The sequence below is a fragment of the Streptomyces sp. NPDC023527 genome (genome assembly GCF_055560115.1).
Map to the genome: position 1 here is coordinate 1 of NZ_JBVHJJ010000007.1, position 53,579 is coordinate 53,579.

Consider the following 53,579-nt stretch of genomic DNA (forward strand, 5'->3'; position numbering starts at 1 on the left):
GGCGGTCCGCGCCGTGACGATGACCGTGGTGGCTTCCGCCGCGATGACCGTCGCGACGACCGTGCTCCGCGCCGTGACGACGACCGTGGCGGCCGTCCCTCCGGTGGCTACCAGGGTCGCGACGACCGCGGTGGCCGTCCCTCCGGCGGCGGCTACGGCGGTCCCCGCCGTGAGGACGACCGTGGTGGCTTCCGCCGCGATGACCGTCGCGACGACCGTGCTCCGCGCCGTGACGACGACCGTGGCGGCCGCCCGTCCGGTGGCTACCAGGGCCGCGACGACCGTGGCGGTCGCCCGGCCGGTGGCGGCTACGGCGGCCCGCGCCGTGACGATCGGCAGGGTGGCGGCGGTTACCGCGGCGGCCGTGACGACCGTTCCGGTGGTGGCGGCTACGGGCGCCGTGACGACCGTCGCGACGACCGTGGTGACCGCGAGCCCGTGAAGCGTCTGCCGATCCCCGACGACGTGACCGGCGAGGAGATCGACAAGGACGTCCGGCAGGAGCTCATGAGCCTGCCCAAGGGTCTCGCCGAGGAGGTCGCGCGCAACCTCGTCATGGTCGCGAACCTGCTGGACGAGGAGCCCGACCAGGCGTACGAGTACTCCCGGATCGCCCTGCGGCTCGCCTCCCGCGTCGCCGCCGTCCGTGAGGCCGCCGGCTTCGCCGCGTACGCGACCGGCAAGTACACGGAGGCGCTCGCCGAGTTCCGTGCCGCGCGCCGTATGACCGGCTCCGTCGAGCTGTGGCCCGTCATGGCCGACTGCGAGCGCGGCATGGGCCGCCCGGAGCGCGCCCTGGCCATGGCCGGCGAGCCCGAGGTGGCGAAGCTCGACAAGGCCGGACAGGTCGAGATGCGCCTGGTCGCCGCCGGTGCCCGCAAGGACATGGGCCAGACCGAAGCGGCGGTCGTGACGCTGCAGAGCCCCGAGCTGGCGTCCAACTCGGTGCAGCCGTGGACCGCCCGACTGCGGTACGCCTACGCCGACGCGCTGATCGACGTCGGCCGTGAGGACGAGGCCCGCGAGTGGTTCGCCAAGGCCCTCGAGGCGGACCAGGGCGGCCAGACGAACGCCTCCGACCGGCTCGCCGAGCTGGACGGCGTGGAGTTCACGGACGCCCTGGCCGACCACGACGAGGAGGCCGCGGAAGCCGCTGCCGCCACGGTCGAGGTCGCGGAGACCATCGAGGTCGTCGAGACGGCCGAGATGCCCGACGTCATCGAGGTCGTCGAGGTCACCGAGGTGACCGAGGTGGCTGAGAAGACCGAAGAGGCCGAGGACGCCGACAAGGCCGAGGAGCCGACGGCCCCGGCCGCCGAAGCCGATGAGGTCAAGGACGAGGTCAAGGACAAGGGCGACGAGGCCGGCGACAAGAGCTGACCTCTGAGCGCCTGAGAAACGTGGAGGGCGGCACCCCGGATCCCGGGGTGCCGCCCTCCACGCGTATCCGGGGCCGGGCCGGAGGTCAGTTCAGCGCGAGGCTGCGCAGGACCAGGCCGGTCGCCGGCTTGGGGCCGAACGACGTGGACTTGCGGGGCATCGTGACGCCCTGCTCGGCCAGCTCCCGTACGACGTCCTCGCGTACGGGGTGCATCAGCACGGCCGTGCCGCCGTGCCGCTCCGCCTGCTTGACCGCCGCGGCCGTCTCATGGATGTATCCGATGTGCTCGGCGTCGTCCGGAACGTGCCAGATGTGCTCCAGGAGCGCCGAGTGCAGCACCGTCGCGTCCAGCGAGCGCCACGCGTCGGGCCTGTCGGCCGGGACCACCCGGTCCAGGAAGGCCCGGTCCGGGCGGTCGAGGAGGTGGAACCGCCCGTCACCCGCGAGGAGGAAGGCGTTCCCGCCCTCCGCCGACGCCTCCGCCAGCGCGTCGAGAGCCTGCGGCAGAGGACCGTCGATGCTCCGCACACGGAAGGTGCCGGCGACGGCGGCGAGGGCCTCGGCGACCGGGAGGCGGTTCAGAAGGCGGTGGATGGCCCGTACGCGCAAGGGGTAGCGGGTGGTGTCCACGAGGAGGACGAGGCCGAAGTCCCAGGGGCCGGGGGCCGGTTGCTCGGCGCGCAGCCGCAGGTAGGTGGCCCAGCGGTGGTGACCGTCGGCGATGAGGGCCCGCTGGCGGGAGAGGTCCTTGCCGATCAGGTCGAGGTCCGCCGGGTCGGTGATGGACCACAGGCGGTGGGCGTAGCCGTCGTCCGTCGTGGTGGAGAGCAGCGGCTCGGTGGTGATGACACGGTCGATGATGGCTGCCGCGCCGTCGGTGCTGCCGTTGCCGCGGTAGGAGAACAGCAGCGGTTCGAGGTTGGCCGCGGTGTCGCGCATCAGGGCCGCGCGGTCCTCGACGATGTGCGGCATGACGTCCTCATGAGGGAGGACGACGCCCTCCTCGCGGGGGCTGAGGCGCAGCGCCCCGATGAGGCCGCGCTGCAGGATGCCGCCGCCGCGCTGCTCGTAGACATAGAGCGCGGGCTCCGGGTCGGGGGCGAGGATGTGCTCGTCCTGCCAGCGGTGCAGCGTCTCCGCGGCCTGGCGGTGCCGCTCGGTGGCGGTGGCGGCCTGGGGGAGGATCAGCCGGACGATGTTGTGCGGGTCGGCGGTCTCCAGGTGGCGCAGGCCGTCCGGCCGTACGACGACGTCGTACGGTGGGGAGGTGACGGCGGCGAGACTGCCGACCCGTTCCGGGACATAGCGCAGCCCTCGGAAGGGGGCGAGCTGAAGTCCTTGCCCTGCTTTCCTTGCCCGGCCTGGAGTGCTCATTAGGAAATGTTATGCCGCATGGCCGAATGAGCAATGATCGGGGAAGAGACGTACAGCACAAGGAGCGACTACACGATGACTCAGACCGCCCGGACCCGGCCCGACGGCAGCGAGCAGCCCCTGAGCACGGCCTACGACACGGCGCTGCTGGACCTCGACGGCGTGGTCTACGCGGGCGGCGAGGCCATCGCGTACGCCGTCGAGTCGCTGGGCGCGGCGCGGGAGGGCGGGATGCACCTCGCGTACGTGACCAACAACGCGGCCCGTACGCCGGCGACGGTCGCGGAACACCTGACGCGGCTGGGCGTGCCGGCGGAGCCTTCGGACGTGATCACCTCGGCGCAGGCGGTGGCGCGGCTGATCGCCGACCAACTTCCCTCCGGCTCCCGCGTCCTGGTGATCGGCGCGGAGGGGCTGCGGGTCGCGCTGGAGGAGCGCGGCCTGGTGCCGGTGGACTCGGCGGACGACGATCCGGCGGCGGTGGCGCAGGGCTATGGCGGGCCGGACATGCCGTGGTCGCGGCTGGCGGAGGCGTCGTACGCGGTGGCGCGGGGCGTGCCGTGGTTCGCGTCCAATACGGATCTGACGATTCCGAGCGCGCGGGGCATCGCGCCGGGCAATGGTGCGGCGGTCCAGGTCGTACGGATAGCCACGGGCGCCGAGCCGCAGGTGGCGGGGAAGCCGCTGCCGCCGATGCACCGCGAGACGGTGCTGCGGACGGGCGCGGAGCGGCCGCTGGTGGTCGGCGACCGGCTCGACACGGACATCGAGGGCGCGCATGTCGGCGGGGTGGACTCGCTGCTGGTGCTGACCGGTGTGACGACGGCCGCGCAGCTGGTCGCGGCGCGGCCGGAGCACCGGCCCACGTATGTGGCCGCGGATCTGCGGGGGCTGCTCCTGCCGCAGCCGGGGGTTTCGTCCGAGGGGGACGGGTTCCGGTGTGGTGGTTGGACGGCGTCCGTCGCCGGGGGTGAGCTCACGCTCGCGGGTGAGGGCGAGTCGATCGATGGACTGAGGGCTTTGTGCGGGGCGGCTTGGGCTTCGGCGGGGTCGGGTGTGTGTGACTCCGATGCGGTCAAGGCGCTGGCGCGGCTGGGGTTTTGACGTCGGCTGACCCGCCGTCGGCGTGCCCGCCGCGACTGGGCTTTGGCCTTGGCTGAGTCGCCGTAGGGTGCCCGCCGCTGTCGCGGCGGGCCATACCCTCCCGCCCACCCGTTGAGCTTGGCCGCATCGGTGCCCTCTCGCCTGCCGCTTTGCCGCCGCCGGCGGCTTGCGGTGTTGGTGCCCCTTGCTTACGCCAGCTCCGCCAGCAAGTCCTCCTCCGACGCGCCCCGGCGCCAGTAGCCCGTGAATGTCACCGCTCGCCGGTCGATCCCGCGCTCACCCACCACATGGCGCCGCACTCCCCGCACCGTCCCCGACTCGCCCGCTATCCACGCGTACGGGACCCCCGCGGGGAACTCCGCCGCCCGTACGGCGTCGAGCACCGACGCCCCGGCACCGCGTACCAGCCATGTGATCTCGGCGTCCGCCCCGGTCGGCAGGTCCTGGATGTCGTCCGCGTGCGGGACCTCGATCCAGACCTTCGCGGGCATACCGGCCGGCAGCCAGGCGAGGATGCCGGCGACGGCCGGGAGCGCGGTCTCGTCGGCGGTGATCAGGACCCAGTCCGTCCCGGCCGGCGGCTGGAAGTCGACGCCGCCGTTGTCCTCGACGACGGGGCCGAGGATGGTGACGCGGTCGCCGGGCCGCGCCGCCTGGGCCCAGTTCGTGGCCGGGCCGCCGTGCCCGTTCGCGTCGCCGTGCACGGCGAAGTCGACGTCCAGCTCGTCGGGGTCGTAGCGCATCGCCCGCACGGTGTACGTCCGCATGATGGCCCGTACGGCCGGGTCCTGGGCCCGCCACTCCGTGAACCAGTTCTCGTCGAGGCTCTCCGGCAGGACCGGCACGTCCTGGCCGGGCTGCGGCAGGAACAGCTTGAAGCGCTGGTCGCGGCCGCCGCCCACGAGGGTGGACAGCCGCTCACCGCCGAAGGTGACGCGCACCATGGCGGGGCTGATCCGCTCCGTGCGCAGGACGCGCAGGTCGAAGAAGAGGTAGGGCGTGGCGGGCTGGGCGGTCATGGTTTCCTCTCGGGCGGCGGCTGCGGGCGGTCGGGACGAACGGCGTCAGCCGGTCTTCTTCGCCTTCTCGACCGCCGCGGCCAGGCTCTCGACGAGCGGCGCGCACCCGGCGTAGGAGTAGCGGGGCTCGCTGAGCCAGGGGGTGACCTGGCCGGCCTTGACGGCGGGGAGTCCGGACCACGTCGGCTTGGCCGCGAGGTCCTTCGGCTGGAGGGCGGCGGTGCGGTTGTCGAGGAGGATCAGGTCGGCGGCGTACTTGCCGGCGTTCTCCCAGCTGAGGCTCTCGAAGAAGCCGCCGGTGACCTTGTCGGGGACGACGAGTTCGACGCCCAGCTGCTTGAAGTAGGTGAGGTCGGCGTAGACGGCCGGGTCGGAGACGTAGAGCAGGTCGGCGGAGCCGGACGCGGCGAGGACCTTGAGGCCCTTGTTGGCGCGGGCCGCCCCGCGGAGGGTCTCGGACGCCTTCTCGAAGCGGGCCTTGGCGTCGGCGACCTTCTTCGCCCGGAGATCGGCGCCGAGGGACGCGGCGAGTTCGGCGTAGCGCCCGATGACCTGGGTCAGCGGCACCTTGGAGACGGTGATGCCGATGCTGGGGGCGAGGCCGAGGATCTTCTTCTTGCTGTCGTCCGGCACATACCAGAGTTCCTGACCCTGGATCATGTTGGTGACGAGCAGCTCGGGGCTCATCGCCGCGTACTTCTCGACGTTGAACTCGCCCCAGGCGTTGCCGAGGACCGTCACCTTCTCGACGTCGAGGTCGCCGGCCTGGGGGTCGGGCTTGCCGTCCTTGAGGGTGGTGGGGCCGAAGACGCCCGCGCACTCGAAGCCGAAGTCGTGGAGGGCGGCGGCGGTGCCGGTGAAGGCGACGACCTTCTTCGGGGTCTTGCCCGCCTTCACCGCCTGGCCGCGGTCGTCCTCGAAGGTCCAGGGGCCGGAGCCGCTGTCTGCGCCCGATTCGCCCTTCGACGAGCCGCCGCCCCCGCAAGCCGTGAGGAGGGCGCCGATGCCGAGGGCGCCCCCCGCCGTCAGGAGGCCACGGCGGGACGGGGAAGAGATACCGGCGGTGCGGGGGGTGCTCATGGGGTGTGCGCTTCTCTCGGGACTCACTCGAACGGGCGATGTCAGGGTAGGCTAACCTAACCAGGTGTTGGTCGACAGTCTCCCCCAAAGCCCCGCGAAACCGGCGCCCTCCGCGTCCCGCGGCCGGAACGCGGCACGCGCCGCGGGCCTGTTCGTCGCGGTGGGCGTGCTGCTGCTGGTCGCGGTCGCGAGCATCGCCGTCGGCGCCAAACCGATTTCGCCGGCCCAGGTCTGGCACGGGCTGTTCGACGCCACGCGCACCGATGTCGGCGTCGTCGTAAGGGAGGTACGCCTGCCCCGGACGATCCTGGGCCTGCTCGCCGGCGCCGCGCTCGGTCTGGCCGGCGCGGTGATGCAGGCGCTCACCCGCAACCCGCTGGCCGAACCGGGCCTGCTCGGCGTCAACGCCGGGGCCGCGGCCGCCGTCGTCACCGCCATCAGCTTCCTGGGCGTCAGCTCGGTCCACGGGTATGTGTGGTTCGCCTTCGCCGGTGCCGCCGTCGTCGCCGTGGTCGTCCACGCGCTCGGCGGCAGCCGCGCCGCGACACCGGTGCGCCTGGCGCTCGCGGGCACGGCGGTGACGTACGCGCTCTACGGCTACGTTTACTCCATCCAGCTCATGGACTCCGCCGCGCTCGACCGGATGCGCTTCTGGACGGTCGGCTCGCTCGCCTCCGCGAACATGGACGTCGTACGGCAGATCGCGCCGTTCATCGCGGTCGGCGTGGCGCTGGCCCTCGCCCTGGCCCGGCCGCTGAACGCCGTGGCCCTCGGCGACGACACCGCCCGCGCGCTCGGCGCCAGTCCGGCCCGGACCCGCGTGCTGGCCATGGCGGCCGTGACGCTGCTGTGCGGCGCCGCGACCGCCGCCTGCGGGCCGATCGTCTTCGTCGGCCTGATCGTGCCGCACCTCGTCCGCGCCTTCACCGGCCCCGACCTGCGCTGGATCCTGCCGTACGCGGCGGTCCTGTCGCCGGTGCTGCTGCTGGGCGCCGATGTGATCGGACGGGTCGTCACCCGGCCCGGAGAGCTTCAGGTGGGCATCGTCACCGCGTTCATCGGCGGGCCCGTCTTCATCCACCTCGTACGCCGCCGGAGGATGGCCCAGCAGTGACCACGACCGGAAAAACGCCACGGACGACACGAACGATCCGCACGCGCGGCGGGCTCTCCGTCCGCGTGGATCCCCGGACGGCGCTCGTCGTCGCGCTGCTCCTGGTGGCCGCGGCGGCCGCGTCCGTCGCGCTCATCGGCACCGGCGACTTCCCCGTCCCGCCCGCCGACGTCATCCGGACCCTCACCGGCGGCGGCACGCCCGCGCAGGAGTTCATCGTCCGGGACCTGCGGCTGCCGCGGGTGGCCGTGGGCCTGCTCGTCGGCGCGTGCCTCGGGCTCGCCGGGGCGGTCTTCCAATCCGTCTCCCGCAATCCGCTGGGCAGCCCGGACGTCATCGGTTTCGGTCAGGGCTCGGCGGCCGGGGCGCTCGTCGTCATCGTGCTCTTCCACGGCTCGCCGTTCGCCGTCGCGGGCGGCGCGGTCGCCGGGGGAGTGCTCACCGGCCTCGCCGTCTACCTGCTGGCGTGGAAGAAGGGCATCCACGGCTACCGCCTGGTCCTCGTCGGGATCGGCGCGGCCGCCGTGCTCACCGGGGTCCGCGACTACCTCATGACCAAGGCCGACCTGGTCGACGCGACCCGGTCCATGGTCTGGATGGTCGGCTCCCTCAACGGCCGCGACTGGGACCAGATCCGGCCGCTGCTGTGCGTGGCCGCCGTGCTTTTCCCCCTCGTCCTCGGCCACGGCCGGGCCCTGCGGATGCTGGAGATGGGCGACGACGCGGCGTACGCGCTGGGCGTACGGGCCGAGCGCGTACGGCTCGTGGTGATGGGCTCCGCCGTGCTGCTGACCGCCGCCGCGACGGCCGCCGCCGGGCCCGTCTCTTTCGTCGCCCTCGCGGCGCCCCAGGTCGCCCGGCGGCTGACCCGGGCGGCCGGCCCCAACCTGCTCGCCGCGGCCTGCACGGGCGCGGTCCTGCTGATCGGCGCGGACTGGGCCTCGCAACGGCTCTTCGGGGCCGACCAGCTGCCCGTGGGAGCGCTGACCGGCATGCTCGGCGGCTGCTATCTGCTGTGGCTGCTGTTCACCGAGCGCAGGGCGGGACGGATATGAGCGGGCGGCGTACGAGCGGGCCGGACCGCGACATCGAGCGTCCCACGGGCCGGAACACCGAGCGCCCCACGGGCCGCGACACCGAGCAAGGAGAGCACACCGTGAGCCGACTGACGGCCGAATCCGTCACCCTCGCCTACGACCGGCGGGTCATCGCCGAGGACCTCTCGGTCGCCGTGCCGGACAACTCCTTCACGGTGATCATCGGCCCCAACGCCTGCGGCAAGTCCACCCTGCTGCGCGCCCTCGCGCGGATGCTCAAGCCGGCCGCCGGGTCCGTGCTCCTCGACGGCGCCGCCATCGACGGCTACCCGGCCAAGAAGGTGGCCCGCACCCTCGGCCTCCTCCCGCAGTCCTCCATCGCGCCCGACGGCATCACCGTCGCCGACCTCGTCGCCCGCGGCCGCTACCCGCACCAGGGCCTGCTGCGCCAGTGGTCGGGCGAGGACGAGCGGATCACCGTGGAGTCGATGACGGCCACCGGCGTCGAGACGCTCGCCGACCGCCATGTCGACGAGCTGTCCGGCGGGCAGCGCCAGCGCGTGTGGATCGCCATGGCCCTCGCCCAGCAGACCCCGCTGCTGCTCCTGGACGAGCCGACCACGTACCTCGACATCCAGCACCAGATCGACGTCCTCGACCTGTGCGCCGAACTGCACGAGACCCAGGGCCGCACGCTCGTCGCCGTGCTCCACGACCTCAACCACGCCGCCCGCTACGCCACCCACCTGATCGCCATGCGCGACGGGCGGATCGTGGCCCAGGGCGCGCCCGGGGAGATCGTCACCGCCGAGCTCGTCGAGGAGGTGTTCGGGCTGCGGTGTCAGGTCATCGAGGACCCCGAGACGGGCACGCCCCTGGTCGTACCGGCGGCCCGGCGCCGCCGTGCGGGCGCCGCTACAGCAGGCGCCGCTACAGCAGGGAGCGCAGCCGCAGGACGTCCCGCAGCGACGCCTGCACCCTGACCCGGCCGCCGGCCCACGCCCTCGCGAAGTTCAGCCGGCCGTCCACCAGGGCCACCAGGTCGTCGCCCGACATCGTCAGGGCGATCTCCGCCCGCCGCTCGGGCGTGCCCGGGACGGTCTCCACGTCCTGGATGTGGCCGCCCGCGAGGTGGCCCGTGAAGGTCACGTCCAGGTCGGAGATGTGGCAGCTGAGCGAGCGGTCGGGCGCGGCGGCGTCGCGGAGGTCGCCGCCCGCCCCCGCGAGGCTCTCCGCCAGCCGGTCGAGTGCGCTGCGGCACTCCTCGATCGTCGCCATCGGTAGGACGCTACCTCAGCCGGTCGCGTACGCCGCACAGACACGGTTCCGGGGTAGCGTCGGAGCCATGAGCGATGCGATGAGCGGCGTGGCGGACGGACCGGCGGAGCGGCCCGCGGCGGCGGACGGCCCCGAGGCGGGCCCCCTGCCGCTGGGCGTCGACCGCACCCCCACCGGCGAGCCCGCCGTGGACGCGCGGCTCGCCCGGCTGGCCGACGCCGACCACCTCGCCGCGAGTGGTCACCTGGAGGTGTACGAGGATGTACACCAGGGCCTGCGCGACGCGCTGACCGCGCTCGACCGCGGCCCCGGCCCGTCCGGGGCACCCGCGCCCTCGGGATCCCCCGCCTCGTACGACAACAGGAGCTGAACCACCCGTGGCAGTGACCCGCCCGCGACGCAGCCGACTCGACGCCGAGCTCGTGCGCCGTAAACTCGCCCGCTCCCGCGAGCACGCGAGCCAGCTGATCGCGGCGGGCCGGGTGACCGTCGGCGGGACGCTCGCGACCAAGGCCGCCACGCAGGTGGAGCTCAGCGCCGCCGTCGTCGTCACCCAGGACGACGACGACCCCGACTACGTCTCCCGCGGCGGCCACAAGCTGGCCGGCGCCTTCCAGGCGTTCGTCCCCAAGGGCCTGAAGGTCGAGGGCCGCCGCGCGCTCGACGCCGGCGCCTCCACGGGCGGCTTCACCGATGTGCTGCTGCGCGCGGGCGCGGCCCACGTCGTGGCCGTCGACGTCGGCTACGGCCAGCTCGCCTGGTCGCTGCAGAGCGACGACCGGGTCACCGTGAAGGACCGTACGAACGTCCGCGAGTTGACGCTCGACCAGATCGACGACCGGCCGGTCGACCTGGTCGTCGGCGACCTCTCCTTCATCCCGCTCGGCCTGGTCCTGCCCGCGCTGGTGCGGTGCGCCGCGCCCGACGCCGACCTGGTGCTCATGGTCAAGCCGCAGTTCGAGGTGGGCAAGGAGCGGCTCGGCAGCGGCGGCGTGGTGCGCAGCACGCAGCTGCGGGCCGAGGCGGTCCGGATGGTCGCGGCCCGCGCGGCCGAGCTGGGGCTCGGCGTGCTCGGGGTGACCGCGAGCCCGCTGCCGGGCCCCTCGGGCAACGTCGAGTACTTTCTGTGGCTGCGCGCCGGGGCGCCCGAACTGGACCCGGCGGACGTTGACCGTGCAGTGGCGGAGGGGCCTCGTTGACCACTTCAGAAGCATCATCGGCATCAGAAGCAACATCAGTTTCGGCGCGGGCTCAGGCCGTGTGCGGGCCGGAGGCGGCGGGGGGCCGCCGGGTCTTCCTGCTCGCCCACACCGGGCGGCCGGCCGCCATCCGCAGCGCCGAACTCGTCGTCCAGGGGCTGCTGCGCTGCGGCATCGGCGTGCGGGTGCTCGCCGAGGAGGCCGCGGACCTGCCGCTGCCCGCCTCGGCGGAGCTCGTCGAGGCCGGCCCGGACCGGCCCGATGTGCTGGAGGGCTGTGAGCTGCTCATCGTGCTCGGCGGCGACGGCACCCTGCTGCGCGGCGCGGAGTTCGCGCGGCGGTCGGGCGTGCCGATGCTCGGCGTCAACCTCGGCCGGGTCGGCTTCCTCGCCGAGGCCGAGCGGGACGACCTCGACAAGGTCGTCGACCGCGTCGTGACCCGCGCCTACGAGGTCGAGGAGCGGATGACCCTCGATGTGCTCGTGCGCACCGACGGGCACATCGTGCACACCGACTGGGCGCTGAACGAGGCGTCGGTGGAGAAGGCCGCGCGCGAGCGGCTGCTGGAGGTCGTCACCGAGGTCGACGGCCGGCCGGTGTCCCGGTTCGGCGGCGACGGCGTCGTCTGCGCCACGCCGACCGGCTCCACGGCGTACGCCTTCTCGGCGGGCGGCCCGGTCGTCTGGCCCGAGGTCGAGGCGCTGCTGATGGTCCCCATCAGCGCCCACGCGCTCTTCGCCAAGCCCTTGGTGACGGCGCCGGACTCGGTGCTCGCGGTCGAGGTCCAGCCGCAGACGCCGAACGGCGTGCTGTGGTGCGACGGCCGCCGGACGGTGGAGCTGCCGGCGGGCGCGCGGGTGGAGGTACGGCGGGGAGCGGTGCCGGTCCGCCTGGCGCGGTTGCACCACGCGTCGTTCACGGACCGCCTGGTGGCGAAGTTCGCGTTGCCGGTGGCCGGATGGCGGGGCGCGCCGCACTAGATCCATGCTGCCCTCGCTCTCGGGACGGGCTCGATCGATCCCTCCCGAGAGCGAGGACAAGGCCGCTCAGCGGCGCGCCGTCGCCAGCCGCTTCCGGGCCTCGGCCAGGGCGGAGTCCCGGTGGCCGGCGAGCTCCTCCTCCGTGAAGACGGGCGTACGGACGTCCGGGGCGATGCCGGCGCCGTCGTACGTGGTCCGGTGATCCTTCGCGCTCAGGAACTCCTCGTTCGGGAGCCAGAACTTCCAGCCGTTCGGCAAGGTGCGCATGAGCCGGTCCGAGAACAGCCCCTGGGTGTTCTCGCCGATGAGGACGGGCTCGGGGCCACGGCCCAGCAGGGCCTGGGTGAGGGTCTCGCCCGCGCTCATGGTGAGTCGGCCGGTCAGGACGGTGAGCGGACCGGTGTAGACCGGGCCGCGGTGCGGGCGGACCTCGACCGGCTCGGCGGGGGTGAACTTCCGGGGATCGCGGGCGTCGTTCCGGGCGTGCTTGAGATAGGCCGTGTACGGCCGGTCGGTCAGCCGCTCGGCCACGTCCAGGGCGAGCCGGTCGGAGCCGCCGCCGTTGAGCCGCAGATCCAGGACGAGGCCGCGCAGGGCCTGCGGGCCGCTCGTCCGGGCGGCGGTGAAGATCTGGTCGAGGGCCTTGTTCAGCAGGGCCTTGTCCGCCTCGTAGCCGTCGCCCTCGCCGTAGTTCCCGAACAGGGAGACGCGGACGAAGCCGATCCGGCCGGGGAGCTCGGAGAAGCCGATCTGCTTCCCCTGTCCCCAGGATGCCTCGTGGGCGCCATGGGCGCTCTCGGCGACCGCCGCGTCGATACGGGCCCGGCCCTTCTCGTCGGGGAGGACGGTGTCCTCGCGGATCCCGGAGAAGTACTCGTCGGGGTGCGTCATATCGACCAGTCCGGTATGTCCGTCGTGCAGCGGCCGGACCATCTCCGACATGATGGAGAACAGCTCCTCGCGGCTGGTCTTCGCCGTGACACGGGGGCGGTAGCGGTCCCGTACGGCGTTCCAGTCGATGTGCCGCGCCGCGAAGAACGGGTAGTTCTCGGCGTAGGTCCGCCAGTAGGTGTCGAAGACGTCCCGGGGGTCGGCCTTCGTGCCCGGGGCCGGGGCGGGGACGTCCGTGCGGCAGTTCGCGGGCAGGGCGGCGATCCGACGCAGTGTGCGATGGCCCACGTTGTCCGCGAAGCTCCACTCCGCCCGGTCGCGCCCGGCAGGCTTCACGGTGACCGCCGGCTCGCCCTCCTGCCGGAAGGGGCCCGTCGCGTCCGGGCGGGCGGCGGTCACGGCGCCGGGCAGGCAGCTGACGCCGGTGGTCTCGTACGTCCGCAGCTTGCGGCCCCCGTCCTCGAAGGTGACGACCGTGCCGTAACCGTCCATGCGCCAGGTGCCGTCGAGCGTCGCCGGGCGCGGGCCGTGGGCCACCGCGCTCCCGGTGCCGACGGCGGTGGTCAGGGCGATCGCCGCGGTGAGGAGCAGCGCGGCGGCGCGGGGAGTGCGGGGGTGAACGGTCATGCGGACCTCATGATGTGTGCGGTGCGGACTGACAGGTCAAGCCTGGTCCGTCGGGGAATCCGGGGCCATGGAGTGATCACCCGGGCCGGTGGTGGGGTTGTCCCCAGGGCGGTCGGTGGGGGTGGCCGTCGCGAGGGGGCCCCGGAACCTCGTATGGTCGTATCCGTGTTGGAGGAGATGCGGATCCGGTCCTTGGGCGTCATTGATGACGCGGTGGTCGAGCTGTCGCCCGGTTTCACCGCGGTGACGGGGGAGACCGGCGCGGGCAAGACCATGGTCGTCACCAGCCTCGGTCTGCTGCTCGGCGGGCGGGCCGACCCCGCGCTGGTGCGGATCGGGGCGAAGTCGGCGGTCGTCGAGGGGAGGATCGTCGTCGACCCCCGCTCGCCCGTGGCCGTCCGGGCCGAGGAGGCGGGCGCCGAGCTCGACGACGGCACCCTGCTCATCAGCCGCACCCTGTCCGCCGAGGGGCGCTCCCGCGCCCACGTGGGCGGCCGGAGCGTGCCGGTGGGACTGCTCGGTGAGCTGGCCGACGACCTCGTGGCCGTCCACGGCCAGACCGACCAGCAGGGGCTGCTGCGGCCGGCCCGGCAGCGGCAGGCGCTCGACCGCTACGCGGGCGACGCGGTGTCCGTGCCGCTCGCCAAGTACGCCGGTGCCTACCGCCGGCTGCGGGCCGTCGCCGCCGAGCTGACCGACCTGACCACCCGGGCCCGGGAGCGCGCGCAGGAGGCGGACCTGCTGCGCTTCGGCCTGGAGGAGGTGGCGGCCGTCGAGCCGCTGCCGGGCGAGGACGTCGAACTCGCCGCCGAGGCGTCGCGGCTGGGTCACGCCGAGGCACTCGCCTCCGCCGCGTCCGCCGCGCACGCGGCCCTCGCCGGCGACCCCGAGGACCCCGAGGGCATCGACGCCGCCACGCTGGTGGCGGCCGCGCAGCGGGCGGTGGAGGCCGTACGCTCCCACGACCCGGCCCTGGCCGCGCTCGCCGACCGGATCGGCGAGATCGGCATCCTGGTGGCCGACGTGGCCGGGGAGTTGGCCGGCTACTCCTCCGACCTGGACGCCGATCCGCGGCGGCTCGCGACCGTGGAGGAGCGGCGGGCGGCCCTGACGCATCTGACCCGTAAGTACGGCGAGGACATCACCGGCGTGCTCGCCTGGGCCGAGGCCGGCGCGGCGCGCCTGGAGGCCCTGGAGGGCGACGACGAGCGGATCGCGGAGCTCACGGCCGAGCGGGACGCGCTGCGCGCCGAACTCGGCGAGCTGGCGCAGGCGCTGACCGACGCGCGCACGGAGGCGGCGGAGCGGTTCGCCGGGGCGGTCACGGCCGAGCTCGCGGAGCTCGCCATGCCGCACGCGCGGGTGACCTTCGCCATCCGGCAGACGGAGATGGCGGACGCCGAGAACGGCATCGAGGTCGACGGCCGGGCCGTGGCGTACGGGCCGCACGGCGCGGACGACGTCGAGCTCTACCTCGCCCCGCACCCCGGCGCCCAGCCGCGCCCCATCGCCAAGGGCGCGTCCGGCGGTGAGCTCTCCCGCGTCATGCTCGCCGTCGAGGTCGTCTTCGCCGGCTCCGACCCCGTGCCGACGTACCTCTTCGACGAGGTCGACGCCGGCGTCGGCGGCAAGGCCGCGGTGGAGGTGGGCCGCCGCCTGGCGCGCCTGGCGCGGTCGGCGCAGGTCGTGGTGGTCACCCACCTGCCGCAGGTCGCGGCGTTCGCCGACCGGCACCTGGTCGTGGAGAAGACCCACGACGGCTCGGTGACCCGCAGCGGAGTGAAGGCGATGGAGGGCGAGGACCGGGTACGCGAACTGTCCCGCATGCTGGCGGGCCAGGAGGACTCCCGCCTGGCCCGCGCCCACGCGGAGGAACTGCTGGCGGCGGCCCGGGGCGCGACTGCGGGCGGCTGAATCGACGGCCCGCGGGGTGCGCTGCGCGCGGGCGTCGTGGCGCCTGCGCCCCCCTCGAACCGGCCGTAGCGCCGCCCCGGCTCGTACGCGCGCTCGGCGACCCCCGTAGGGTCGGGGCCGGACCGTAGGGGAGGCGGACATGGGATTCGGGCGGGGTGTGGGGCTCCTGGCGGGGGCCTGTGCGGCGCGCGGGGCGTACGAGGTGTTGCGGCGTGCCCGGCCCGGAGGGGCCACCGTGTGGGAGCGGAAGAACCACGCCGGGCGGACCGTCGAGCTGTGTGCCGGGCCCGCCGTCGCCGTCGGGACGGCGGTCGCACTCGTGGCCGCGCCCGCCCTGCCCGCACGGCACCGGGCGGCCGCCGCGCTGGCCGTGCTCGCCGCCGGGGCCTGTGGGGCGTACGACGACGTCGTCGGCGCCGGCGACCCCCGGCGGGGGTTCCGCGCCCACCTCACCGCGCTGCGACACCGCGAGGTGACCAGCGGCACGGTCAAGCTCCTCGGCATTGGTGCCGCCGGGCTCGCCGGCGGGGCGCTGTTGAAGGAACGGCCCCTCGACAAGCTGCTCGCCGGCACCGTTGTCGCCGGCTCCGCGCACCTCGTCAACCTCCTGGACGTCCGGCCCGGACGGGCCGTCGGCGCGGTGCTCGCGCTGGGTGCGGGCGGGCTGCTGCGCGGTGGTGCCGGGAGCCGTGTGTCCGCCGCGCCCGTGGGCGCCGCGGCGGTCCTCCTCGCCGACGACCTCGGCGAGCGCACCATGCTCGGGGACGCGGGCGCGCACGCCCTCGGCGCGGGGCTCGGCCTCGCCGTCGTGGCGGCCAACGGCCGGGCGGGGCTCGTGCTGCATGCCACCGTGCTGGCCGCCGTCGCCGCGGCGATGGACGCCAAGAATCACCTATGTGAGTGAATCCGCGGATGCGTGGGCGAGGTAAGGCGGGCAACCCGCGAGACGGTGGTGCCGGGATGTCGGCGGAGGCTGGCATCCTGGGCGCGTCGCCGCCCCGCTTCCTCTCCCCGCCCTACGCCGAAACAGGAGCTCCACCCGCGTGAGCAGCACACCCGTACCGCCGCACGGGCGCCCGCCCCTGCACGCCGTGCACGTGCTCGGCAGCGGCGGCGCGGGCAGCGGAGCGCATGTGCGGTCACTGGCGGCCGGTCTCGTGGCCCGGGGGCTGCGGGTGACGGTGTGCGCGCCGCGGGAGACCGGCGAAGGGTACGGTTTCGCGGGCGCGGGGGCCACGTTCACGCCGCTGCGGACGTCCACGGACGCGCTGGCCGTCGCCGGGATCCGGGCCGTCAGCGCGGGCGCCGACGTCGTGCACGCGCACGGCCTGCGGTCCGGGGTGCTGGCGGCGCTGGCCCTGCGGGGGCGGCGCACGCCGCTGGTGGTCACCTGGCACACGAGGGTGCGCGCGGTGGGCGCGCGGGCCCGGTTCGTACGGCTGATGGAGCGGCGGGCGGCGCGGGCGGCGGCCGTGGTGCTCGGCGTGACCTCCGAACTCGTGGACCGGGCGCGCCAGCGTGGCGCGCGCGACGCCCGGCTGGCGCCCGTCGCGGTGCCCGCCCCGCGCTCGGCACCCGACGACGAGGACCTGCGGCGGCACAAGGTCCGCGCCGAACTCGGCGCGATCGCCAGGCCCTTGCTGGTCACCGTCGGCCGCCTGGAGCCCGACCAGGGGCACGGCCCGCTGCTGGACGCGGCGCGGGACTGGCGCGAGCTGGACCCGGAACCGCTGCTGATCATCGCCGGAGAGGGCCGGGAACGGCCGGAGCTGCAGCGCCGGATCGAGGCCGAAGGGCTGCCGGTGCGCCTGGTGGGCCGCCGCGACGACGTACCGGAGCTGCTGGCGACGGCCGATGTCGCGATCCTCTCCAGCCGCTGGGAGGCCCGGTCGCTCCTCGCCCAGGAGGCGCTGCACGCGGGTGTGCCGCTGGTCGCGACGGCGGTCGGCGGCGTACCGGACCTGGTCGGCGACGCCGCCGAACTCGTCCCGTACGGAGACGCCGCCGCTCTGGCCTCGGCGGTCACCCGCCTCCTCGCCGATCCCGCACGCCGCGCCGAACTCACGGCAGCGGGGCGCGCCCAGGCGGCGACGTGGCCTTCCGAGGACGAGACGGTCGCTCATGTGCTGAGCGTGTACGACGAGTTGGCCGGGGGCCGCTGACGGGTCGCCGACGGCGCCCCGCCGACGGGGGCCGGCAGGTCCGGACCGGACCTGCCCCGGAGGGGGCCCCTCACCCCACATGCCTCCTGGCTCGGAGCGCCAAGCCCAGGGACAGCACCGTCTCCGGGTCGTCCAGGTCCCTGTCCAGGAGGCGGGAGATGCGGGCCAGGCGGTCGTAGAGGGTCTGGCGGTTGAGGTGGAGGTCGCGGGCCGTCTCCGCCTTGCGGCCCGCGTGGGTGAGGTAGGACTCCAGCGTCGGCAGCAGCACCTGGCGGGACGCCTCGTCGTGGGCGAGGAGCGGGCCGATCACCCGGTCGACGAACGCCGCCAGATCCCCCTGGGAGCGCAGCCGCCACAGCAGGACGTCCACGTCCAGCCGCCGCACATCGTGCCAGGGCCGGTCCGGCAGCCCCTGTGCCGCGGCCGCCGCCTCCGCCGCGTGGCGCAGCCCCGCCCCCACCGTCGCCCACGGCGTCGCCGCGCCCGCCACCACCACCGGCGGCCGTCCGCCCACCCGCTCCGCCCCGGCCCGCAGCGCCGCGGCCACCCGCTCGGCGACCGCCGGCCGCTCGGCGGCGTCCCGCAACCCGACCAGCAGCGGTATCCGCCCCTCCGACAGCCGTATGCCCAGCAGCACCGGCACCCCGACCGCCGCCAGCTCCTCCCGCACCGCGCACGTCAGCTCGGCCCAACCCGCCGCCGGGGCAAGCCCGGTGGCCGGCCGCATCACCATCGGCAGCAGCGGGCCGGGACCCGGACGGAACCCCAGCACACGGGCCTGCGCCGGGGCGTCCGCCGCCTCGACGCGCTCCTCGGCGAGGTCGGCGAGGAAGTCGCCGCGACCGCGCGCCGCCAGCTCCTCCTCCTGACGGGCCTGGAGCAGCACGACCGCCAACAGCCCGGCCGCGCGGTCCGCCGCGATCCGGTGCACCGGCGCCAACGGCGCGTTCACCGGCAGCACCGTCAGCCGCGCCCGTACCGCCCCCGACCCCGGGCCACGGCCCGGGATGTCGGTGGTCAGGGTCCCGGCGAGACCCGCGTCCCGCAACCCGTCCCACACCTGGAGCGGATCCGCCGCGCCCGGCTGCCCCGTGGGCCCGGCCGCGTACAGCAGCCGGCCCTCCGGCGTCTCCAGGAAGACGGGGTTGCCGGCGAACTCCGCGAACAGTCCCAGCACCTCCGCCACCCCGCCACCGCCCAGCAGCAGCTCCGTGCACTGCCGGTGCACCTCCTCGGCGCGTCGCAGCAGGGCGTAGTGCTCGTTGACGAGCTCGGTGTGGATCTCCTCGGTCACCGCGACGAACGGCACCTCCCGGTGCAGCTGGATCAGCGGCAGCCCGTACGAGCGCGCCGTGTCCACCACCGCGGCCGGCAGCGTCGCGAACCGTGACCCCAGCTCGACCACCAGCGCCGCGATGTCCCGCTCCGCGAGCCCCCGGACGAAGGCGCGCTGCTCGGCCGGGCGGGTGCCCACACCCAGCCCGGTGGTCAGCAGCAGCTCGCCGCCCTTGAGGAGGGCGGCGATGTTCGGCGCCTCGCCCGCGTGCACCCAGCGCACCGGGCGGTGCAGGCGGTCGCCGGCGGCGACGACCTGGGGGAGCCCCCGGCGCAGGGCGGGGAGCTCCAATGCCCTGGCGACGGTGATCGTCCCTCGGGGTTCTTCCATGGGCTGGACGCTACCCCGGCGGTCGCGGTTCCTTACCCGAACGGGGGTCGGTGTGCGCGTGTGTGCCCGTCACCCCCTCGGGGCTCCGCCCCGGGCCCCCGCCCTCGGATCGCCGGACGGGCCGCAAGAACCAGCCGCCCGGCGCATGGCCCCCTAGCCGCCGAACGCGCTCGACGCCGTCAGCCGCAGCGCCGTGTCGATCAGCGGAACGTGGCTGAACGCCTGGGGGAAGTTCCCCACCTGGCGCTGGAGGCGCGGGTCCCACTCCTCCGCCAGCAGGCCCAGGTCGTTGCGCAGGCCCAGCAGCTTCTCGAACAGCTGCCGTGCCTCGTCGACCCGGCCGATCATCGCCAGGTCGTCGGCCAGCCAGAACGAGCACGCCAGGAACGCCCCCTCGTCGCCCTCCAGGCCGTCCACGCCCGCGTCCTCGCCGGCCGTCGGATAGCGCAGGACGAAGCCGTCCGGCGTCGACAGCTCGCGCTGGATCGCCTCGATCGTGCCGATGACGCGCTTGTCGTCGGGCGGCAGGAAGCCCATCTGCGGGATCAGCAGCAGCGAGGCGTCCAGCTCCCGGGAGCCGTAGGACTGGGTGAAGGTGTTGCGCTCCTTGTCGTAACCCTTCTCGCACACGTCCCGGTGGATGTCGTCGCGCAGCTCGCGCCACCGCTCCAGCGGCCCGTCCACATCGCCGGACTCGATCAGCTTGATGGTGCGGTCGACCGCCACCCAGGCCATGACCTTGGAGTGCACGAAGTGGCGGCGCGGGCCGCGCACCTCCCAGATGCCCTCGTCCGGCTCGTTCCAGTGGTTCTCCAGATAGCCGATGAGCCGCAGCTGGAGCAGGCTCGCGTAGTCGTTGCGGGCCAGGCCCGTCATATGGGCGAGGTGCAGCGCCTCGGTGACCTCGCCGTAGACGTCCAGCTGGAGCTGGTCCGCGGCGCCGTTGCCGATGCGCACGGGCGAGGAGTTCTCATAGCCGGGCAGCCACGGCAGCTCCGCCTCGCCGAGCTCGCGCTCGCCGGCGATGCCGTACATGATCTGGAGGTTCTCCGGGTCGCCCGCCACCGCGCGCAGCAGCCACTCGCGCCAGGCGCGGGCCTCCTCGCGGTAGCCGGTGCGCAGCAGGGAGGAGAGGGTGATGGCCGCGTCCCGCAGCCAGGTGAAGCGGTAGTCCCAGTTCCGGGAGCCGCCGATGTCCTCGGGCAGCGAGGTGGTGGGGGCCGCGACGATGCCGCCCGTCGGCGCGTAGGTGAGCGCCTTGAGCGTGATCAGCGAGCGGACGACGGCGTCCCGGTAGGGGCCGTGGTACGTGCAGTGCTCGACCCATTCCCGCCAGAAGTCCTCCGTGGCCTCCAGCGAGCCCTCCGGGTCGGGCAGGGCCGGCGGCTGGCCGTGGGAGGGCTGCCAGCTGATGGTGAAGGCGACCCGGTCGCCGGGCGAGACGGTGAAGTCGGAGTAGGTGGTGAGGTCCTTGCCGAAGGTGTCGGCGGTGGTGTCCAGCCACACCGAGTCCGGGCCGGCCACGGCCACCGTGCGGTCGCCGACCTTGTGCACCCAGGGCACGACCCGCCCGTAGGAGAAGCGCATCCGCAGGGCCGAGCGCATCTGCACCCGGCCGCTGACGCCCTCCACGATCCGGATCAGCTGGGGCGCGCCGTCGCGCGGGGGCATGAAGTCGATCACCCGGACCGTGCCGCGCGGGGTGTCCCACTCGGATTCGAGCACAAGGGAATCCCCCCGGTACCGGCGGCGGTCGGCCCTCGGGGGCGCCGCCCCCGAGGGGTGCGCGGGACCGACCCGCCAGAAGCCGTGTTCCTCCGTGCCGAGCAGACCGGCGAACGCGGCATGGGAATCAAAGCGGGGGAGGCACAGCCAGTCGGCCGTGCCGTCCCGGCAGACAAGGGCGGCGGTCTGCATATCGCCGATGAGTGCGTAATCCTCGATACGCCCGGCCACGTCATCTCCAGTCGAACGGCCACGTGACCCCGTGGGGTCCTCTTGCGGTCAAGCGATCTTTGACGAGCTCTTGTTCCGGGGAGGGGCAGGGATGGTGCCGTGCCGGCCGGCTCGCTGCATGTGTCCGTGCAGGATACGACGCGGAGTTGGTGCGACGCGCGACGGTCGGGATACGAATCTGAGCCGAATGGGTGGCCTGGGAAGCGGTCGTGGAGCAGCCTGTGACCCACCCGCCACACAGCGCGAGAGCGGGTCCCGGGAGGGCGGTGCGACGCGTCGCCGGACGCGGCCGGGCCGGGTCGCTGATACCCTGGTACCCCGTGGACCGGTGGGCGCAAGACCCCCCAACCGCAGCGACGGCACCCCCGAAAACACGGGGTGATCGCCGGTACGCACCTCACCTCGCGACCACGGGAGCCCCCCTTTGGCCATTGCCGCTAAGCCCACGACGACCAAGCACCTCTTCGTCACGGGGGGTGTCGCCTCCTCGCTGGGCAAGGGTCTGACGGCCTCCAGCCTGGGCGCGCTGCTCAAGGCGCGGGGTCTGCGGGTCACGATGCAGAAGCTCGACCCCTACCTCAACGTCGACCCCGGCACGATGAACCCCTTTCAGCACGGTGAGGTGTTCGTCACCAACGACGGTGCCGAGACCGACCTGGACATCGGCCACTACGAGCGCTTCCTGGACGTCGACCTCGACGGGTCCGCGAACGTCACCACCGGCCAGGTCTACTCCTCCGTGATCGCCAAGGAGCGGCGCGGCGAGTACCTGGGCGACACCGTGCAGGTCATCCCGCACATCACCAACGAGATCAAGCACCGCATCCGGCGCATGGCGACCGACGACGTCGACGTCGTGATCACCGAGGTCGGCGGCACCGTCGGCGACATCGAGTCGCTGCCGTTCCTGGAGACCGTCCGCCAGGTCCGCCACGAGGTCGGCCGCGACAACGTCTTCGTCGTGCACATCTCGCTGCTGCCCTACATCGGCCCCTCCGGCGAGCTGAAGACCAAGCCGACCCAGCACTCGGTGGCCGCGCTGCGCAACATCGGCATCCAGCCGGACGCCATCGTGCTGCGCGCCGACCGCGAGGTGCCGGCCGCCATCAAGCGCAAGATCTCGCTGATGTGCGACGTCGACGAGGCCGCCGTGGTCGCCGCGATCGACGCCCCGTCGATCTACGACATCCCCAAGGTCCTGCACACCGAGGGCCTGGACGCCTACGTCGTGCGCAAGCTCGACCTGCCGTTCCGCGACGTGAACTGGACCCAGTGGGAGGACCTGCTGGACCGCGTCCACAACCCCGACCACGAGGTCACCGTCGCGCTCGTCGGCAAGTACATCGACCTGCCCGACGCCTACCTCTCGGTCACCGAGGCCATCCGCGCCGGTGGCTTCGCCAACCGCGCCAAGGTCAAGGTCAAGTGGGTCGCCTCCGACGACTGCAAGACCCCGGCCGGCGCCCAGCAGCAGCTCGGCGACGTCGACGCGATCTGCGTCCCCGGCGGCTTCGGCGACCGCGGTGTCAACGGCAAGGTCGGCGCGATCACCTACGCCCGCGAGAACAAGGTCCCGCTGCTCGGCCTGTGCCTGGGCCTGCAGTGCGTGGTCATCGAGGCCGCGCGCAACCTCGCCGGCATCGAGGGCGCCAACTCCACCGAGTTCGACCCGGCCACCGCCAACCCGGTCATCTCCACCATGGCCGAGCAGATGGACATCGTCGCCGGTGAGGGCGACATGGGCGGCACCATGCGGCTGGGCATGTACCCGGCCAAGCTCGCCGAGGGCTCCATCGTCCGCGAGGTCTACGACAACGAGCCGTACGTCGAGGAGCGCCACCGTCACCGCTACGAGGTGAACAACTCCTACCGCGCGGAGCTGGAGAAGAAGGCCGGTCTGGTCTTCTCCGGCACCTCCCCGGACAACAAGCTCGTCGAGTACGTCGAGTACCCCCGCGAGGTGCACCCCTACCTGGTCGCCACCCAGGCGCACCCGGAGCTGCGCTCCCGCCCGACCCGCCCGCACCCGCTCTTCGCCGGCCTGGTGAAGGCGGCCGTGCTGCGCAAGCAGGGCTGACCTATACGGTTGCCGGGGTGAGGGTCCGCGCCGTCGAGGCGCGGCCCTCACCCCGGTTTTCGTTTTTGGAGGTACGCAATGGGCATCAAGGACACCGCCGAGCAGTGGCGGGTCACCGCGACCGCGACGCCGTTCGTCGGCAACAAGACCAGCGTCCGCACGGACGAGGTGGTCATGCCGGACGGCTCCACCGTCACCCGGGACTATCAGGTCCACCCCGGCTCGGTCGCCGTCCTGGCCCTCGACGACCAGGGCCGTGTGCTGGTCCTCAACCAGTACCGCCACCCCGTGCGGCAGAAGCTGTGGGAGATCCCCGCCGGCCTGCTCGACATCCCCGGCGAGAACCCCCTCGTCGCCGCCCAGCGCGAGCTGTACGAGGAGGCGCACGTCAAGGCCGAGGACTGGCGGGTCCTCACCGACGTCTACACCACGCCGGGCGGCTGCGACGAAGCCGTACGGATCTTCCTGGCCCGGGGCGTCTCCGATGTGGAGGGCGAGCGCTTCGAGGTCGCCGAGGAGGAGGCCGACATGGAGCTGGCCCGGGTGCCGCTCGACGAGCTCGTACGCGGGGTCCTCGCCGGTGACCTCCACAACAACTGCCTGGTCGTCGGCGTCCTCTCGCTCTCCGCGGCGCTGGCCGCCGGGGGCGAGGCCGGCCTGGACGAGCTGCGCCCGGCCGAGGCCCCCTGGCCGGCCCGCCCCTTCGAGGCGTAGACCGGTTCGAGGCGCGCGGTGGCCCGGTCGGACCATCGGGAGAACCGAATAGGTGATCTTCGGCGGGGCCGGTCCCGGCTTCCCGGGACCCGGCGGGTGGTGAACTAGGCTCGACGCGTTCCCGACCGCGGCCGCGGCGGGCTCGTACGTGCAGTTGGGACGGGAGTGTGCCCCGTGACGGAGCGGGCGGTGGAGACCGGCGGCGAAGTGGTGGCGCCCCCGCCCGAGCGGCCGACCGCGACGACCACCCGGGCGGTCCGCCGGATGGCGGCCGGCGGCGCCGCGGCCTTCGTCGGCCGCCGCCGTGAGCTGGAGGAGCTGCGGGCCGACATCGACCGCACCGGCCTCGACACGCTCGCCGGCCGCAAGGCACCGCGCTGCCGGGTGCTGCTCATCGCCGGCCGGCCCGGCTCCGGCCGTACGGAACTGGCCGAGCACCTGGTGGCCCGGCTCGCCGCCGACTACCCGGACGGCGTGCTGCGCGCCCGCCTGACCGAGGCCGACGGGGAGCCCGTCCCCACTGAGCGCACCGCGCGCGCCCTGCTCACCGCCCTCGGCGCGCCCGTGCCCGCGGGCGCCGAGGAGGACGAGCTGACCGAGGCGCTGCGCGCCGCGCTCCAGGGCCGGCGGACCCTGCTGCTCCTGGACGACGCGGCGGGCGCCGAGCAGGTCGAGCCGCTGCTGCCGGACGAGTCCGGCTGCCTGGTCGTCGCCGTCTCGCGCGGCCCGCTGACCGGCGTCCCCGACGTCCGCCCCTGCACCCTCGGCGGCCTCGACACCGCGGCCGCCGTGGAACTGCTGGAGCGCTACGCCGGTCCGACCCGGATCACCTGCGACCCGGTGGCCGCGGCCGCCGTCGTGGAGGAGTGCGGCGGCCAGCCCGCGGCGCTCGTCCTGGTCGGTGGCTGGCTCGCGGCCTGCCCCAAGATGTCGGTGGTCGACGTGGCCAAGCGGCTGCGGGAACTGCCGCCCGCCGACGGGCACGAGAGCGCCGGCCGACCGCTGGCGCGGGCCTTCTGGCTCGCCTACGAGGCGCTGCCGGCGTCCACCGCCCGGATACTGCGCCTGCTGGCACTGGCCCCCGCCGGCCCGGCCGACGCGCACACCACCTCCGCGCTGGCCGGCTGCTCGGTGGCCGCCGCGCAGAGCGCGCTCGACGACTTCACCGCCCGCGGCATGCTGCGCCCCGCGCCCGCCGCGGGGTTCCTCGGCCCGCAGTACCGGGTGCCGGGCTGCCTCGCGCCGATGCTGCGGGCGATGCTGGAGACGCAGGAGCGGCCCGCCGAGATCGAGTTGGCGCGGGCGCGGATGCTGGAGCGGACCGTACGGCAGCTGCACTCGTGCCGGGCCACCACCGAGACGGGTGACCCGCTGACCCGCAGACGGCTGGCGGAACTGCCCAGGCCGCTGCGGTTCCCGACGCCGCTGGCGGCCGAGGAGTGGCTGCGGGGCCGGCTGCCGGCGCTGCTGGCGGCGGCGCGGCTGGCGGTGCGCGACGGCCGCCTCGACACCCTCGCCCGGCGCCTGATCTCCGCGCTCACCCGGGCCCTGACGGCCCATCTGGGCGCCGAGGAGGCCGGGCCGGAGCTCTATGGCCTGCACCAACTCGTCCTGGACGTCGCCCAGCGCTGCGAGATGCCGCTGGAGAAGGCCGCGGCGCTGCTGAACCTCGGCGACCTCGACGCGCGGGCCGGGCGCACGCGCGCCGCGCTGGGCCGCTACCGCGAGGCGCTGGACTCGGCGCGCGAGGCGGCCGACCCGTACGCCATCAGCCGTTCGCTGGAGTCCATCGCCGCCTCCCACCAGGAGCTGGGCGACTGGCAGCGGGCCGCCGACTGGTACGGGCGGGCGCTGGAGTTGCGGCTGACGCGCGGCGAACTCGCCGACGAGGCACGGCTGTACGGGCGGCTGGGCGCCGTGCGCACCTACGCCGGCCAGTGGGGCGAGGCGCTGCGCGACTGGCGGGCCGCGGCCGCCGCCCACCGCCGGCTGCGCGACCAGCCCGGCCACGCACGGGCGCTGAGCGAGATCGCCCGGGTGCAGGAGTACGCGGGCCGGCCGCAGGAGGCGCTGCGGACGTGCCGGGAGGCCCTGGACTGCGCGCGGCAGGCGGGTGACGTCCGGCTGGAGGCGGCGGTGCGGCTGCGGCTCGCGGACACCCTGGAGCGGTTGGGCGACCGGGAGGCGGCCGGGGTGCACCGGGTCCAGGCGGAGCGGCTGCTGGCGGCCGGCGGGGGCGCGGCGGGCATATCCGTCGGCGGCAGCGGATCCGCGGACGGCCCCCCGCCACCGGATGCGGGGGGCGAGCCTTCACCCACCGAGGGTTACCTACGAAATCAGTAGCTGATCGCTTGAAGATTATTGCTTTGCAAGGCTAGACAGCGCGAGATCCTTCATTAGACTGGTTAGGCCGCGATCGCCGCGGTCTGCTCTGGTGTGCCCCGGCATTTCCGGATTAGCCTGTCATTCTCTGATTCAAGGACCGTGATCGACGTGAAGGTCGGCATCCCCAGCGAGGTCAAGAACAACGAGTTCCGCGTGGCCATCACGCCCGCCGGCGTGCATGAGCTCGTGCGCAACGGCCACCAGGTCTTCGTGCAGAAGGACGCCGGTGTCGGCTCCTCCATCACGGACGCCGAGTACACGGCCGCGGGTGCGAACATCCTGGAGACGGCCGACGAGGTCTGGGAGACCGCCGACCTGCTGCTGAAGGTCAAGGAGCCGATCGCCGAGGAGTACGGCCGCCTCCGCAAGGGCCAGACGCTCTTCACCTACCTGCACCTCGCCGCCTCCCGCGAGTGCACCGACGCGCTGCTGGAGTCGGGCACCACCGCCATCGCGTACGAGACCGTGGAGCTCGCCAACCGCGCGCTGCCGCTGCTCGCCCCGATGTCCGAGGTCGCGGGCCGGCTGGCCCCGCAGGTCGGCGCCTACCACCTGATGCGCTCGGCCGGTGGCCGCGGCGTCCTGCCGGGCGGCGTCCCGGGCACCGCGGCCGGCAAGGCCGTCGTCATCGGCGGTGGCGTCTCCGGCTGGAACGCCGCGCAGATCGCCGTCGGCATGGGCTTCCACGTGACCCTGCTCGACCGTGACATCAACAAGCTCCGCGAGGCCGACAAGGTCTTCGGCACCAAGGTGCAGACGATCGTCTCCAACGCCTACGAGCTGGAGAAGGCCGTCGTCGAGGCCGACCTGGTCATCGGCGCCGTCCTCATCCCGGGCGCCAAGGCCCCCAAGCTGGTCACCAACGAGCTCGTCGCCAAGATGAAGCCCGGAAGTGTACTTGTCGACATTGCGATCGACCAGGGCGGCTGCTTCGAGGACTCCAAGCCGACCACCCACGCGGACCCGACCTTCCAGGTCCACGACTCGGTCTTCTACTGCGTCGCGAACATGCCGGGCGCGGTGCCGAACACCTCCACCTACGCGCTGACCAACGCCACGCTGCCCTACATCGTGGAGCTGGCCAACCGCGGCTGGCAGGACGCGCTGCGCCGCGACGCCGCGCTCGCCAAGGGTCTCAACACCCACGAGGGACAGGTCGTTTACGGCCCCGTCGCCGAGGCGCACGGCCTGCCGCACGTCGAACTGAGCGACCTCCTCGGCTGAGTCGTCAACACAACACGCCAAGAACGCACACCCGGCCGGGCCTTGCTGAGCAAGGCCCGGCCGGTCCGTTTCGGGCGGGTTTCGCAGTCGAAACCGGGCCCCGCGAAACTTCCGGGTTGTAGGTCGTACACCCTTGACAGAAGGGTGTTCGATTGCCGACACATCGTGCCGTCTCCGGCGGATTGTGTTGCTGCGGACCGCCGACACGCCATAGAGTCGCCAACCGTCGGCATGGTGCAACGCTGACCTATCTAGATGTTTCCTGGTCACCAAGGAGGTAGGACGACTTGTGAATGAGTCGACATTTGCTCCCGGGGGTGGTCACCCAGGAATGTCCGCGCAGGGCCAGAGTCCCGTGGGACTCCAAGCTGTCGGCTCCGTCGCTGTCCACACCTTCGCGGCACACCAGAGCATCCAGAGCACGCAGAGAGCACAGAGCACACCGACAGCCCACCAGAGCATGGACGGCCATCACGTGAACGCCATGGCCGGCGACCGCGGCGGAGCGGATTCCGCCCGGCTCGCCGACTACGAGGACGTGCCCGAGGGGCACTTCTACGACCCTGACGCGGAGTACGAGCCCGACCCCGAGTACGCGGCCACTCTCGCGCCCGACGCTGCCCGGCAGCGCCGCGAGCGCATCGGCCCGACCGGGCGTCCGCTGCCGTACTTCCCCATCCCCGGACCGCTGACCGACCACGGCCCCGCGAAAATCATCGCGATGTGCAACCAGAAGGGCGGGGTCGGCAAGACCACCTCGACCATCAACCTGGGTGCCGCGCTCGCGGAGTACGGCCGCCGGGTGCTGCTCGTCGACTTCGACCCGCAGGGCGCGCTCTCCGTCGGCCTCGGCGTCAATCCGATGGAGCTCGACCTGACGGTCTACAACCTGCTCATGGAGCGGGGCATGTCGGCCGACGAGGTCCTCCTGAAGACCGCCGTGCCCAACATGGACCTGCTGCCCAGCAATATCGATTTGTCAGCGGCCGAGGTCCAGCTCGTCAGCGAGGTCGCGCGCGAGTCGACGCTCCAGCGCGCCCTCAAGCCGCTGCTGGCGGACTACGACTACATCGTCATCGACTGCCAGCCCTCGCTCGGCCTGCTCACCGTCAACGCCCTGACGGCCGCTCACAAGGTGATCGTGCCGCTGGAATGCGAGTTCTTCGCGCTGCGCGGTGTGGCCCTGCTGACCGAGACGATCGAGAAGGTCCAGGAGCGGCTCAACCCCGAGCTGGAGCTCGACGGCATCCTCGCCACGATGTACGACTCGCGGACCGTGCACAGCCGTGAGGTCCTCGCGCGCGTGGTCGAGGCGTTCGACGACCACGTCTACCACACGGTCATCGGCCGTACGGTCCGCTTCCCCGAGACCACGGTCGCGGGCGAGCCCATCACCACGTACGCCTCCAACTCCGTCGGCGCCGCCGCCTATCGTCAGCTCGCCAGGGAGGTGCTCGCCCGGTGTCACGCCGAGTGAGTCTGCCCGGCGCCGACGAACTGTTCCGCACCACCGGGGGGACCGGGCTCCAGCCCTCCTCCCCCCGCCGGCAGGCGAACGGCGACGCGGCCCCGCGGGTGCCCGGCCCGGCCGGCGAGTCCGACTCCACCCCGGAGAACGGCGCCGGGGCGGGCCAGGCGGAGCACGGCGGCCGCGGCGGAGCCGGCACCGGGGAGCCCGCCGGTGAGCGGCGCCCCGCCGCCGCGGCGCAGGACCGCCCCACGACCGGCCGGGTCGAGCCCGCCGCCCCCGCCCAGGGTCGCCGCCGCGGCCGCGCCGCCAACCGCCGGCCCAGCGGCCGGGAGCGCCACGACGAGAAGATCACCGTCTATGTCTCCGCCGAGGAGCTCATGGACCTCGAACACGCCCGGCTGGTGCTGCGCGGCGAGCACGGCCTCGCGGTCGACCGCGGCCGCATCGTGCGCGAAGCCGTCGCGGTGGTCCTCGCGGACCTGGAGTCGCGCGGCGACGCGAGCATCCTCGTGAGGCGCCTGCGCGGCCGCTGAGCGGCTTCGCCGGTAGCCTGCCACCTCCAGACACGGACGAGAGCCCGGCGGGTTCCCAGCGGCCCGCACGGGCCCGCGAGGGGGCCGCGCGCCCGCAGCGGCCCGTCCGTAACGCCCCGCACCATGGACAGCGACCGACACTGATGCCCGTCACGCCCGCAGCCACCGCCCCGCAGGCCGCCCGCCGATCCCTCGGCCACGGCCCCGGCGGGCGGCCGCCCGCCGACGGCGAGGGCGGCGGCGCGGGCCCGGCGGAGGGCGACGGCAGGTTCACCGTCCGGCTCGACAACTTCGAGGGCCCCTTCGATCTGCTGCTCCAGCTGATCTCCCGGCACAAGCTGGACGTCACCGAGGTCGCCCTGTCGAAGGTCACCGACGAGTTCATGGCGCACATCCGCGCCATGGGCGCCGACTGGGACCTCGACCAGGCCACCGAGTTCCTCGTCGTCGCGGCCACCCTCCTGGACCTCAAGACGGCACGGCTGCTGCCCGCCGCCGAGGTCGAGGACGAGGCGGACCTCGCCCTGCTGGAGGCCCGGGACCTGCTCTTCGCGCGGCTCCTCCAGTACCGCGCCTACAAGAAGATCGCGGACATCTTCGGCGAGCGGCTGGCGGCCGAGGAGCGCAGGCACCCGCGCACCGTCGGCCTGGAGCCCCACCACGCCGAGCTGCTGCCCGAGGTCGTCCTCGGCATAGGCCCGCGCGGCCTCGCGGAGCTGGCCGTCAAGGCGATGCGGCCCCGGGCCGAGCCCGAGGTGTACACCGAGCACATCCACGCCCCGCTGGTCAGCGTCCAGGAACAGGCCGAGGTCGTGGTGGCCGTGCTGCGCGAGGCCGGGCAGGCCACCTTCGCCGAGCTCGCCCGGGACGCCCCCGACACCCTGACCGTCGTGGCGCGCTTCCTGGCCCTGCTGGAGCTCTACCGCGAGCGCGCGGTCGCCCTGGACCAGGAGCGGGCGCTGGGCGAGCTGACGGTCCGCTGGACCGGCGCGGAGGACGCCCGGCCGGTGGTGACCGACGAGTTCGACCGCGAGACGGCACCGCCCGACGAGACCGGCGGGGCCCGAGAGACGACCCAGGAGACCGCATGAGCGACGTGGACATGGCCGACGAGGGCACGGTCGCCCCGCCCGCCGGGCTGCGGGACGTGACCGGGCTCGCCCTCAAGCCCGCCCTGGAGGCCGTCCTCATGGTCGTCGACGAGCCCGCGGCCGAGGAATACCTCGCCCGCGTCCTCCAGCGGCCCCGCCGCGAGGTCGCGGAGGCGCTGCGCGAGCTGGCCGAGGAGTACACCGCCCAGGGCCGCGGCTTCGAGCTGCGCGACGTCGCCGGCGGCTGGCGCTTCGCCACCCGCCCGGAGTACGCCGACGCCGTCGAGAGCTTCGTCCTGGACGGCCGGCAGGCCCGGCTGACCCAGGCCGCGCTGGAGACCCTGGCCGTCGTCGCGTACCGTCAGCCGGTCAGCCGTTCGCGGGTCTCCGCCGTACGCGGGGTGAACTGCGACGGCGTCATGCGCACCCTCCTCCAGCGCGGTCTGGTGGAGGAGACGGGGACGGAACCCGAAACAGGTGCGATCCTGTACAGGACGACGAATTACTTTCTGGAGCGAATGGGCCTGCGCGGCTTGGACGAGCTCCCGGAGCTGGCGCCCTTCCTCCCCGAGGCGGAAGCGATCGAGGGCGACACTCAAGAAGGTGTGCCGTCGTTCGATCCGGACGCACCGGACACCGACGCAGACGACAAGACGGAATTTTGATGCGAAGCAGCGGCAGGAACAGCGGAAGCGGCAACCGGGACGAGCGGGGCGGGCGAGCAGGGTCTCCCCGGCCCTCGTCCGGGGGCGGGCGCGCCGGCGGCGGCCGCTCCGGCGGCGGGCGCCCCGAGGGCGGCCGCTCCGGCGGTGGACGCTCCGGGGGCAGCGGCGGCGGTTACGGCGGCGGGCGCCCCGGCGCCGGCCGCTCCGACGGCGGGCGCTCCGGCGGCGGCCGTTCCGAGGGCGGCCGCTACGACAGCGACCGCTCCGGAGCCCGGCGCGACGACAAGCAGCAGGAGCAGCGTCCGCGCCGCCCCCGCCCGGAGGAGCGCCGTTACGACGTCGGCAACGACGCCCCCGAGAACCGCGGCGCCCGTGGCGCGACGGCCCGCGGCGGCGCCAAGGGCGGCCCCCGCAAGAGCCCCACGGCCGGCTCCGGCGGCCGGACCAGCGGCCCCGCGCGCGGCCACGGGTCCGTCCCGTCCCGCCCGCGCGAGCTCGACGCCAAGATCGAGGAGCGCAACCGCGAGCGGCACAACAAGCCGCAGGTGAAGACCCCCAAGACCTTCCCCGGCGCCGAGCAGGAGGGTGAGCGCCTGCAGAAGGTGCTGGCCCGGGCCGGCATGGGCTCGCGGCGCGCCTGCGAAGAGCTGATCGAGATGTCCCGCGTCGAGGTCAACGGCGAGATCGTCACCGAGCAGGGCATGCGCGTGGACCCGGAGAAGGACGAGATCAAGGTCGACGGCCTGACGGTCGCCACCCAGTCGTACCTCTTCTTCGCGCTCAACAAGCCGGCCGGTGTCGTCTCCACCATGGAGGACCCCGACGGCCGCCAGTGCCTCGGCGACTACGTCACCAACCGCGAGACCCGGCTCTTCCACGTCGGCCGTCTCGACACGGAGACCGAGGGCATCATCCTGCTCACCAACCACGGTGAGCTGGCCCACCGCCTCACCCACCCCAAGTACGGCGTCAAGAAGACGTACCTGGCGGCCATCACGGGCCCGCTGCCGCGCGACATCGGCAAGCAGCTCAAGAGCGGCATCGAGCTGGAGGACGGCTGGGCCCGCGCGGACAACTTCCGCGTCATCCAGCAGACCGGCAAGAACTACCTGGTCGAGGTCACCCTCCACGAGGGCCGCAAGCACATCGTGCGCCGCATGCTCGCCGAGGCCGGCTTCCCGGTCGAGAAGCTGGTCCGCACCAGCTTCGGACCCATCCCCCTGGGCGACCAGAAGTCCGGCTGGCTGCGCCGCCTGACCAACACCGAGGTCGGCATGCTGATGCGCGAGGTCGATCTCTAAACCGTCGATCTCCAAATCCCCGCGACCCGGCGTACCCGCAGCTGAAATGCTTGATCCATGACAGACATGGAGATACGAGCGGCCCGGCTGCGGGACGCCGGACTGCCGACGGAGGACCTGTCGCCCGTGCTCGCCGAGCAGGGGCACCCGCTGGTCTTCGCGACCGTTTCCGGCGCCCATCTGTACGGCTTCCCCTCCCGCGACTCGGACGTGGACCTGCGCGGTGCCCACCTGCTGCCGCTGGACGATCTGATCGGGCTCCGGGAAGGGGAGGAGACCCAGTCCCTGACGGGGCCGCGCGACGGCGTCGAGATGGACCTCGTCACGCACGACCTGCGGAAGTTCGCGCGGATGATGCTGCGCCGCAACGGCTACGTCCTGGAGCAGCTGCTCTCGCCGCTGGTGGTCCGCACCGGCGACACCCACGCAGAGCTGATCGCCCTGGCGCCCGGCGTGCTGACCCGCAACCACGCCCACCACTACCGCGGTTTCGCCGCCACCCAGTGGCGCCTGTTCGAGAAACAGCGCGAGCTGAAGCCGCTGCTCTACACCCTGCGCGTGCTGCTCACCGGCATCCACCTCATGCGCAGCGGCGAGATCCAGGCCCACCTGCCGACCCTGCTGTCCCTGGTGCCCGCGCCCGGCTACGCCACCGAGCTGATCGAGGCGAAGGCGGAGGCCGAGCACGGCGAGGCCCACGGCGTGGTGGACGACGCCCGGCTGCGGGCCGACATCGAGGCGCTGCACGCCGAGCTCGACGCGGCACAGGAGGCGTCCCGGCTGCCGGAGAGCGCATCCTCGTGTGCCCACGATGCCCTGCACGACTTGGTCGTACGGGCGAGGGCCGCGGGCTGAGCCGGGCGGCTCGGCCGTGTCCGGGGCTTCGGCCTGCGGGCCGGCTTTGCCGCCTGCGGCGGCGGGCGCCCTGCGGGCGCGTCCTCAAGCGCCGGACGGGCTTGATCGGGCTGAGCTCAGCCGATGTCAGCCCGTCCGGCGTTCGAGGACACCGCCTCGCAGCGGTGGTGCGCACGACACGGCCCGCAGCCGCCCGCCCGCTCACATGACCCGCCGGACACCCCTAGCCGGCCGAGGCACGCCGCACCCGGACGAGGAAGTCCTCGACCCGGGCGCGATCCGGTTCCGCGGGCAGCGGGGTACCCGCGGCCGCCGCCTCGGTCTCCTCCCACAGCCTCCCCATCCAGGACTCGACCTCGGCCCAGGGCACCTCGCCGCGCTTGACGGCCAGCAGGCGCTCGCGCCGGTCGCCCACGTCGAGGACGAGCCCGCCCGTACGCAGCAGGTCGCGACCGCTGATCAGCAGCCGCAGCAGGTGCATGGCGTGCTTCCAGCGCGGGGCGCCGTGGGTGCGCAGGTCCGCGTCGAGCTTCCTGCGCTGCCCTGTGGCGTATCCGGCGAAGGACTGGTGGACGAGGCGGGAGAGGAACGCCCCGCGCAGGTCGAGCAGTTCCTCGCCGGTGGCGTCGAGGCGCTCGACGAGGGGGGAGTGCAGGCACTCCAGGACGTTGGGGTTGGCCCGCAGGGCCAGTTCGCAGAACCGCTCCAGCTCCCAGGAGAACCGCTCCTCGCCCGGCCCGTCGACATGCGTGGGCGGCTTGGCGAACCCCCAGAACAGCGGCGTGGGCGCGACGTAGACGCCCCGGCGGTCGGTGTCGCTCTCCTCCGTGGCCAGCCCGAAGGCGCGCGAGCCCATCACACAGGAGTAGACCGTGTGCTCGGTCACCAGGGTGTGACCGGGGGACGCGGAGGTGCCGGAGGCGACGGGGACGGCGTGCATGGGGGTGATTGTGACCGCCCGGGGGCGGTCACGTCACCCGGATTCGCCGGGGCCCGTGGCGCCGCCGGCCTCAGGACCAGACGGCCAGGCCCGTCGCACGGCCCTCCTCGTCGCGCTGGACCTCCATCATCCCCTCGACCGCGTCCCGGTTGATCCGCCCGAACACGTGCGGGAACAGCGTCCCCGGAGCGACGCCCGGCGGTGGCTCCGGCGCGGCCGCCTCCCACCGGACCATGACGTCCAGCTTGTGCTCGTCGATCAGCAGCACCATCAGCGGGCCGGGCGTCCCGCGGTAGAAGGCGCTCGCCACCGCGAGCGTGGTCTCCTCGTCGGGCGAGCAGTGCACGAAGCCCTCGTCGGAGAGGGAGGCGGGGGAGTACGGGCGGTCGGGCACGGCCAGCCAGTCGTCCAGGGGCACCACGTGGTAGATCATGTGCACGGTTGTACCGGACGCGGGGCCGCCAGTCCCGCAGGGGCGGCGGCGAACCGGCCGGAACGGCCGGCGGACGGGCTGGCTAGGCTGGACCGGCACGCACGGCGGTGCGGTCCGCGGCCGCGTCGCCGAACCGTACGCCCGTCCGTCCCGTCATGATCATCCCGGCGCCGCGGCCGCCCCTCGCAAGGACATCGCCAGTGAGAACCGCCCTCGTCATCGGTACCGGACTGATCGGCACCTCGGCCGCGCTCGCCCTCGCCGGCCGCGGCGTCCACGTCCACCTCATGGACCACGACCCCGCGCAGGCCCGCACGGCCGCCGCTCTCGGCGCCGGCACCGACCAAGCCCCCGAGGGCCCCGTCGACCTCGCCATCGTGGCCGTGCCGCCCGCGCATGTCGCGACCACCCTCGCCGAGGCCATCCGCGGCGGCCTCGCCCGCGGCTACCTCGACGTCGCCAGCGTCAAGGGCGGCCCGCGCCGCGAGCTGGAGGCGCTCGGCTGCGACCTCACCGCCTACCTCGGTACGCACCCCATGGCCGGCCGGGAGCGCTCCGGGCCGCTGGCGGCCGGCGCCGACCTCTTCGAGGGCCGCCCCTGGGTGCTCACCCCCACCCGCGACACCGACACCGAGGTCCTCAACCTCGCGCTCGAACTGGTCGCCCTGTGCCGTGCCGTGCCCGTCGTCATGGACGCCGACGCCCACGACCGGGCCGTCGCCCTCGTCTCGCACACCCCGCAGCTGGTCTCCAGCATGGTGGCCGCCCGCCTCCGGGACGCGGACGAGACGGCCGTACGGCTGTGCGGCCAGGGCATCCGCGATGTGACCCGCATCGCCGCCTCCGACCCCCGGATGTGGATCGACATCCTCTCCGCCAACCCCGGACCCGTCGCCGACGTCCTCTCCGCCGTCGCCGCCGACCTCGACGAGACGGTACGGGCGCTGCGCGCCCTGGACTCCGGCGACGACGACAAGCGCGAGGAGGGCGCCACCGGCATCGAGGACGTCCTGCGCCGCGGCAACGCCGGCCGGACCCGGGTGCCGGGCAAGCACGGCGCGGCCCCGGCGGTCTACGAGACGGTGACCGTCATGATCGGCGACCAGCCGGGCGAGCTGGCGCGGATCTTCGCCGACGCCGGCCGGGCCGGCGTCAACATCGAGGACGTGCGCATCGAGCACGCCACCGGCCAGCAGGCGGGCCTGATCCAGCTGATGATCGAGCCGGCGGCCGTGCCGGGCCTGGTCACGACCCTGCGGGAGCGGGGCTGGTCGATCCGGCAGTAGGCCCGGCGTAAGGACCGGTGGTGAGCCAGTAACCTTGTCTGAGGCCGGACAGGGGCCCGACAGGGACCGTGCCGCCGAAAATCTCCCCGCCACGCGCAAGGAAGGTGTCTGACACCGTGGACAGTGCCGCCAACGCCGCCAATGCCGCAACCGCCACCCGGAAGGTACCGGCAGCGGTCGTCGTGGGCATCGACGGGCCTTCGGGCACCGGCAAGTCCAGCACCTCCAAGGCCGTGGCCGCCAAGCTCGGACTGCGCTACCTGGACACCGGGGCGCAGTACCGGGCGATCACCTGGTGGATGCTGAGCAACGGCATCGACGTCGATGACGCCGACGCCGTGGCCGACGCCGCCGGCAAGCCCGAGATCGTCTCCGGCACGGACCCGTCCGCGCCGACGATCTCGGTCGACGGCGCCGACGCCGCGGCGCCCATCCGTACCCAGGAGGTCACCTCCGCGGTCAGCGCCGTCAGCGCGGTGCCCGAGGTGCGGACCCGGCTGACCGAGCTCCAGCGCGCCATCGCCGCGGAGGCCCCGCTCGGCATCGTCGTCGAGGGCCGCGACATCGGCACCACGGTGCTCCCGGACGCCGACGTCAAGATCTTCCTGACCGCGTCGGCCGAGGCCCGCGCCGCCCGCCGCAGCGGCGAGCTCAAGGGCAAGGAGGCCATCGACCTGGCCGCCACCCAGGCCGCGCTGATCAAGCGGGACGCCGCCGACTCGGGCCGCAAGACCTCGCCGCTGGCCAAGGCGGCCGACGCGGTCGAGGTGGACACCACCGAGCTGACCCTGGACCAGGTCATCGAGTGCGTGGTGACCCTGATCGAGGAGAAGCGCACGGCGATCGAGGAGACGCGGTCGGCGTGAGCGCGTCCGCATCCGGTGCCGCCGTCGGCCGGCGGATCGGCATCGGCCTGATGTACGGGCTGTGGAAGCCGCGTGTGCTGGGCGCCTGGCGGGTGCCCGCCACGGGGCCCGTCATCATGGCCGTCAACCACTCCCACAACCTCGACGGCCCCATGCTGATGGGCACCGCGCCCCGGCCGGTGCACTTCCTGATCAAAAAAGAGGCGTTCGTCGGCCCGCTGGACCCGTTCCTGCGGGGGATCGGCCAGCTGAAGGTCGACCGGAGCACCACCGACCGCACCGCGATCACCGGCGCGCTGGACGTGCTGGCCGCCGGCGGCGCGCTGGGGATCTTCCCCGAGGGCACCCGGGGCGAGGGCGACTTCGCGTCGCTGCGCGCCGGGCTCGCCTACTTCGCCGTACGCTCCGGGGCGCCGATCGTACCGGTGGCGGTGCTCGGCAGCGCCGAGCGCCGGAGCCGGGCGATACGGGCGCTGCCCCCGCTGCGCAGCCGTGTCGACGTGGTCTTCGGCGACGCCTTCGAGGCGGGCGACGGCAGCGGCCGCCGCACCCGCAAGGCGCTGGACGAGGCGACCGTACGCATTCAGGAGCGGCTGAGCACACACCTGGCGGATGCCAGGCGCTTCACCGGCCGCTGAACGAGACTTGAGTAGCGGGCCGTAAGGGTCCGCCGATGACGAAGAACGAGGAACTGACTTCATGAACGACCAGATCCACTCCGGCGACGAGCACGGTGAGCTTGGCGACGCCGAGTACGCGGAGTTCATGGAGCTCGCGGCGCAGGAAGGCTTCGACGCCGAGGAGATCGAGGGCGCGCTGGGCGAGGCCGGGCACGGCCCGCTGCCCGTCCTCGCCGTCGTCGGCCGCCCGAACGTCGGCAAGTCCACGCTGGTGAACCGCATCATCGGCCGCCGCGAGGCTGTCGTCCAGGACATGCCGGGCGTCACCCGCGACCGCGTCACGTACGAGGCCGAGTGGGCCGGCCGCCGCTTCAAGGTCGTCGACACCGGCGGCTGGGAGCAGGACGTCCTCGGCCTCGACGCCTCCGTCGCCGCCCAGGCCGAGTACGCCATCGAGGCCGCCGACGCCGTGGTCTTCGTCGTCGACTCCACGGTCGGCGCCACCGACACCGACGAGGCCGTCGTCAAGCTGCTGCGCCGGGCCGGCAAGCCCGTCGTGCTCTGCGCCAACAAGGTCGACGGCCAGTCCGGCGAGGCCGACGCGGCCGCCCTGTGGTCGCTCGGCCTCGGCATGCCGCACCCGGTCTCCTCGCTGCACGGCCGCGGTACGGGCGACATGCTCGACGCCGTGCTGGAGGCGCTGCCGGAGGCCCCGGCCCAGACCTTCGGCGCCGGCGTCGGCGGTCCGCGCCGCATCGCCCTGATCGGCCGCCCGAACGTCGGCAAGTCCTCCCTGCTGAACAAGGTCGCGGGCGAGGAGCGGGTCGTCGTCAACGAGCTGGCCGGCACCACCCGTGACCCGGTCGACGAGCTGATCGAGCTCGGCGGCGTGACCTGGAAGTTCGTCGACACGGCCGGTATCCGCCGCCGGGTGCACCTCCAGGAGGGCGCCGACTACTACGCCTCCCTGCGCACCGCCGCCGCCGTGGAGAAGGCCGAGGTCGCGGTCATCCTCATCGACGCGAGCGAGTCCATCAGCGTCCAGGACCAGCGGATCATCACCATGGCCGTCGAGGCCGGCCGCGCCATCGTCCTCGCGATGAACAAGTGGGACACCCTCGACGAGGAGCGCCGCTACTACCTCGAGCGCGAGATCGAGACCGAGCTCCAGCAGATCGCGTGGGCGCCCCGGGTCAATGTCTCGGCGCGGACCGGCCGGCACATGGAGCGGCTCGTCCCGGCGATCGAGACGGCCCTGGCGGGCTGGGAGACGCGCGTACCGACCGGGCGGCTGAACGCCTTCCTCGGTGAGCTCGTCGCCGCCCACCCGCACCCGATCCGCGGCGGCAAGCAGCCCCGCATCCTCTTCGGCACCCAGGCGGGCACCAAGCCCCCGCGGTTCGTGCTCTTCGCCTCCGGCTTCATCGAGGCGGGCTACCGCCGCTTCGTCGAGCGCCGCCTGCGCGAGGAGTTCGGCTTCGAGGGAACGCCGATCCACATCTCGGTGCGGGTGCGCGAGAAGCGTTCGCGGAAGAAGTAGCGGGCGAGCGGCCCCGGGCGTCACCGCCCGGGGCCGTCGCTAGAAGCCGCGCATGCGGCCGTCACGCGGAGCGGGCGGCAGCGCGGCGGGCAACTGCCCGCCGCGCTGCCGCCCGTAGTGCGTGTCCCAGCCGGAGTACCCCGACTGGCCCGGATGGCCGGGCTGGCCGAAATGCGTCTGTCCGCCGTACGAGCCGTAGCCGGCCAGCTGCGAACCGAACCCCGCGAAGCTCAGCTCCTCCTCGCCCGTGCGGTCGAAGGGGAGGGCCCGGAACAAGCGGCGGTACTCGGAGTAGAGCGCATCGTAGATCGGGGTCACCGAGGCGGGGTGGCTCTGCGGGGTGGCATCGCGGGATGGGCGCATACCGGGGATGTGATTCGGGTACGGGATCCGGGAGGCGGGCTCGTATGAGTGCACATATGAGCCAACGAGCCCATGGCCCGCGGGATGCGGCCCGGGACGCGAATGGCCCGCCGGCACATGGCGGACGAGGGGCACGGCGCGGCCGATCACATGCCCGCGAGCGGCATCGAGGCGGCCACCAGCTGCCCCCGGGACGCGGCGCGGTCCAGCGCCTCCCGCAGCAGGTCCTCGCGCGGCTGCTGCCCGATCGTGCCGACCGGCGCGGCGAAGACCAGCACCTTCCGCGTCTTGTTGACGGCCGACCGCCACTCCTCGGCCACCTGCATCGCCTGATGGGCCTGCCACCACGCGTTGGGCGAGCCCCCGCCGACGCTCGGCTGGAGGATCGCGTGCAGCTGGCCCATGGCCAGCAGGACCGACCAGCCCGGGGTGGGCGGCGGCACCTGCTCGACGGAGGCGACCGGCGCGAAGCCCTGCTCGATCAGGAGCGGCAGGAAGACGTCGACGGGGCCGTTGGTGCCCGGCCGGGCGATCGGGCCGAGCGGCTCCACGACCAGCGCCGGGTGCAGCTCGTCGTTGACCAGGATCAGGCCGCTGGTCACCCCCAGCTCGGCCTGGACCGGCCCGTCGGCGGCCGGCATCGGCGCCGGCAGCGGTGGCGCCTGGACCGGCGCGGCCGGCCCCGGACCGCCCTCACCGGTGATGGACCGCACGGCGCCCTGAAGCTGCTCCTCGGAGACCGGAACGACCTGGGAGGGGATGCAGGCGGCGTGCGCGAAGGCGAGCACGGCCGTCTCCTCGCCGACGAAGAGCACCGTGCTGGTGCGCTCCCGCTCGGTGTCGCCAGGGGTACGGCAGGAGGTGCAGTCGTAACTGCCCGGGGCGTTCTCGCCGCCGAGCAGTCGCTCGGCTTCTTCGTCGCCGATCTCGGCGCGGACGTCGTCGCTGACGTCGAGCATGCGCGGCACGGTGGCTCCTAGAACTCGGTGCGTTGTGCGCCGGGCGGTTCCCGGCTCGTATGGAAGACAACGGGTGATCGACGGCAGGGGTCACGCCCCCGCGGCGTCCGCCCGGCACCGGAAAGGAGGTGATCGCGGAAAGTTCCCCGGTCCGCTACCGATTCCCCATCTGTTGCGGAACGAGTTGGTGATCAGGGCCAACCACCGGGCCCTCGCCACGGTCTAATCTTCCGGTAGGCGGGCTGCAACGGAATGTCCGCGGCGAAACGGCTGCATACGGGGACGAATGCACATCTCATTCCTGATTCACAACGCGTACGGCATCGGCGGCACGATCCGTACGACATACAACCTCGCGGGCACGCTCGCCGAGCACCACGACGTGGAGATCGTCTCCGTCTTCCGGCACCGCGAGGAGCCCGTCTTCGCGCCGAGCCCGAAGGTGCGGCTGCGCCACCTGGTCGACCTGCGCAAGGGCACACCCGGCTACGAGGGCGACGACCCGGAGTACGAGCGCCCCGCCTCGGTCTTCCCGCGCACCGAGGGCCGCTACAAGCAGTACAGCGCCCTCACCGACCGGCGGATCGCCGAGCACCTGCGGAGCCTGGAGAGCGACGTCGTCGTCGGCACCCGCCCCGGCCTCAATGTGCACATCGCCCAGCAGGCCCGGCGCGGTGTCGTCCGCGTCGGCCAGGAGCACCTGACGCTCTCCACCCACTCCCCGCAGCTCAAGCTGACCCTGCGCACGCACTATCCGCGCCTGGACGCCGTCACCACCGTCACCGAGGCCGACGCCGCGACCTACCGCAAGCTGATGCGGCTGCCCGGAGTGCGCGTGGAGGCCGTGCCCAACAGCATCCCCGCCCCCTCCCTCGCCCCCGCGGACTCCACCGGCAAGTGGGTGATCGCCGCCGGCCGGCTCGCCCCCGCCAAGCGCTACGACCTGCTGATCCGCGCCTTCGAGAAGGTCGTGGCCGAGCGCCCCGACTGGCGGCTGCGGATCTACGGCGCCGGCGCCGAGCGCGCCAAGCTGCGCGCCCAGATCGACAAGCGCGGCCTGTACAACCACGTCTACCTCATGGGCCCCGCCAACCCCCTGGACCCGGAGTGGGTCAAGGGCTCCGTCGGCGCGGTCACCTCCAGCCTGGAGTCCTTCGGCATGACCATCGTCGAGGCGATGCGCTGCGGCCTGCCCGTGGTCTCCACCGACTGCCCGCACGGCCCCGGCGAGATCATCGACAACGGTGTCGACGGGCTGCTGGTGCCCACCGGCAAGGTCGACGCCATCGCCGCCGGCCTGCTGAAGCTGATCAACGACGACGAGCTGCGCGCCCGCATGGGCCGCGCCGCCCTGGAGAGCTCCGCCCGCTTCGACCCCGAGCGGGTCGCCGGGCGCTACGAGGAGCTCTTCACCGACCTGGTCTCGCGCGGCGGCCTGCGCGGCTCGCTGCACCGCACCCGCGGCGCCCTGCTCTCCAGCGCCTTCCGCACGACGGACAAGAGCCGCTCCGCCCTGCGAAGGGCGGGTGCCGCGTGATGGCGCCCACCCCTCACACCCCCGAAACCCCCGATCCCTCCGAGGAGCCCACCGCCGTGTCTGCCCCTCCCCTCTTCGGCGCGGGAGACCCCAGCGCCGACTGCATCGCGGACTCCGCGGGCGGGCTCACCTTCGACCTCGACGCACCCGGCCTGCCCGACACCGCCGGTGACTGGACGGCGGCGCTCGTGCTGCGCCGCCGGGGGAGCGAGGCCGAGGGGGAGGACGCCGAGGAGGTCCGTCTGCCGCTCGCCCCCAACGGCGACGGGCGGCTGCGCGCCGTCCTGCCCAGCACCGTCGCCCTGCCCGAGGGCCGCTGGGACGTCTATGTGGCCGCCGCCGACGCCGAACCCAGACGCCTGGTGCCCGGCCTCGCCGACCTGCGCTCGCTGGTCGACCGCAGGCCCGGCCCCGGCACCTCCCCGCTGGCCGTCCGCATCCCCTACGCCACCAAGCACGGCAACCTCTCCCTGCGCAGCTGGCTGCGCGGCCCGCACGCCGAGGCCGGCGACCTCCTCCCCGGCCCGTCCGGCCTGACCGGCCACGGCCGCCTCTACCGCGTGGCGGACCCCGCCGCCTGGCTCGCCGGGGCCGTCGTCGAGGCCCGGCTGCGCCGCGACGCCACCGTGGTCCGTACGGCGCCCGTCGCCCCGGACGAGCGGGACGGTTCCGACAGCCAGGACTTCACCTTCACCCTCTCCTTCGACGGCCTGGTCGAGGAGTGGCGGGGCGGCCTGGACGTCTGGGACCTGTGGCTGCGGACCGCCGACGGCTCCGAGTCGGCCCGTATCGCCCGCATCCTCGACGACATCGCCGACAAGAAGCAGATCTTCACCTACCCGGCGCAGCCGGTGGACGCCCCCTACGCGCCGGCGCAAGCCGGCCCGTATTTCACGGCCGACAACGACCTCGCGCTCCGCGTCGACGAACGTCCGCCGGTCGCGCACTGATCCAGCGAGCGGTCGGGGCAGATCGGAGTATGGTTTTGAACCAAAGGGGCACTCGCATCGACGGAGGTGCGAAAAATGGTTCCTGTTCTGCTCGTCCTGCTTCTCGCCCTGCTGCTCTTCGGCTTCGGGTTCGCCGTGAAGATCCTCTGGTGGGTCGCTCTCGCGGTCCTGGTGATCTGGCTGCTCGGCTTCCTCTTCCGGTCCACCGGGGCCGGGGGTTCGAGGGGTCGTTGGTATCGGTGGTGAGCGGCGACCCTCCCCGCTGACGAGGGTCGTGATGTCACCAGTGGTCGTCGGGGACGGCAGCCGTCCTCGACGACCGTAGCCACGCCGCGCGCCGACGCGCGTGCCGTGGCCTCCTCGGGTCCTGTCCGCGGGTCATGTCACGGATGGTCAGGGATTGGCCCGGTCCGGCTCCACCGGGGCCGGCGGCTCCTCCATCCGGACGACGTCCGGGTGGTGCAGGTCGAACGCGGGCGACTCCGAGCGGATCCGCGGCAGCGTGAGGAAGTTGTGCCGGGGCGGCGGGCACGAGGTCGCCCACTCCAGTGAACGGCCGAAGCCCCAGGGGTCGTCCACCTCGACGCGCTTGCCGTACTTGGCGGTCTTCCAGATGTTGTAGAAGAACGGCAGGTTCGACAGCCCCAGCAGGAACGCGCCGATCGAGGACACCGTGTTCAGGGCCGTGAAGCCGTCGGCCGCCAGATAGTCGGAGTACCGCCGCGGCATGCCCTGCGCGCCCAGCCAGTGCTGGACGAGGAACGTGGTGTGGAAGCCCACGAACAGCGTCCAGAAGTGGATCTTCGCCAGCCGCTCCTCAAGGAACTTGCCGGTCCACTTCGGCCACCAGAAGTAGAAGCCCGCGAACATCGCGAAGACCACCGTCCCGAACACCACGTAGTGGAAGTGCGCCACCACGAAATAGGTGTCCGTGACCTGGAAGTCCAGCGGCGGCGACGCCAGGATCACGCCGGTGAGCCCGCCGAACAGGAAGCTCACCAGGAAGCCGACCGCCCACAGCATCGGCGCCTCGAACGACAGCGAGCCCTGCCACATCGTGCCGATCCAGTTGAAGAACTTCACCCCCGTCGGCACCGCGATCAGGAAGGACATGAAGGAGAAGAACGGCAGCAGCACCGCGCCGGTGGCGAACATGTGGTGCGCCCAGACCACCACCGACAGGGCGGTGATCGCCATGGTCGCGCCGATCAGCATCACATAGCCGAAGATCGGCTTCCGGGAGAAGACCGGGAGGATCTCCGTGATGATGCCGAAGAACGGCAGCGCGATGATGTACACCTCCGGATGGCCGAAGAACCAGAACAGGTGCTGCCACAGCAGCGCCCCGCCGTTCGCGGCCTGGAAGACCTGCGAGCCGAACCGCCGGTCCGCCTCCAGACAGAGCAGCGCCGCCGCCAGGACGGGGAAGGCCAGCAGGATCAGGATCGAGGTGAACAGCACGTTCCAGGTGAAGACCGGCATCCGGAACATCGTCATCCCCGGGGCGCGCATCCCGATGATGGTGGTCAGGAAGTTCACCGCGCCGAGGATCGTGCCGAACCCCGACAGCGCCAGCCCCAGGATCCACATGTCCGTGCCGGTGCCCGGCGAGCGGACCAGGCTGTTCAGCGGGGCGTAGCCGGTCCAGCCGAAGGTGGCGCCGCCCTGCGGGATCAGCAGGCTTCCCACCACGATCAGGGCGCCGAAGAGATACAGCCAGTACGAGAGCATGTTCAGCCGCGGGAACGCCACGTCCGGGGAGCCGATCTGCAGCGGCATGATGGCGTTGGCGAACCCGGCGAACGCCGGTGTCGCGAACAGCAGCAGCATGATCGTGCCGTGTGCCGTGAACACCTCGTTGTAGCGCTCATTGGTCAGCAGCTGGAGGCCGGGCCGGGCCAGTTCGGCGCGCAGCAGCATCGCCAGCAGACCCGCCACCAGGAAGAAGGCGAACGAGGTGATCAGATAGAGGTGCCCGATCTTCTTGTGGTCGGTGGTCGTCAGCCAGTCCACCACCATCCGGCCCGGCCGCCGCTCCCTGACCTCGCCGGCGGCCGCCTGCGCGGTGTCCGTCCCCATCTGCGCTCCCTCGATGTCACCTTCGACGGGCTTTCGGGCTCACGCCATGATGCTCGTCACGCGTCCCTCGCGCGAGGGCGCGTCCGGTGTGTCGACGCCATCACTCACGGGGCAGCAGGGGGCCGAGGGGCCCGAGGTCGATGTTCAGGTCCGCCGGTTCCAGCCCGTACCGCGTCCGCAGCTCCTCCATCCGGTCGGCCAGCAGCATCAGGGTCAGCCCGATCCGCTCCTCCTGATCCTCGGTCAGGTCACCCCGGTCGACCCGGCGCAGCGCCTGTCGCTCCATCAGCTGCCGCAGCAGCTCCACGACCGTCAGCACCAGCCGCATCAGGTCCCGCTCGACGGTGTCCTGGTCCAGCTCCACACGGCGGGTCACGGCCCCACCTCCTTCCTCGGCTCCTCCCACAGCGCCCCCCACGGGGTGGGCACGTCGCCGTCCACCGAGCCGATCAGGGCCTTCAGGTCGATCCGTACGAGATCGACGTCGGCGATGCGCAGGGTGAGGTCGCCGGCGACCACGACACCGCCCGCGAGCAGCCGGTCGAGCACGTCCAGCAGGGACAGCTCCTGGCCGCGGGCGAGCGGCGCGTCGCCGGTCACCGGGGCTCCGGCGCGACGAAGGAGTACGGGGCCCACGGCCCGGAGAGCTCGACCCGCAGTCCGTCCGGGCGGTCCGCGAACGCGCCGACGGCCGACCGGAACTCCTGGCAGCGCTCGCGCCGGACCAGATACGCGGCGTTGAGGAGGTTGTGGCCGGGGCGCCCGGAGAGCCGGCTGTCGCGCGCCGGGTGCAGCCGGGCCTCCTCGGCCAGGGCGAGCAGCGCGGCGTGGACCTGGGACGCCTCCTCCTCCGCGCGCCGCATGCCCTCCTCGCGGGCGCGGCGCTCGGCTCCGCGCCGGGCGAGGTAGTCGCGCCCGGAGCGGACCGGGGGCGCCTCGGCGGGTGGGGCGTCGTCCGGGTCCGTCCAGAGCTTCACCGCCCATTCCGCGCGCCCGTCCAGGCGGTCGAGCGCCGCGTCGAGCTCCTCGTACCCGGCCGTCAGCATCCGACGCAGCCCGCTCTCGTCGCGATAGACCGTCGCCAGCCGCAGCGGCAGCACACAGGCCGTCGCCGAGGCGGCGTCGACGACGCGCTGGTGGCCGCGGGCGACCCGCTCCAGCCACCCCAGGTCCTCCAGCCGCTCCCGCAGCGGCGCCTCGTCGAACTCCGCCGCCGGGACCGTCCCCACCAGCGCCACCAGCCCCCGCTGCCGCACACCGCGCACGGGCCCGCCCGTCACACCCCCGACGCCGGCCAGGGTGTCCTCCGGCAGGTCGGTGTCCCGGGCGACGGCGTAGGCGTACAGCAGCTCCTCGCCGGTCGTCTCCGCGTCGGTCATGGCGTGTCCTCCCGTGACTCCAGTTCGGCGATACGGGCCTTCAGGCGCTCGTTCTCGCTGCCCAGGTCCCGTCGGCGGGCGCCGGGGGAGAGGGCGGGGTCGTGCTCCCACCAGTCGATGCCCATCTCCTTCGCCTTGTCGACGGAGACCACGATCAACCGCAGCTTGATGGTGAGGAGTTCGATGTCCAGCAGGTTGATGCGGATGTCGCCCGCGATGACCACGCCCTTGTCGAGCACCCGCTCCAGGATGTCGGCGAGGTTGGCCGAGCCGCCGGGCGGCGCCGGGTCGGGCAGCCGGCTCGGGAAGGTCATCGCTGTGTTCCCCCTCGCCCCGTCGCCCATCGCTCGGCCTCCTCCAGGCGGTCCAGGAGCGCGTCCTCCCGCCGGTCGAACTCCTCCTCGCCGATCGTCCCCTGCGTCAACTGCTCCTCCAGCGCCTTGAGTTCGTGCCGGACGACGGACGGGTCGTAGTACAGGCGCTCCGCCTCGGCCAGCACCTGGCGCAGGACCCAGCCGACGAACGTCACGCCGCGACGAAGCTGTAGGGCGGCAGCGGGCCGTTCACCTTGAGGTCCAGCTGCGGGTGCGTCTCCTGGAGCCGGCCGACCGCGGTGAGCAGCTCCTGGGCGGCGGTCTTGGCGACGAGGAAGGAGAGGTTGACGAACCAGCCGGCGCTCTCGGGTCCCGGCCGGTGCTCCTCGGCCAGCGGCGCCAGGGTCTGTTCCACCAGCCCGGCGTCGCGCACCTCGCGCTCGCGCACGCCATTGGCGACCATCTCGCCGAAGCGCAGCCGTTGCTCGTACGAGCCGCCGCCGGCCGCCCGGTTGGCCTCGGCCAGGGCCCGCAGCTCGGCGTTCTCGGCGAGGACCAGGTGCAGCACCACGTCCTCGCGGTGCACGGCCTTGATGTTGTACTCGACGCGGCCGGTGAGCCGCTCCAGCCGCTCGCGGTAGAGGTCGCTGTGTTCGGCCAGTACGGAGCGCACCTTCTCGTCGCTGTCGGAGACGCTCCCGAAGCGCATGGGCAGCACCGGGGTCCGCCGGCCGACCTCGGCCAGCACCTGCTGGTGGGCCAGCAGGTCGCGGCGCTTGGGCCGCAGCTTCGGCGGGCAGTCGCTGACCACCGCGGCCAGCCCGTCCTCGCCGATGACGCGCACGGGCAGCGGCGGGTCGCCGATGCCGGTGAGCCCCTCGGGCAGACCGCTCCGCTCGCCGCGCGCGATGCCGTAGACGTACGTGCTCATTCGCTCTCCTCCTTCTCCTTGCGGGAGCCGGTGGCGCGGCGGACGCGGCTCTCGCCCTTCTCCTTGGCCTGGCCGAGGGCGTCGGTGACGGTCTGCGCGGCGCCGGACAGGGCGCCCTTGGCCTTGCCGTGGGCGCCGCTCTCCGTGACCTCGCCGACGAGGTCGGGCAGGCCGGGGCTCCGGTGGGGGCCGGCTTCCAGGTCGAGGCGGTTGCACGCTTCGGCGAAGCGCAGATAGGTGTCCACGCTGGCCACTACCACCCGTATGTCGATCTTGAGGATCTCGATGCCGACCAGGGAGACGCGGACGAACGCGTCGATCACCAGGCCGCGGTCGAGGACCAGTTCCAGGACGTCGTACAGGCCGCTGGTGCCGCCCGCACCCCCGGACTGCTGTGCCGGGACAACGCTCATGTCGGACAACTTCCTCTCGGGACCGTGGATCCGGCGGCCTCAGCGGCGCTGGGCCCTCCCGCGTTCGTAGCGGCTCACGCGGCGATAGCCGGTGAGGAGGCCGTCGGGGTCGAGGGCCACCTCGTAGAGCGCCACGATGCTCATGGTCTCGGGCACTCGGGTGACCTCCACGACCTCGGTCTCCAGCACCCAACCGTCCTCGGTGCGCTCGAAGCGGGAGACGCCTTCGGGGTGCATGCCGGTCAGCTCGGTGAGCTGGTCGCGGGCCGCGCGCAGGAGTTCGACGGGGGTCAATTCCCGCTCCTGTCCCGTCGCGCCGGGCTCGCCGGGATCGTCGGTCTTGTCGGATTTCTCGGTCTTCTTGGAGTCGTCTGATGTGTCTGTCATAGGGGCCTCGCGACTGCGGGTACCTCGGGAACGCCTCCCCAAACCTGGCCTGGACGCGCGGCCGGTGGGTGAAGTGAGCGGGTTGTGGGCGAGGTGTGAGTGGCGTGTGACGGGGATCGGAGCAATGCATTCCGGATAGCCCGGTGAGGAAGGGCGGCGCGGTGGTGCGCAAACACCGGGACGGCATTTACGGAAGAGTCGGCGCGGGGCAATGTGCGGAGATATTCAGGGAGTTCCCGAGGGTATTCGGAGAAGGTCCGGTGAATTCGCCGACGAGGTTTTGCGGAACCGTTCTGGGGGCGGCGAGAAGGCCCGTACGAGTGATGCCCCGCGCGGTAAACCGGTGCCGGTTCTCTGTGACAGAAGTGTGACCGGTGACGACCCGGGGCGCATGACCCCATGGGCGGGTCCGCGCTACCGCCGACGGGCGGCGCGGCCTACGGTGACTTCCATGGCACCTCTACCGAATGTCCCCACCGAACCCGACGAGGCCCCCGAGTCCTACGTCGGCCTCGACACCGCGAGCGCCTCCCACCGGGCGCGCGAGCACGGCTGGGCGACCGTGCGCTCGCTGCCCCCCGGCGCGGTCATCACCATGGAGTACCAGGCGGGCCGGCTGAACTTCGAGGTCGAGAACGGCGTCGTGCGGCGCTGCTGGAAGGGCTGACCCGCCCGGCACGACAACGGCCCCGGCGGCCCCTGGGAGGGGGCCGCCGGGGCCGTCGTGGAGAGCGTGCGGCGCGGGGTCTGTGCGTACCACCCGCGCCGTCGTCCGGGGTCAGCCGCCGACGGTGCGGCCGCGGCCCGTGGCCGGGCCGAGCGGCGCGGTGCGCGGGGTGCGGTCGGGGTGGGGCGGCCGGCGGCTGCCGGCCGGGGTGACCGGGGTGCGCTCGGAACGGGTCGTGTGCGGCTTCGGCGACAGGTGCGGCCGGCCGTCCGGCACGCGGGCCGCCGTGCGCCCGGCGACGCCCACCGGCTCGCGGACGGGCGGGATCCGGTCGTCGGCCGGGGTGCGCGGGCCGCCGACCGTGACGACGGGCGTGACCGTGGTGGGCACGAGCGCGCCGCGGTCGCGGACCCGGCGCCAGAGCGCCAGCAGCAGGGACTCGGCGCGGGCCATCGGCGTCTCGAACCACGGCAGGGCGAGCAGGACCAGGAGGCCGGCGCTCCAGCCGAGGGTCACATCGCTCATCCAGTGGGTGCCGAGATAGACGGTCGTCATGCCGACGCCCAGCGCGAGGAGCGCGGCGATCACCGAGGCCACCCGGCGGGTGCGCGGCGTGGTCGCGAGATAGGCCAGCACCCCCCAGGTCACCACCGCGTTGGCCGTGTGACCGGAGGGGAATATGTCACCGCCGGCGAACATCTCGTTCGAGCCGATCGAGGTGGCGTAGTGCGGACCGAGGCGGCCCATGCCGATCTTGGCGGCGCCCACCGTGGCGTTGAGCAGCAGCAGTGAGGTGCCCAGCACCAGCAGCGGACGCAGCGTCTTCTGCTTGTACGTGCACCAGCCCAGCCACGCCGCCACGGCCACCGCGGTCGGGCCGCGCTGGCCGAGCACCACGAAGTAGTCGAGGAAGGTGTGGATCTCCGGCCACTGCTTGTACGGGCGGAAGAGCATGACCTGCCAGTCGAACCGCACCGGCCAGGACGTGGTGAGCACGCCGACCACGATCGCCAGATAGACCACCGAGGTCGCCACGAAGATCCCGAGACGGGTCCGTGTCATCCGCGGTCGCCGCTGTACGGGCTCGGTCGGGCGCTCCTCCAGTTGGACGAGCTCGTCTTTGGTACGCACCCAATCGACGTTACATTGCGTGATGGGAGGGTTCGGCCGATCGGGCCTGTTTGTGATGACGATGTGATGTGGAATGCGTCTCAAACATGACCTACCCCACGTTTGATTGCGCGTCACATCTCGGGAATGGCCACCGGCCCATAAACGCCGCGGAAATATTCCCACGCCTCGCCCGGGGCATGCGCGGTCATCCGATTTCTTTTTGTGCGGCCCTGTTTATCGGTGATTGGCCCGGGCGTTCCACGGCGTTTCCCGCGGAGTTCTCCGGCGGATCGGGGAAGATCCGCGACGGTCTCCCCGGCGGAACGGCGAAGATCTCCTGGGCGGACCGGGGATGGTCTCTCGGGCCTGCCCCGGACGGTCTCCCGGGCAGCCCCGGACGGTCCCCGGCGGACCCGGAAAGACGATCAAGGCGGGCCGGAGCCGTTCAGCCAGAACGCTCCGTAGACCGCCGACCCCACCGCCACCGCCGACACCGTCAGCACCGCCCGTACCGTCCGCAGCCGGGCGAGGGCCACCGCGAGCGGCAGCAGCAGCGGGAAGGCCGGCATCATCAGCCGCGGCTTGGAACCGAAGTAGCCCTTCGCGGTCAGGGCCAGCAGCAGGACCACGCCGCCGTAGACGAGGAGCGGCAGCGGCTGCCGCTGCCGCACACCGGTCGCGTACAGCCACACCACCAGCGCGACCCCGACCAGCAGCCCCGCACCGGCCGGCCACGCCGGGCCCGTCAGCCGCTCGCCGACGAACGTGCCGAAGGCCACACCGCCGTCGAAGCCGTTGCCCCAACCACCCTGCACATCGAGATAGCCGGTCACGCTCCCCTCGCGGACGCCGACCCACGCGAAGTACGCCAGCCAGCCCAGGGGAGCGAGGGCCACGCCGAGCAGCATCCGGGGCGCCGGCCGCCGCTCGCCGCGCCACCACACCACCGCCGCCGTGACCCACACGGCGGCGACCACCGCCGCGCCCACCGGCCGGGTCAGCCCCGCCAGCGCCGCCAGCGAACCCGCCCACACCCACCGCCCGGTGAGCACGCAGTAGACGCTCCACGCGGCCAGCGCCGTGAACAGCGACTCCGAATACGCCATCGACTGCACGACGCCGACCGGCAGCGCCGCCCACAGCGCCACCAGCGCGATGCCCGCCCGGGGCCCGTACAGGCGGTCACCGGTCAGGAAGACCGCCCAGGCCGCCAGCAGCGAGGCGACCGCGCTGACCGCCAGGCCCGCGTCGGCCGCCGACAGCGGGAAGACCGCGGACAGCCCCCGCTCCAGCCACGGCAGCAGCGGGAAGAACGCCAGATCCGAGTGGACCTTCCCGCCGGGCAGATGAAGGGTGTAGCCGTACCCCTCCTCCGCGATGCGGGAGTACCAGAGGGAGTCCCAGCGCGCCGACAGCAGCTGATGCGGACTCTTGCCCGCCGCGCCGCTCCACAGCGCGAGCACCACCAGACCCAGCGCCCGCACTCCCGCGTACACCAGCAGCGCGGGCACGGCGCGGCGCAGCGCTCCGCGAGCCCCTGGGGCACCGGGCGGGCCACCCGCCCCGGCGCCCGTACCGGCGGGAGAAACAAGATCGGTCACCGGGCAATTGTCCAGCATGCGCGGCACGCACCCGGCGACCGGCCCGTGACGTGACACGGAGCACGTATCCCTGGCCGGGACTCGCGTACTCTGTCGAGTCACTCGCCCTCGACCCCGCCGGGTCCACAGTCCCCCACGGCCCGGCGACCGACCGCGAGCGCACGACACGGAGGTGTGAATGTCAGGGACGACCACGGCCGGCCCCCCACGGGCGGCGGGCGTTCCCCGGCAGCGGACCCGGTACGGGCAGCGGCGTCGGCCGCTCCTGCCGCACGGGCGTGGAGCCGGGGCCAACCGCTGGACCGTGCTCGTCGTCCTCTGCGTCAGCCTGCTCCTCGTCGCCGTCGACGCGACCGTCCTGCACGTCGCCGTGCCCGCGGTCACCGAGGACCTGCGGCCCGGCGCGATACAGCTGCTGTGGATCGTCGACGTCTACCCGCTCGTCTGCGCCTCCCTCCTCATCCTGTTCGGCACGCTCGGCGACCGGGTCGGCCGCCGCCGGGTCCTGCTGCTCGGCTACGCGCTCTTCGGCGTGGCCTCGGCGCTGGCCGCGGTCGCCCGGACGCCGGAGGTGCTCATCGGGGCACGCGCCCTGCTCGGCGTCGGCGGCGCGATGATCATGCCGGCGACGCTGTCCATCCTGCGGCAGGTCTTCCCCGACCGGCGGGAACGGGCGCTGGCGGTCGGCCTGTGGAGCGCGGTCGCCGCGGTGGGCGCGGCCTGCGGTCCGCTGCTCGGCGGCTTCCTCCTCGAACACTTCTGGTGGGGATCGGTCTTCCTCATCAACCTCCCGCTGATGGCCGTCAGCCTCCCCGTCGGGCGGTGGCTGCTGCCCGAGTCGACCGGCGACCGGAACGGGCCGTGGGACGTGCTCGGCGCGCTGATGGCGGCGTTCGGGCTGTTCGGCATGGTCCTCGCCGTGAAGCGGCTCGGTGGCGGCGAGCCGCCGCTGACCCTGGCGACGGTCGTCCCCGGGGCCGTCGGGGCCGCCCTGCTGATCCTCTTCGTCCGCAGGCAGCGGCGGCGCGAGCACCCGCTCGTCGACCTGCGGATGTTCACCCGGCCCGCCTTCGGCACCTCGGTGGGCTGCATCGTGCTCGCCATGCTGGCGCTGGTCGGCCTGGAGCTCATAGCGGCCCAGTACCTCCAGCTCGTCCTCGGCCTCACCCCACTGGAGACCGGGCTGCGGCTGCTGCCGCTCACGCTCGCCGCGATGGCCGCGGGGCTCGCCGGGTCCCGGCTGCTGCACCGGCTCGGGCCGCGCACGATGGTCGCCCTCGGCTTCGTCCTGACCGCCGCGGCCGTCGCCTCCCTGACCGTCATGGGCGCCGAGGACCGGCCCGCGGTCCTCGTCGGCGGCTTCGTCCTGCTCGGCTTCGGACTGGAGACGACGCTCTTCGGCGCGTACGAGTCCATGCTCAGCGAGGCCCCCGAGGAGTCGGCGGGCGGCGCGGCGGCGATCGGCGAGACGTCGTACCAGCTCGGCGCGGGCATCGGGATCGCGCTGCTGGGCAGCGTCATGAACGCCGCGTACGCGCCCGGCGTCGCCGGAACACGGGGGGTGCCGAGCGCGGATTCCGCCGCCGCGAGCCACTCGCTGGGCGAGGCGTACGAGATCGCCTCCCGGCTGGGGGGTCCCGCGGGCACGGCCCTGCGCACGGCGGCCCGCGACGCGTTCGTCCACGGCCTGCACGTCACGCTCCTGATCAGCGCGGGCCTGCTGCTCCTGGGCGCGGTGGCGGCGCTGCGGTTGCCACGCACGATGGAGTGCGGGGTCGCTCCCGCTGAGGGGACACCGGGGGCCTCGCCGGCCGGGGGGCGGACTGCGGGGATTCCGCCGGTGCCCGCCGAAGCGAACTGACCGCCGGTCGGGTAGGAACGGGCTGCGCCCCGAGCGGCCCACGGGGCTGCGCCCCGGCGGGTGTCCTGCCGCTGCGCGGTGCGCGTCCCCACCTTGCCGCGGTGTCGTCGTCCTCCGGTCGCCGGCGGGCGGGCGGCTGACGCACCGCCGTTTTCCTCGCCGCCGCGACGGCGCGTCGTGAGGTGGCGGGATTCGGCGGTGCCGGACGGATGTGTGGGTTGAGGGTGGCTCGGCACCGCCGG

52 protein-coding genes and 1 pseudogene are annotated in these 53,579 nt (G+C 73.3%); 31 read left to right on the forward strand and 22 right to left on the reverse strand.

Annotation, left to right across the window (positions count from 1 at the left end):
• Together ACZ303_RS15330 and ACZ303_RS15335 are read left to right on the forward strand one after the other, a co-directional pair.
• On the forward strand, nt 1-442 hold a 442-nt coding region (locus tag ACZ303_RS15330), incomplete at its 5' end, for a hypothetical protein (protein ID WP_467339064.1).
• Nucleotides 439-1,380 carry a tetratricopeptide repeat protein gene (locus tag ACZ303_RS15335; protein WP_467339066.1) on the forward strand — a complete coding sequence of 314 codons (942 nt, stop codon included), beginning with the start codon at nt 439-441 and terminating at the stop codon, nt 1,378-1,380. The genes ACZ303_RS15330 and ACZ303_RS15335, both read left to right, overlap by 4 nt.
• An 85-nt stretch (nt 1,381-1,465) precedes the next feature.
• Here ACZ303_RS15335 and ACZ303_RS15340 read toward each other — a convergent pair whose 3' ends face one another.
• Nucleotides 1,466-2,755, reverse strand: a complete 1,290-nt coding sequence (locus tag ACZ303_RS15340) for a DUF1015 domain-containing protein (protein WP_467339068.1) — start codon at nt 2,753-2,755, stop codon at nt 1,466-1,468.
• A gap of 75 nt (nt 2,756-2,830) precedes the next feature.
• On the opposite strand from ACZ303_RS15340, the gene ACZ303_RS15345 reads away from it, so the two are divergent.
• On the forward strand, nt 2,831-3,859 hold the full coding sequence (locus tag ACZ303_RS15345; protein ID WP_467339070.1) for an HAD-IIA family hydrolase: 1,029 nt from the start codon (nt 2,831-2,833) through the stop codon (nt 3,857-3,859).
• Between the two features lie 188 nt (nt 3,860-4,047).
• Here the strand turns inward: ACZ303_RS15345 and ACZ303_RS15350 are convergent, their stop codons facing one another.
• Nucleotides 4,048-4,878 (reverse strand): siderophore-interacting protein, encoded by an 831-nt coding sequence (locus ACZ303_RS15350; RefSeq protein WP_467339072.1) that lies wholly within the window; start codon nt 4,876-4,878, stop codon nt 4,048-4,050.
• Nucleotides 4,879-4,923: 45 nt separating this feature from the next.
• On the reverse strand, nt 4,924-5,958 hold the full coding sequence (locus ACZ303_RS15355; protein WP_467339074.1) for an ABC transporter substrate-binding protein: 1,035 nt from the start codon (nt 5,956-5,958) through the stop codon (nt 4,924-4,926).
• A 67-nt stretch (nt 5,959-6,025) separates the two neighbouring features.
• On the opposite strand from ACZ303_RS15355, the gene ACZ303_RS15360 reads away from it, so the two are divergent.
• Genes ACZ303_RS15360 through ACZ303_RS15370 form a run of 3 tightly spaced genes read left to right on the forward strand, consistent with a single transcriptional unit; the run spans nt 6,026 to nt 9,092 of the window.
• Nucleotides 6,026-7,072: a FecCD family ABC transporter permease gene (locus ACZ303_RS15360; protein ID WP_467339631.1), complete on the forward strand. Its 1,047-nt coding sequence runs from the start codon at nt 6,026-6,028 to the stop codon at nt 7,070-7,072.
• A complete protein-coding gene (locus ACZ303_RS15365; protein WP_467339075.1) occupies nt 7,069-8,127 on the forward strand; it encodes a FecCD family ABC transporter permease in 1,059 nt (352 codons plus the stop codon). Before ACZ303_RS15360 ends, ACZ303_RS15365 begins: the two co-directional genes overlap by 4 nt.
• Complete coding sequence (locus ACZ303_RS15370; RefSeq protein ID WP_467339077.1) at nt 8,088-9,092, forward strand: ABC transporter ATP-binding protein; 1,005 nt, start codon at nt 8,088-8,090, stop codon at nt 9,090-9,092. Before ACZ303_RS15365 ends, ACZ303_RS15370 begins: the two co-directional genes overlap by 40 nt.
• Here the strand turns inward: ACZ303_RS15370 and ACZ303_RS15375 are convergent.
• Complete coding sequence (locus ACZ303_RS15375; protein ID WP_467339080.1) at nt 9,040-9,387, reverse strand: sterol-binding protein; 348 nt, start codon at nt 9,385-9,387, stop codon at nt 9,040-9,042. The two genes, ACZ303_RS15370 and ACZ303_RS15375, sit on opposite strands and share 53 nt — an antisense overlap.
• Before the next feature lie 67 nt (nt 9,388-9,454).
• On the opposite strand from ACZ303_RS15375, the gene ACZ303_RS15380 reads away from it, so the two are divergent.
• From ACZ303_RS15380 to ACZ303_RS15390, 3 genes are read left to right on the forward strand one after another with little or no spacing between them, the layout of a single operon-like run.
• Nucleotides 9,455-9,757 carry a hypothetical protein gene (locus ACZ303_RS15380; RefSeq protein WP_467339082.1) on the forward strand — a complete coding sequence of 101 codons (303 nt, stop codon included), beginning with the start codon at nt 9,455-9,457 and terminating at the stop codon, nt 9,755-9,757.
• Nucleotides 9,758-9,770: 13 nt separating this feature from the next.
• Nucleotides 9,771-10,586 (forward strand): TlyA family RNA methyltransferase, encoded by an 816-nt coding sequence (locus ACZ303_RS15385; RefSeq protein WP_467339633.1) that lies wholly within the window; start codon nt 9,771-9,773, stop codon nt 10,584-10,586.
• A gap of 59 nt (nt 10,587-10,645) precedes the next feature.
• On the forward strand, nt 10,646-11,566 hold the full coding sequence (locus ACZ303_RS15390; RefSeq protein ID WP_467339084.1) for an NAD kinase: 921 nt from the start codon (nt 10,646-10,648) through the stop codon (nt 11,564-11,566).
• A gap of 66 nt (nt 11,567-11,632) precedes the next feature.
• Here the strand turns inward: ACZ303_RS15390 and ACZ303_RS15395 are convergent, their stop codons facing one another.
• Nucleotides 11,633-13,084, reverse strand: a complete 1,452-nt coding sequence (locus ACZ303_RS15395) for a S41 family peptidase (protein WP_467339086.1) — start codon at nt 13,082-13,084, stop codon at nt 11,633-11,635.
• A gap of 153 nt (nt 13,085-13,237) precedes the next feature.
• Here ACZ303_RS15395 and recN point away from each other — a divergent pair, with 153 nt between their 5' ends.
• From recN to ACZ303_RS15410, 3 genes are all read left to right on the forward strand, one after another.
• Entirely contained in the window at nt 13,238-14,998 is a 1,761-nt protein-coding gene (recN, locus tag ACZ303_RS15400; protein ID WP_467339088.1) for a DNA repair protein RecN, read from the forward strand.
• A gap of 139 nt (nt 14,999-15,137) precedes the next feature.
• Nucleotides 15,138-15,902 carry a hypothetical protein gene (locus ACZ303_RS15405; protein ID WP_467339090.1) on the forward strand — a complete coding sequence of 255 codons (765 nt, stop codon included), beginning with the start codon at nt 15,138-15,140 and terminating at the stop codon, nt 15,900-15,902.
• Nucleotides 15,903-16,041: 139 nt separating this feature from the next.
• The gene (locus tag ACZ303_RS15410; protein ID WP_467339092.1) at nt 16,042-17,160 is read left to right on the forward strand and encodes a glycosyltransferase family 4 protein; all 1,119 of its coding nucleotides are present in this window, start codon (nt 16,042-16,044) and stop codon (nt 17,158-17,160) included.
• Nucleotides 17,161-17,230: 70 nt separating this feature from the next.
• Here the strand turns inward: ACZ303_RS15410 and ACZ303_RS15415 are convergent, their stop codons facing one another.
• Both ACZ303_RS15415 and ACZ303_RS15420 read right to left on the reverse strand, forming a co-directional pair.
• Nucleotides 17,231-18,826 carry a PucR family transcriptional regulator gene (locus ACZ303_RS15415; protein WP_467339094.1) on the reverse strand — a complete coding sequence of 532 codons (1,596 nt, stop codon included), beginning with the start codon at nt 18,824-18,826 and terminating at the stop codon, nt 17,231-17,233.
• Between the two features lie 153 nt (nt 18,827-18,979).
• Nucleotides 18,980-20,782: a glycoside hydrolase family 15 protein gene (locus ACZ303_RS15420; RefSeq protein ID WP_467339096.1), complete on the reverse strand. Its 1,803-nt coding sequence runs from the start codon at nt 20,780-20,782 to the stop codon at nt 18,980-18,982.
• 424 nt (nt 20,783-21,206) lie between these two features.
• On the opposite strand from ACZ303_RS15420, the gene ACZ303_RS15425 reads away from it, so the two are divergent.
• The 10 genes and pseudogenes from ACZ303_RS15425 to ACZ303_RS15470 all read left to right on the forward strand — a co-directional run bounded on the left by ACZ303_RS15425 (nt 21,207) and on the right by ACZ303_RS15470 (nt 33,098).
• Nucleotides 21,207-22,859: a CTP synthase gene (locus tag ACZ303_RS15425; protein WP_467339098.1), complete on the forward strand. Its 1,653-nt coding sequence runs from the start codon at nt 21,207-21,209 to the stop codon at nt 22,857-22,859.
• A 78-nt stretch (nt 22,860-22,937) separates the two neighbouring features.
• A complete protein-coding gene (locus ACZ303_RS15430) occupies nt 22,938-23,573 on the forward strand; it encodes an NUDIX domain-containing protein (RefSeq protein WP_467339100.1) in 636 nt (211 codons plus the stop codon).
• A gap of 174 nt (nt 23,574-23,747) precedes the next feature.
• A complete protein-coding gene (locus ACZ303_RS15435) occupies nt 23,748-25,916 on the forward strand; it encodes a tetratricopeptide repeat protein (RefSeq protein ID WP_467339103.1) in 2,169 nt (722 codons plus the stop codon).
• Nucleotides 25,917-26,066: 150 nt separating this feature from the next.
• Complete coding sequence (gene ald / locus ACZ303_RS15440) at nt 26,067-27,182, forward strand: alanine dehydrogenase (protein WP_467339635.1); 1,116 nt, start codon at nt 26,067-26,069, stop codon at nt 27,180-27,182.
• A 331-nt stretch (nt 27,183-27,513) separates the two neighbouring features.
• A complete protein-coding gene (locus ACZ303_RS15445; RefSeq protein WP_467339105.1) occupies nt 27,514-28,659 on the forward strand; it encodes a ParA family protein in 1,146 nt (381 codons plus the stop codon).
• Nucleotides 28,644-29,186, forward strand: coding sequence for a hypothetical protein (locus ACZ303_RS15450; protein WP_467339107.1), 543 nt, complete (start codon nt 28,644-28,646; stop codon nt 29,184-29,186). Before ACZ303_RS15445 ends, ACZ303_RS15450 begins: the two co-directional genes overlap by 16 nt.
• Nucleotides 29,187-29,434: 248 nt before the next feature.
• Nucleotides 29,435-30,277, forward strand: a pseudogene (locus ACZ303_RS15455) (segregation and condensation protein A); the annotation flags it as partial.
• Nucleotides 30,274-30,942, forward strand: coding sequence for an SMC-Scp complex subunit ScpB (gene scpB, locus ACZ303_RS15460; RefSeq protein ID WP_467339109.1), 669 nt, complete (start codon nt 30,274-30,276; stop codon nt 30,940-30,942). The pseudogene ACZ303_RS15455 and the gene scpB, both read left to right, overlap by 4 nt.
• The gene (locus ACZ303_RS15465) at nt 30,942-32,243 is read left to right on the forward strand and encodes a pseudouridine synthase (RefSeq protein ID WP_467339111.1); all 1,302 of its coding nucleotides are present in this window, start codon (nt 30,942-30,944) and stop codon (nt 32,241-32,243) included. The genes scpB and ACZ303_RS15465 overlap by 1 nt, the downstream gene beginning before the upstream one ends.
• Nucleotides 32,244-32,309: 66 nt before the next feature.
• Nucleotides 32,310-33,098: a nucleotidyltransferase domain-containing protein gene (locus ACZ303_RS15470; RefSeq protein ID WP_467339637.1), complete on the forward strand. Its 789-nt coding sequence runs from the start codon at nt 32,310-32,312 to the stop codon at nt 33,096-33,098.
• Between the two features lie 223 nt (nt 33,099-33,321).
• Here the strand turns inward: ACZ303_RS15470 and ACZ303_RS15475 are convergent, their stop codons facing one another.
• Nucleotides 33,322-34,038, reverse strand: a complete 717-nt coding sequence (locus ACZ303_RS15475) for a nucleotidyltransferase domain-containing protein (protein ID WP_467339112.1) — start codon at nt 34,036-34,038, stop codon at nt 33,322-33,324.
• A gap of 70 nt (nt 34,039-34,108) precedes the next feature.
• Nucleotides 34,109-34,471 carry a DUF952 domain-containing protein gene (locus tag ACZ303_RS15480; protein ID WP_467339114.1) on the reverse strand — a complete coding sequence of 121 codons (363 nt, stop codon included), beginning with the start codon at nt 34,469-34,471 and terminating at the stop codon, nt 34,109-34,111.
• A 200-nt stretch (nt 34,472-34,671) separates the two neighbouring features.
• Here ACZ303_RS15480 and ACZ303_RS15485 point away from each other — a divergent pair, with 200 nt between their 5' ends.
• The 4 genes from ACZ303_RS15485 to der all read left to right on the forward strand — a co-directional run bounded on the left by ACZ303_RS15485 (nt 34,672) and on the right by der (nt 38,783).
• The gene (locus ACZ303_RS15485) at nt 34,672-35,757 is read left to right on the forward strand and encodes a prephenate dehydrogenase (RefSeq protein WP_467339116.1); all 1,086 of its coding nucleotides are present in this window, start codon (nt 34,672-34,674) and stop codon (nt 35,755-35,757) included.
• Between the two features lie 116 nt (nt 35,758-35,873).
• Nucleotides 35,874-36,623 (forward strand): (d)CMP kinase, encoded by a 750-nt coding sequence (gene cmk / locus ACZ303_RS15490; protein WP_467339118.1) that lies wholly within the window; start codon nt 35,874-35,876, stop codon nt 36,621-36,623.
• A gap of 50 nt (nt 36,624-36,673) precedes the next feature.
• Nucleotides 36,674-37,261, forward strand: coding sequence for a lysophospholipid acyltransferase family protein (locus ACZ303_RS15495; protein WP_467339638.1), 588 nt, complete (start codon nt 36,674-36,676; stop codon nt 37,259-37,261).
• Nucleotides 37,262-37,322: 61 nt separating this feature from the next.
• Nucleotides 37,323-38,783 carry a ribosome biogenesis GTPase Der gene (gene der, locus ACZ303_RS15500; protein ID WP_467339119.1) on the forward strand — a complete coding sequence of 487 codons (1,461 nt, stop codon included), beginning with the start codon at nt 37,323-37,325 and terminating at the stop codon, nt 38,781-38,783.
• 39 nt (nt 38,784-38,822) lie between these two features.
• On the opposite strand, the gene ACZ303_RS15505 is transcribed toward der, so the two are convergent.
• A complete protein-coding gene (locus ACZ303_RS15505; RefSeq protein ID WP_467339120.1) occupies nt 38,823-39,146 on the reverse strand; it encodes a hypothetical protein in 324 nt (107 codons plus the stop codon).
• 146 nt (nt 39,147-39,292) lie between these two features.
• On the reverse strand, nt 39,293-40,114 hold the full coding sequence (locus ACZ303_RS15510) for a hypothetical protein (protein ID WP_467339122.1): 822 nt from the start codon (nt 40,112-40,114) through the stop codon (nt 39,293-39,295).
• A 277-nt stretch (nt 40,115-40,391) separates the two neighbouring features.
• Here ACZ303_RS15510 and ACZ303_RS15515 point away from each other — a divergent pair, with 277 nt between their 5' ends.
• The 3 genes from ACZ303_RS15515 (at nt 40,392) to ACZ303_RS15525 (ending at nt 42,838) form a co-directional block, all read left to right on the forward strand.
• On the forward strand, nt 40,392-41,642 hold the full coding sequence (locus ACZ303_RS15515) for a glycosyltransferase family 4 protein (protein WP_467339124.1): 1,251 nt from the start codon (nt 40,392-40,394) through the stop codon (nt 41,640-41,642).
• A 56-nt stretch (nt 41,643-41,698) separates the two neighbouring features.
• Nucleotides 41,699-42,592: a hypothetical protein gene (locus ACZ303_RS15520; protein ID WP_467339126.1), complete on the forward strand. Its 894-nt coding sequence runs from the start codon at nt 41,699-41,701 to the stop codon at nt 42,590-42,592.
• Nucleotides 42,593-42,667: 75 nt separating this feature from the next.
• Entirely contained in the window at nt 42,668-42,838 is a 171-nt protein-coding gene (locus ACZ303_RS15525; protein ID WP_467339128.1) for a hydrophobic protein, read from the forward strand.
• 147 nt (nt 42,839-42,985) lie between these two features.
• Here ACZ303_RS15525 and ctaD read toward each other — a convergent pair whose 3' ends face one another.
• The 9 genes from ctaD to ACZ303_RS15570 form a co-directional block, all read right to left on the reverse strand.
• A complete protein-coding gene (gene ctaD / locus ACZ303_RS15530; RefSeq protein WP_467339130.1) occupies nt 42,986-44,671 on the reverse strand; it encodes an aa3-type cytochrome oxidase subunit I in 1,686 nt (561 codons plus the stop codon).
• Between the two features lie 100 nt (nt 44,672-44,771).
• Complete coding sequence (locus ACZ303_RS15535; protein ID WP_467339132.1) at nt 44,772-45,047, reverse strand: gas vesicle protein K; 276 nt, start codon at nt 45,045-45,047, stop codon at nt 44,772-44,774.
• Nucleotides 45,044-45,271 carry a gas vesicle protein gene (locus ACZ303_RS15540; protein ID WP_467339134.1) on the reverse strand — a complete coding sequence of 76 codons (228 nt, stop codon included), beginning with the start codon at nt 45,269-45,271 and terminating at the stop codon, nt 45,044-45,046. The genes ACZ303_RS15535 and ACZ303_RS15540 overlap by 4 nt, the downstream gene beginning before the upstream one ends.
• Nucleotides 45,268-46,050, reverse strand: coding sequence for a GvpL/GvpF family gas vesicle protein (locus tag ACZ303_RS15545; protein WP_467339136.1), 783 nt, complete (start codon nt 46,048-46,050; stop codon nt 45,268-45,270). The genes ACZ303_RS15540 and ACZ303_RS15545 overlap by 4 nt, the downstream gene beginning before the upstream one ends.
• Nucleotides 46,047-46,364 (reverse strand): gas vesicle protein, encoded by a 318-nt coding sequence (locus ACZ303_RS15550; RefSeq protein ID WP_467339138.1) that lies wholly within the window; start codon nt 46,362-46,364, stop codon nt 46,047-46,049. The genes ACZ303_RS15545 and ACZ303_RS15550 overlap by 4 nt, the downstream gene beginning before the upstream one ends.
• The gene (locus ACZ303_RS15555) at nt 46,361-46,579 is read right to left on the reverse strand and encodes a gas vesicle protein GvpG (protein ID WP_467339141.1); all 219 of its coding nucleotides are present in this window, start codon (nt 46,577-46,579) and stop codon (nt 46,361-46,363) included. The genes ACZ303_RS15550 and ACZ303_RS15555 overlap by 4 nt, the downstream gene beginning before the upstream one ends.
• On the reverse strand, nt 46,576-47,295 hold the full coding sequence (locus ACZ303_RS15560; RefSeq protein ID WP_467339143.1) for a GvpL/GvpF family gas vesicle protein: 720 nt from the start codon (nt 47,293-47,295) through the stop codon (nt 46,576-46,578). Before ACZ303_RS15560 ends, ACZ303_RS15555 begins: the two co-directional genes overlap by 4 nt.
• Nucleotides 47,292-47,708, reverse strand: a complete 417-nt coding sequence (locus ACZ303_RS15565) for a gas vesicle structural protein GvpA (protein WP_467339145.1) — start codon at nt 47,706-47,708, stop codon at nt 47,292-47,294. The genes ACZ303_RS15560 and ACZ303_RS15565 overlap by 4 nt, the downstream gene beginning before the upstream one ends.
• A gap of 39 nt (nt 47,709-47,747) precedes the next feature.
• Complete coding sequence (locus tag ACZ303_RS15570) at nt 47,748-48,095, reverse strand: gas vesicle protein GvpO (protein ID WP_467339147.1); 348 nt, start codon at nt 48,093-48,095, stop codon at nt 47,748-47,750.
• A gap of 451 nt (nt 48,096-48,546) precedes the next feature.
• On the opposite strand from ACZ303_RS15570, the gene ACZ303_RS15575 reads away from it, so the two are divergent.
• On the forward strand, nt 48,547-48,762 hold the full coding sequence (locus ACZ303_RS15575; protein ID WP_467339149.1) for an I78 family peptidase inhibitor: 216 nt from the start codon (nt 48,547-48,549) through the stop codon (nt 48,760-48,762).
• Between the two features lie 111 nt (nt 48,763-48,873).
• Here the strand turns inward: ACZ303_RS15575 and ACZ303_RS15580 are convergent, their stop codons facing one another.
• Both ACZ303_RS15580 and ACZ303_RS15585 read right to left on the reverse strand, forming a co-directional pair.
• Nucleotides 48,874-49,893: a phosphatase PAP2 family protein gene (locus ACZ303_RS15580; protein ID WP_467339151.1), complete on the reverse strand. Its 1,020-nt coding sequence runs from the start codon at nt 49,891-49,893 to the stop codon at nt 48,874-48,876.
• A 407-nt stretch (nt 49,894-50,300) separates the two neighbouring features.
• A complete protein-coding gene (locus tag ACZ303_RS15585) occupies nt 50,301-51,476 on the reverse strand; it encodes a hypothetical protein (RefSeq protein WP_467339153.1) in 1,176 nt (391 codons plus the stop codon).
• Between the two features lie 178 nt (nt 51,477-51,654).
• Between ACZ303_RS15585 and ACZ303_RS15590 the strand changes: the two genes are divergently transcribed.
• Complete coding sequence (locus ACZ303_RS15590; RefSeq protein ID WP_467339155.1) at nt 51,655-53,337, forward strand: MFS transporter; 1,683 nt, start codon at nt 51,655-51,657, stop codon at nt 53,335-53,337.
• Nucleotides 53,338-53,579 lie beyond the last annotated feature (242 nt).

Bases quoted from the DNA above. Each gene is read 5' to 3' on its own strand.
- ACZ303_RS15340 (WP_467339068.1), bottom strand. From the start codon at position 2,755: ATGAGCACTCCAGGCCGGGCAAGGAAAGCAGGGCAAGGACTTCAGCTC.
- ACZ303_RS15345 (WP_467339070.1), top strand. From the start codon at position 2,831: ATGACTCAGACCGCCCGGACCCGGCCCGACGGCAGCGAGCAGCCCCTG.
- ACZ303_RS15350 (WP_467339072.1), bottom strand. From the start codon at position 4,878: ATGACCGCCCAGCCCGCCACGCCCTACCTCTTCTTCGACCTGCGCGTC.
- ACZ303_RS15355 (WP_467339074.1), bottom strand. From the start codon at position 5,958: ATGAGCACCCCCCGCACCGCCGGTATCTCTTCCCCGTCCCGCCGTGGC.
- ACZ303_RS15375 (WP_467339080.1), bottom strand. From the start codon at position 9,387: ATGGCGACGATCGAGGAGTGCCGCAGCGCACTCGACCGGCTGGCGGAG.
- ACZ303_RS15380 (WP_467339082.1), top strand. From the start codon at position 9,455: ATGAGCGATGCGATGAGCGGCGTGGCGGACGGACCGGCGGAGCGGCCC.
- ACZ303_RS15395 (WP_467339086.1), bottom strand. From the start codon at position 13,084: ATGACCGTTCACCCCCGCACTCCCCGCGCCGCCGCGCTGCTCCTCACC.
- recN (WP_467339088.1), top strand. From the start codon at position 13,238: ATGGTCGTATCCGTGTTGGAGGAGATGCGGATCCGGTCCTTGGGCGTC.
- ACZ303_RS15405 (WP_467339090.1), top strand. From the start codon at position 15,138: ATGGGATTCGGGCGGGGTGTGGGGCTCCTGGCGGGGGCCTGTGCGGCG.
- ACZ303_RS15415 (WP_467339094.1), bottom strand. From the start codon at position 18,826: ATGGAAGAACCCCGAGGGACGATCACCGTCGCCAGGGCATTGGAGCTC.
- ACZ303_RS15430 (WP_467339100.1), top strand. From the start codon at position 22,938: ATGGGCATCAAGGACACCGCCGAGCAGTGGCGGGTCACCGCGACCGCG.
- ACZ303_RS15445 (WP_467339105.1), top strand. From the start codon at position 27,514: ATGTCCGCGCAGGGCCAGAGTCCCGTGGGACTCCAAGCTGTCGGCTCC.
- scpB (WP_467339109.1), top strand. From the start codon at position 30,274: ATGAGCGACGTGGACATGGCCGACGAGGGCACGGTCGCCCCGCCCGCC.
- ACZ303_RS15465 (WP_467339111.1), top strand. From the start codon at position 30,942: ATGCGAAGCAGCGGCAGGAACAGCGGAAGCGGCAACCGGGACGAGCGG.
- ACZ303_RS15470 (WP_467339637.1), top strand. From the start codon at position 32,310: ATGGAGATACGAGCGGCCCGGCTGCGGGACGCCGGACTGCCGACGGAG.
- ACZ303_RS15475 (WP_467339112.1), bottom strand. From the start codon at position 34,038: ATGCACGCCGTCCCCGTCGCCTCCGGCACCTCCGCGTCCCCCGGTCAC.
- ACZ303_RS15480 (WP_467339114.1), bottom strand. From the start codon at position 34,471: ATGATCTACCACGTGGTGCCCCTGGACGACTGGCTGGCCGTGCCCGAC.
- ACZ303_RS15495 (WP_467339638.1), top strand. From the start codon at position 36,674: ATGTACGGGCTGTGGAAGCCGCGTGTGCTGGGCGCCTGGCGGGTGCCC.
- der (WP_467339119.1), top strand. From the start codon at position 37,323: ATGAACGACCAGATCCACTCCGGCGACGAGCACGGTGAGCTTGGCGAC.
- ACZ303_RS15505 (WP_467339120.1), bottom strand. From the start codon at position 39,146: ATGCGCCCATCCCGCGATGCCACCCCGCAGAGCCACCCCGCCTCGGTG.
- ACZ303_RS15515 (WP_467339124.1), top strand. From the start codon at position 40,392: ATGCACATCTCATTCCTGATTCACAACGCGTACGGCATCGGCGGCACG.
- ACZ303_RS15525 (WP_467339128.1), top strand. From the start codon at position 42,668: ATGGTTCCTGTTCTGCTCGTCCTGCTTCTCGCCCTGCTGCTCTTCGGC.
- ctaD (WP_467339130.1), bottom strand. From the start codon at position 44,671: ATGGGGACGGACACCGCGCAGGCGGCCGCCGGCGAGGTCAGGGAGCGG.
- ACZ303_RS15545 (WP_467339136.1), bottom strand. From the start codon at position 46,050: ATGACCGACGCGGAGACGACCGGCGAGGAGCTGCTGTACGCCTACGCC.
- ACZ303_RS15550 (WP_467339138.1), bottom strand. From the start codon at position 46,364: ATGACCTTCCCGAGCCGGCTGCCCGACCCGGCGCCGCCCGGCGGCTCG.
- ACZ303_RS15560 (WP_467339143.1), bottom strand. From the start codon at position 47,295: ATGAGCACGTACGTCTACGGCATCGCGCGCGGCGAGCGGAGCGGTCTG.
- ACZ303_RS15565 (WP_467339145.1), bottom strand. From the start codon at position 47,708: ATGAGCGTTGTCCCGGCACAGCAGTCCGGGGGTGCGGGCGGCACCAGC.
- ACZ303_RS15570 (WP_467339147.1), bottom strand. From the start codon at position 48,095: ATGACAGACACATCAGACGACTCCAAGAAGACCGAGAAATCCGACAAG.
- ACZ303_RS15575 (WP_467339149.1), top strand. From the start codon at position 48,547: ATGGCACCTCTACCGAATGTCCCCACCGAACCCGACGAGGCCCCCGAG.
- ACZ303_RS15590 (WP_467339155.1), top strand. From the start codon at position 51,655: ATGTCAGGGACGACCACGGCCGGCCCCCCACGGGCGGCGGGCGTTCCC.